Raw genomic sequence first — 48,985 nt, 5'->3', positions numbered from 1 at the left:
GGCGAGGCCTTCCTTGCCTATGTCGGGCAGTTCCTCACGCCCGTCCTGGCCAAGGGCGACGTGGTGGTCCTGGACAACCTTCCCGCACACAAGGTCGCCGGTGTACGCGAGGCGATCCGGGCCACCGGCGCCAGCCTGCTCTACTTGCCGCCCTACAGCCCCGATCTGAACCCCATCGAGCAAGCCTTCGCCAAGCTGAAGGCGCTGCTCCGCAATGCCGCGGCCCGCACCCGAGAGGCCCTCTGGACTACCATCGGGCGCTTACTCGATACCTTCACCCCAGCCGAGTGCAGGAACTACCTCGTTAACTCAGGCTATGCGTTCGAGTGAGGTGGAAGTGCTCTAGGTCTAGAAGCGCGCCGCCGTCCTGCCGCTCCACGATGCTGTCTGGTCCCCCGCCCGGCCAGCGATTCGCCCCCCTTTCCCCTCGCCAGAATTAGAGGGCATGCGAGGCGATGCGGATCTCTGCCGCGTACAGGGGTTCTCGTGTTCCCACGGTCACAGCGGCCACGCCCGAATCACGAAGCTTTGATTTTTAGGCTTGCAGCTACAGGTTGTGCGTCGCACCATGCCAGCAACGAACAGGAGGAACAGGCAAAGGATTTGCACTCATGTTCGCTTTCATCCTCGGCGTTGCTGTGATCTGCGCCGCCAATCTCTGGGTTAGCCAGGCAGCTCACAAGCGAGGGTTCGACGATCTTCCGACTGGCCCACTGGGTTCCTGATGGGGAACCCGAGCTGAACTGCAGGACCGCTCGGGCAACAAGGCGTTAACCGAGGTCGTGCTTCACTGCACGCTCGGCTGTCACGTCACCTTCATAGAGATGAGACAGCCTGGACCGGCGCCGTGATGGGAACCCTCCTGCGTCGGTCCACCTGCCCCACGGTACGTCGGTCTTTTTCCACGCGAGTTTTGCAGGCATCCAGCTGCAGCTGCCTGATTGCAGCTTGCGCAGCGTCATATGCACACTGAGCGCTGCGATAGCCTGACGATGCTTCATGCAATGGCTTTGGGTTTGAAGCAGGCCGATCCTCGATCAACCGCCAGAACCACACGGAAGAGCCGAAACCACGGCGCTCAACGACGATCTGGATATCGTTGAGTGAAAGCTTTGAGCACATCGGGAACATCCACCGTCTTGGGGTTGCTCGATGGCGCTCTCATGGACCTGAGTCCGTTAGGAAGGCGTTACCGTCAGTCTCACAGGCGTTCGGCGACGCCATGGAGCTGCCGGCGATAGGGCTCGGCCATGCGGGCAGCCCTGGCTCGCGCCGTCTTGGCTGTGTGGCAGGAGCCGCAGAGGGCCTGCCCGTTAGCGGGGTCGAGCAGCACGCCGCCGTCCTGCCGCTCCACGATGTGGTCGGCGAAGAGGCGGATCCCGGTCCGGCCGCAGCCAGGTGCCTGGCAGGCGCCTTTCGCTCGGCGGATGACCTCGGCGCGCCAGCGCTGGTGCTCGGCGGTCTTCAGCTCGGGGTCCGCGGTCTTCGGCGCGGGCTGGGCGGTGCGGGTGTCGAGGGTGCCGAGCCGGGAGGCGATGGAGGTCAGGCGGGCCCGCTTCGGCTTCGTCATGGAATCTCCCTAACTGAGTGCACTCTTGCGCACTGCGACTGCCGACCACCACCACACCAAGCTCAGCTCTCAATGATTGACGGCTTCGCAGCCTTTTAGGGCTCTGTTCACTGAGCAGCGATATCAGCGCCACCTGCAGCGACCAAAATGGTTTTGAGCTGCATCCGAGCCATTTCTAGGTGAAAAGCATATGTTCAACACCACCAATACCACCCGGTCCGCCCCCAATAGCTCCGCCTATTTCGGCCTCAGCGGGATGTCCGAAGCGGACCTTCTGCGGCAACTAGAGTCTGCTGAGGTCAAGCTCAATGCGCTCAAGGAGGAACTTCAGGCGCGCCGGACAGTCTCGCCTGGTTCTTAGCAACGAGGCGCTACGCAGGCTCGTCGCCCTGGCTCGGAGCCATCTCGGCGCGAGCATCGTCTGTGAGGGTCGAAATCGTGGTGCGTCAGGCGGGCCCGCTTCGGCTCTGCAACGCTTGCTCCTGATCGCACCCTCGACCAAACGTTAAATCGTCAAGATATTAACCTAGGTAAATCGACAGAAGTGGCACCGCCACCAGTTCCCACTGCAATTTGGGAACAAACAACGTCCAATGGTGCTCGAAAATACCAAGCCATCCTCGAAGGGCGGCTTGAAGATCGACCTGCAGAATCCTGAAAGCGTCAGCTACTGGGCTCAAGTGTTTGGCTTGGATGAACTCGATCTGATGATGGCTGTTCGAACCGCAGGGCGCCGGCCCCAGGACGTAGCCCTGCTGCTTCGCAAACCCTGGCGCTGAAACGCAAAGCGCCCGGGGGCCGAAAAGGGCCTCCGGGCGCTGGGCGCACCTAGGGTGTTGCGGGATTTTCCTATTTCGGCGGACCTGAGTCGGTCAAGGGATTTTATCGGCGGGCAGCCGCCAGAGGTCGGCGAGCTCCCACGCGCCGCGCCGGAGCTTGGCCGCAGAGTCCATGGTCGTGGGGAAGCGGTCCCGTGCAACGTCCTCCACGGTGGCTCGCACGCCGGTCGAGAGGTGGTCGGTGGCGTGGCAGTAGTCCGCCCAGGCACGGGCCTGACCGTCGGTCATCTCGCCATGGCCTCGAGGGCCGGAGCCACGTCCGGTGCCGGGTGCGATGCGCCCGATGTGGTAGAGCTTCGCCAGCATCCGCAAAGCCGTCAGGTTCCGCCCGACCAGCACGCCGGCCTTGGCGTAGTGGTCGAGCACGCCCTCATGGACACGGGCAACCGCCGTGCGCTCGAAGACCTGGGTGCCATCCGGCATGCTGACGTCCGCCTCGACCGTCTCCACCTGAAATCCCCTCGCCAACATGGCCGGCCCCTGCGCTCCTCGATCCACTGCCATGTCCTCCCGCGGCTCAGGTGCTACCGCACGACGAGCACGGGCCAGTGCCTCCGCCTGCCGCTCTGCCCGTAGCGCCGCCATCTCGCGACTGATCAGCACGCTCGCCAGCATCCGCGCACGCTGAAGGCGCCCCTCATCGGGAGGGCAAGGCTCAGGCTGGATCTTGCGGCCATAGGGTGGCCAGTCCGTCATCGCTCACCCTCGGGGCACTCGCCTGGCGGTACCCAATCGGGCGGCGGCTCCCTGACAGGATCACCCGGACCCAACCACGTGACGGCAGGGGGCAGGGAATGGAAGGCGCGCCAGCGTGCAGCACGACGGGCCCACTCAGGAGAGAAGCGATCGAGTCCGCCCGGCAGGGGCTTCGGCGGAGCCTTGGGGAAGCGACGGCCGCGCATCAGGACCGGACCCCGTTTGCGCCAATTCCTGCGTCAATTCGTGCGCCAATTCCGCCCTCGGGGTGGGGGTGCTGCGTCAATTCATACGCCCTCCCCCCGAAGGGGGAGGGCGAATTGGCGCAAAGCACCCCTCGGCGCCTCTCCGGTGCGTCAATTCCGCGCCAATTCCTGCGCCAATTCGCGCTCATGAGCCGGGCCTCTTGGAGTGATTTACGGTCACGCCCTGCGCCGCCTTGCGGGTGACCGGATCCTTGTACTCGCCCTCCACGAGGAGGCCGCTCTTCAGCCAGGCGGCGACCACCTTGCCGGCCTGGCCCTCCTGCACGCCAAACATTTCCATGACGATGTTGCCCGCCCAGCGCGTGTTGCTGCGACCGCGCCGCGAGGCGCTGTACTGCTGGCCCTGCTCGTTGCCGGCGGCGATCCGGTCGAGGATGGCATTCAGGTCGGCGTCGGAGAGATCCTTCCAGACGTCCGGCGCTTCCCAGGCCTCGATGACCTGCACATTGTCGCCGTGGGGATAGGCGGGAGTCGCATTGCCGAGGGCGACGCTGGCGAGATGGAACCACCGGGCCTTGCCAGCCGGCGGTGCAAGGTTCGCCTTGCCGTCGTCCAGCCTGACGTAGAGGCGGCGGGCGTCCTCGCGGATGTCGAATGACTCGGCCTCCTCGGGGGACATCGCCGTGAGGGTGAGCGCCACACGGGCCGCATTGATGAGGGCGGAGGCGCCGCGGGCCGCATCCACGTCGCCGGCGAGGGCGCCCTTGCGGGTGTGGTGCACGAGCAGGATGGCGCAGCCGGTGGCGTCGGCGACCTCCGCCCAGGCGCGGGCGGCGGCGTTGATGTGGGGGTTGCTGTTCTCTTCCAGCTCGTGGCTGTTGACGAAGGGGTCGACCACCACGAAGCCGATGTTGTGCTCGCGGATGAGGCGGATCAGCGCGTCCTTATCGGGGTAGGCGATACTCATGCCGTCGGCGTCGAGGGCCGCGATGACGAGGCGGCGCTCGCGCCCGCTGAGGATGAACAGGCGCCCGGCCAGATGCTCGTCGTCCAGGTTGTAGTGGTCCATGGCGGCGGCGACGCGGCGGTCGAACTCGTCCTCCGGATCCTCGAGGCCGCAGCAGAGCGTGTTAGCCTGGGCATGCACCCAGTCGCCGAGCAGGCCGCGGCCGCCGGCCATGGAGAGCGCCACAACGACGCTGTACGACGTCTTGCCCACGCCGCCTGGGGCGACCAGCACGGTGATGTACCGGCGGACGAGCTGCACGCCGTAGAGCCACTCGCGCGGCGGAATCGCGGCCCCGCGGCGGAGGCTCGCCGGCTTGATGACCAGCGGCCGGTCGTCCTGCACCACGTGGAGACCGGCTCCGAGGGCAGCGCGCGCGCGGATCTGCGCATAGGCGTCCAGCGGATCAGCGGACATGGCGGCGCCTCCTCCGCGGCTGGCAGCGGAGCCACCAGCCAACTTCCTCAGAGACGATCGCCCGCACTTCTCGAGGGAGTAACGGGCCGATGCGGCGGCCCTTCAGCGTGGCGCCGGCGGCTGCTTCATTCACCGCGTGCGCCCTTGCCAGAATGGCGGGTACCTCCGCCCACTCCGCGATCATCCCGGCGATAGCCTTCTTGATGCCTTCCGCGACCCGCCACCGGGCCAGCTCCCAGCGGAAGGTCGCGTCGTTCACGCCCCAGGCGCAGTCGATGCGCAGGGGCGAACCTATGGTCTCAGCACCGGACGCCCCGACGTTGCGGCAGGCCGCGCGAGCAGCCTCCCAGGCGTCCTCGCGCTCGAGCACACCCTGGGCGACCAGCAGGCCGTAGGCGCTGCAGAGAGCGGCCAGGCCAGGCGGTGATGCGCCGGGTGAGCTCATGCCGCGGCGGCCAGCCCGCGCCGCGTGGTTGCGTAGCGCCAGAGCGCGAGGGCATCGGCTGCGTTGTCGTCCGTGGGGTTCCACCCCTGCGCCTGGCACCAGGCGATCACCTCGGGCTTCTTCGCACGACCGCTGCCGAGCACGGCCTTGCGGACGGTCGGCGCAGCGGCCTCGCGGCACAGGATCGAGCGGCGATAGCACCAGGTCTCGACGGCGCCGGCGAGGTAGAGTTGGAGGCGGGCGGTGTGGGCGTGCGTCTGCGCCTGGGGCGGCAGCGGTGCCTCCATGACTACGCGGTCGAAATGCTGCACGTCGTGGAGGTCCATCAGCCCGTCGAGGAAGGCGCAGGCGACAGCGCCGAGACCAGCGATGCCCTTTGGCAGGAGCATCACGCCGTGGTCAGGATCCCCGCCCGCACGGCCGCACGCCCAGCCGACATTTGTCGATAGGTCGAGCGCGAGGACGAGGGGCGAGGAACCCGACATCAGTGCACCGCGTCCTCAGGATTGCCGCGGGACCGGCGGGCGCCGCGCACGGGCTTGGCCTCCGTCGGGGCGGCAGTGCCGTCGAGGAAGGCCTTGCCGTCGGTCCAGCCGCGGTGCCACTCGGCAGCGTGCGGGGTGCCCACCGGGTACGGGTTGCCATCCTCGCGCGCGCCCTGCGTGCCGTCGGTGTAGCCGCGCTCGCGGGCCTCATAGGCGGCGTGCTCCGCGGCTGCCTTCTCGGTCGGCTTCTCGATGTCGCCGAACAGCGTGGCCTGGGCGCCGAGCGGCGCACCCATCCAGGTCGTGTACCGGGCAAGGTTCTTCAGGTGCGTGTCGCGCTCGTCCGCGTCGAGGTCGCGGAGGCGGATCGCCGCGTCCATGTCGCCCAGGTTCACGCCGCTCGCCTTCGCGCGCTTCCGCGCCAGGCGCATCTCAGCGGTGGCCTGCTCCTGCTTCTTTTTGGCATCGCGGATGGCGCGATAGTGCTCGAGGTAGGTCTCGGGCTTGAGGTTGGACGGGGAGGCAGCTTCAACGCGCTCGGCCATGGCGGGTGGCTCTCCTGGTGGAAGGTGGTGGGTGTGACGGAGCAGTCCGCTGTGATCGCGGACGGCCACGCGGCGGGGGCGCTCCCCGGCGGCGTGGATCTCGCGCAGCAGCTGCTGGATGGCGCGGTTGAGGCCGCGGGCGGTGCGCGGTACCAGCGCGGTGCGCTCGCCGGCAGTGAGCGTCCCCGCCGCGCGGTCCCACGTGGCGTCGACCGTGGCGGGGCCGAGGCTCATCCCGGGTCGCACCAGTCGCACCAGACCGTCTGGGTGCGCGGGAAGAACTCGTCGTCGCAGAACTGGCAGCGACGCGGCGTGAGGAAGACCGTGCGGCACGCGGCGTGGTGCACGATAACGAATTGGGCGTCCGGGGCACCGGTGATCGGACCGGTGAGGGGATCCCCGGACGCGGCTGGCCGAGGGGGCCCGGCCAGCATCTGGTTTGCTTCGAGGCGGCTCATCGCGCGGCTTCGCGCTCGCGGACGACCCATTCGGCGACGAGGCCGAGGTCCATGCCGAACCACTCGGCGATCTCCCGCCCCGTGCTGCCGCGCGCCAGCATCCCGCGCGCCTCCTCCACCTCGCTGGGCGAGTGGAAGGGGTAAAGGGCCGCGAGCCCCGCTGGCGGCTCGGGCTGCTGCGGCAGCTTCCAAGCGATGCCGCGCACCTGGTTGCTCATGCCGCGCCGCCCGTGCCGCCAATGGCGCGCAGCCGCCCCTTGCCCAGCGAGGCAGCCCGCGCGGCCGCGACACGGGAGACGTCCAGCAGCTCGCTGCGCACCGCCTCCTCGTCATCCACGCTCAGGCTGCCGTCGGCCATGCCGCGGGCCAGGGCGCCGCCCGCCTCGCTAACCTCCTTCATGACGGCGGCCACCGCCTCGACGGCGCAACCGGCCGCCGCTGCGTCCTCCGGCACAAGCCGGTGGCTCACGCGCGCGGCCATCTCGCTGATCAGCTCGACCCGGCCAGTGACCTGCGCGAGCCGGCAGAGCACGTCGATCGGCATGAACTGCTCGTGGTGGGGACTTTGGTAGTTGGCGAGCTGCGACCGCCCCACCCTGCCCCGAAGGCACGCGGCGGCGGCATCGAGCCCGCCGGCCGCTTCGATCAGGTCTCGCGTGAGAGCCTTCAGGGGCATGTCGGCCGGGGTGGGGCGGTCGTTCACGAGAAATCTCCGAGGCGGGTGGACTCGATCCAGGTGCGAACCATCACCGGGTCGGGCAAAGCGTCGTCATGCGAAGCAATCGACAGCGGCGGCATCGCGCCCGCACGGAAACAGGCTGCGGGCGGGAAGAGGGCGGACGCCTGGCCCGGCTGCCAGTCGGGCGCGCTCACGGCAGCACCGCCAGCAGCGTTCGCACCATCAGGGCGATGAGCAGCCAGAGCACTGCCGAGAGCACCAAGGCAGCCCGAAAGCCGGCGCCGGACGGAGGCGGGGACTCTTGCGGGGTCACCGGGCACGCTGCGGGGCCATGGTGCAGAAGGGCCAGTCGTCCGGCAGATCGTGGGCGGCAGCCGCGCGGCGGTACGTGCTGACCATGAGAAAGCAGCGGCGGCGGATATCGGAGATGACGTCCCGGCGCGGGTGCCGCGGGCCGATCACCAGCTCTTCCGCCCACGCGGCTAGATCATCGAGGGAGGGCTGCCGAGCCATGTTAGGCTCTCAGTCCGGCGGCCGGAGCGTTGCCACCCTGACCGCCGGCGGTCACCATGAGGCTGTCGAGACTTGCAGGGGGAACCGAGAAGTTGCCGAGGCATACGGAACTGCTGGTCCAGCTCACGGAGGCCACGAAGGAGGCGGTGGCCGCGACGCGCCAAGCACACGAGCGCATCCGCCTACTCGAGCACGACCTTTCCGCAGTTCGCATCGCCCTGACTGCGTTCCTGACAACTGCGACCAAGGAACAGTTGCGGGTCGTGGGGGCCAGGTTGAGCACCGATCCGCGCCAACTCTCCGAGACAGGCGAGCTTCTCCCGACCGAAGACGAAGAGAGGCTCCGCAACGCTATGGCCGACCTGCGTGCGATCATCAGGCGACGCCTCTTGGCGACCGACCCCGAGCTAGTTCTCGGCGAAGCGCTTCAGTCTCAGCCCGAAGGTCGCTAATCGCCTCGACCAATTCTGGCGGCGGCGGAGCAATCCGCGCCACCGCCCACCAGATCACCCGCCCGATCAGCGCGCGCATCAGGCGGCCTCTGCCGATACCGCAAAGTCCGCGGCGGTGACCTTGCCCTCGGTGGCCGCCGAAAGTTTGTCGAGCATCGGCCACGATGGCCGAGCCTTGCCCGTCCGCCAGCGCCATATGGCGACTGTGGAGACGCCCACCTTTTGAGCCAGCGCCTTAACCGACCCGCGATCCGGGCCGAGATAGCTATCGAGGGTCATGCCGGAAGACTTACCTCTGAGGTAAGTTACCCGTCAAGTAAGAAGCCTGTATCCTTACCGGCTACGGCATGGAACAAAGTGCCCACAGGTAGTGCAATCAGTGCCATGCCTACGCGCTCAAAACCGACAGCAGCGCCGAACGCGGCGACTGGCCCTCATCCGTTCGCGCACCTGGCCGCGTGGCGCGAGCAGGCAGAATTGACGCAAGAACAAGTCGCGAACAGAATGGGCGTATCCGGGGTGACGATACACCGGTGGGAGGCAGGGAAAGCGCCGGTGACCGTGCCCAATTTTATAGAATTGGCTCAGCTTTACGGCGCAACTGACCCTGCTCAGCTCATGTTCCCTCCGGCCGCGCGGGAGACCGCTGCGGCGCTCCGTCGCGCCCACCGGGTGCTGTCGAGTCTCCCTGCTAAACAGGCGACCAACTGGCTCACGAGTGGGGAGGATCTGGCCGAAGCCTTCGGCTCATCTGCCGGGGACACTTCGCGCGAGAAGTAAGACCGAACCACCCACCTTACCTCAGGAGTAAGATTGCGCTTGCCGGTCATCTTACTTCACAGGTAAGTATCCCTCTGCATCCCGGAGGGCAACATGGAAGACTTCGACACCCCGTTCGGCTTCGCTGGCCCGCCGGGAGAACTGACCGAGCGGCTCAAGGGCGCCGCGGTTCTCGGCTTTGCGGGCGGCATGATCAGCCTTGGCTGCCTCGCGCTCCTGCACTTCGTCGCGTACCTGGTGGGACGCTGAGCGATGGCCGGTTCAATCGCCGAGGCGCGAGACCGCCTGCTCGATCATCTGGCGCAAAGCTGGATCACCCACTGCGGCTTGCGCGCCGAAGCCGCGCGCTCGGACCTGGATAGCCTTACCAGCGCCACCGAAGCGTCCATGGGCGACATCTGGACCGAGCAGGCCCGGGGCGGTGCCAAACAGAACATCGCTTACTGGCAGGAGCAGGCGGAGCTTACCTCCGAGCTCCTGGCCGCCTGCGCGACTGGCGAGGGCTGACCGATGGCCATCCGCCTCACCTGCCCCGTCCTCCGCGGCGAGGTCATCAGCGGGCCTGATGCGGGCTCCGTCTCCTACGGCTCGGCGCGCGACTGGGCCCGCGTCTACGCCGCGAGTGAAGCGATATGCGCCTCGATCGCGGCCGCGGTGAATGGCCGCCCGGGACGCTTTAGCGACCGGCGCGGCTCGGTCTGGCGCCTCGACATCTACCAGGCCGGGGAGAAGGTACCTCGCTTGCCGAAGTCCAGGCCGCCGCAGGACCGGCCGGCTTATGAGGCGGTGCGCGCCGTCGCCATGACCATGCCGGACGTACCCTTCGGCTCGCACCGGGCCATCAAGGCGGCGGCGGATGCGGTGGAAGGGCGCCGGGCATGAGCCCGCGCCCGCTGCAGCCCGAGCACATGCGCGCCGGCAACCCGCCCTCCTACTGGTCCTCGGGACTCCCGCGGCCGGAGCACATGCGGCCGGATCCCGTGCGGTTCGAAGCCGAGCAGGCCAAGGCCGACAGGCGCGACCGCGGGTACGACATCGCCATGGTCGGGCGCCGGCTCAGCCACTCCGATCGGCTGGGAGGCTGAGGATGGCCGACCGCCCCATCATCTTCTCCGCGCCGATGGTGCGCGCGCTGCTGGAGGGGAGGAAGACGCAGACGCGGCGCCTGCTGCGCGCCGCTGTGCCCGACGGCCACTTCGTAGACCGGTGCCCCTACGTCAGCACGGGCTGGAGCCTGTGGACCAAGGCGCAGGAGAGCCATGTTGAGGGCTGCACGTGCCAACCCTTCCGAGGCGTGCCCTGGCACGCCGGCGATCGGCTATGGGTGCGCGAGGCCTGGGCGCAGCCAACCTGCATGGATCCTGGTCCCACCTTCTGGCGCGCCGATTACCCGGCCTGCGTGCCGCCCCACTACGAGAACGTTCCGCCGGCAGAGAGCATCCGCTGGAGGCCATCGATCCACATGCCACGCTCGGCCTCGCGCCTGACGCTGCTGGTGACGGAGGTGCGGGTCCAGCACCTGCACGACATCAGCAGGGACGACGTGCTCGCGGAAGGAGCGCCACTCGACCCGGACTACCGCGACACCAGCGCGGACGGCAGCAACCCCCACATGGTCGCAATCGGTGTGGCCCAGTGGCAGTCGCCGCGCGCTTGGTACCACAAGCTCTGGGACAGCCTGCACGGGCCCGGCTCCTGGGACGCCAACCCCGATGTGGTCGCCCTCACCTTCCAGGTCACCCACGCGAACATCGACACCCTCATCAGCGAGGCAGCATGAGCGACGTCACTGAATCCCAGGGCCAGCTGGTGGCCGCGCAGGAGGGCGGTGCCCTCGCGCCCGCCGCGAGCGCCGCGGACTCCATGCTGAACTTTATCGCGTCTGCGGTGTCGAACCCCGACACCGATGTCGCGAAGCTGGAGGCCCTGCTGCGGATGCAGGAGCGCGTGCTGGCCTCGGATGCGAAGGCGCAGTTCAACCGCGCCCGGCAGGCCGTGCAGGCACTGGCGCCGCGAGTGAAGAAGAACGGCACCATCGACCTGGGCGAGGACAAGAACACGAAGCAGAAGCGCGGCGCCATTCCCTTCGCCACTTTCGAGGATGTGGACGCGGTGCTGCGGCCCCTCATGACGGCGCAGGGTCTCAGCGTGTCCTTCAGCATGAAGCCGCGCGAGGGCGGCCTGATGGTCCTCGCCGAGCTGTCGCACCAGGCTGGGCACTCGGAGGTCTACGAGTTCCCGATCATCTCGGACGGCGGGCCCGGCCGGAACGCGCTGCAGGCGATCGGCTCCGGCTTCTCTTACGGCAAGCGGTACGCTCTCGAGGGCATCTTCAACGTGGTCCGCGAGAAGGCGGACGACGACGGGAGAGCCGGCGGCACGCGGTACATCACTGAGGAACAGAAGGAGCAGATCATCGGCCTCCTGCAGGAGACCGACACGGACGTGCGCCGGTTCCTCTCCACCCTTGGCGACGTCGCCACAGTGGACGACATGGACCAGGCGGTGTTCCCCGTCGCAGTGAACCTGCTGCAGCAGAAGAAGGTGGCCGCCGCGCGCAAGGGAGCCGCTTCGTGATCGAGCACCAGGTCGAGCAGGGCTCGCCGGCATGGCTGAAGCTGCGCCTCGGCATCCCCACCGCGAGCGAGATGGACAAGATCATCACGCCGAAGACGGGCGAGCTGTCGGCGTCGGCCAAGCCTTACGCCTACCGCCTCCTCGCGGAGAAGCTGCTGGGCGAACCCCTGCAGAGCCTCGAGGGCCTGGAATGGGTGGAGCGGGGCAAGGAGATGGAGCCGGCCGCGGTCCGCGCCTACGAGTTCCTCCAGGAGACGGAGACGCGACCGGTAGGGTTCATCACCACAGACGACGGTCTAGTCGGTGCCTCCCCCGATCGGCTTTGGGTCGGGAAGGCCTGGGGCGTCGAGATCAAGTGCCCGGCGCCGCAGACGCACATCGGGTACCTGGTCGACGGCTGGGACGTGAAGTACCGGCCGCAGGTCATGGCGCAGATGTTCGTGGGCGAGCTCGAGGGGGTGGACCGGTACTCCTACCACCCGCGCATGCCCCCCGCGCTCGAGGTCACCTCGCGCGATGAGAAGTTCATCGGGAGGCTTCGGATCGCGCTGGAGGACTTCCAGGGGATGTTTGCCGAGTTGGAGGCGAAGGCCCGCGCTTCGGGCTACTTCGAGGAGCAGAAGCACCTCCGCACGGTCGCCGAAGCGGCCTATGCCGATCGCATGGAGGACGCCGGCGGGTGCCCCCCGGCTGGCGCGAGGCCGGAGCGCAGGCCGAAGCAGTTCGACAACGGCTACGACCCGCCGATCGCCAACTCCGCCATGCCCTTCGTATGACCAGGGAGACCACCGATGCCTAAACGTGTGCAGCTCTCCCGCGCCAAAGGTTGGCGGATGCCGGAGAACACTGTGAAGGCCGACCGGACCACTGGCTTTGGGAACCCCTTCCCCTGCAACTGGCCGTTCGGATGCCCAAGGTCTCCGATGTACGACCAGGGGCAGGAGCTTGACGGCTCCGCAAGCATGACCTGCTGCGTTGACACGTTTGCTGAGTGGGTTCGGCAGGGTACCGCCAAGGAGGAGAGCCGCCTGACCGGCAAGGGCGGCGGGCTGGTGGCTGGCCTCATGGCGAGCGGGGGCAATGTGGAACGGACCAAGCTGGTCGAGGGCCTGCCTCTGCTTCGAGGCCGCAACCTCGCCTGCTGGTGCAGCCCGACCAAGCCTTGTCACTGCGATGTGCTGCTTGAGCTCGCCAATTCCGGGGAGAACGCCGATGCCTGACGGCGGGTCAATCATCCCTCGCTGGCTCGACCGTGACGCCGCGGCCCGTTACCTGAGCATGCGCCCGGACAAGCTCGCCCGGCTGGTCAAGGTAGGGAAGCTCCCCACCCCCTCCTATCGGGCCGGGCCGAAGTCCCCGCTGTGGGACCGCGAGGCGCTGGACGCCTTCTTGAGCGGCAAGGTAGCGTCCGCGCAACAGGAGGTCCCCCTTGCCGAAGCCGTCAGCGCCCTTGCCGCCCGCCTCGCCCAAGGGAACGGGCGCCGACCGCGTCGTGCGGAAGCGGCTCGCTGACGGGACCATCAAGGAGTACCGCTACCCGCGGGACCGGCCCCCGAAGGAGAAGGCTCCCCGGTGGGCGGCCGACAGCATCGACGCCCTCCTGCAGGAATACACCCGGAGCCCAGAGTGGGACGCGAAGTCCGCGGTGACGCGGAAGCAGACGATGCACTACCTGAAGCCGCTCTACGCGATTGGTCACTACAAGGCGGCCGACCTCCGGCGCCGCGAGGTTCTGGCCATCCGAGACGGCGTGGTGAAGGGCTCAGGGCGCGAGGCGGGGAACAGCTTCATCAAGGCCGGCAGGGGCGCCTTCAAATGGGCGATCGAGCGCGAGTGGTTCGACAGCTCGCCGTTCGACCGCATCACCAGGCTGGAGGGCGGGGAGTTCCCTGCTTGGACAGACAACCAAGCCGAAGCCGCCCTCAACGGCCTGCCCGATCCGTTGCGCCGGGTGGTGCTTCTGGGCGCCTATACCAGCCAGCGCCGCAGCGACCTCATCGCCATGAAGTGGACGCAGGTCGCAGGCGGCGTGCTCCACCTCAGGCAGGTGAAGACGAACATGGAGGTCACGATGCCCCTCCACCCCGTGCTGGCGGCTGAGATGGAGAAGTGGCGCGCGGAGGCGACCCGCCGCAAAGGCAAGGGCGACGCCTACGTCCTGACGACCGCCAAGGGCGAGCAGTGGACTGGCCAGGGGTTGTCACAGGCGATGAAGCGCGCCCTGAACAACATCGGGATCCACGGCATCAACATCCACGGCCTGCGCAAGCTGGCGGCGAAGCGGCTGGCCGAGGATGGCTGCACCACGCACGAGATCGCCGCGGTGACCGGGCACAAGTCGCTGCAGCAGGTGCAGCACTATACCGACAAAGCGGACCGCGTTCGGCTGGCTTCGTCGGCAGTTGCCAGGCTGAAACCGCGCTCCTGACAACTGCCCAGTTACTGCCCGCAAGTATTTGTATTTGTCCTATGTCACGGGCCGCTCTGGGAGGTGACGCGCGCCGGGCGCGAGGATGCGGCGCGGCGCGCGGTGGGCGACTACGCCCGCTGAAAGGTGTTCAGAGGCGTTCCGCCTCGGCCTAATTCACGGTGATCCGGGCATCGCGCACCACCCGGCCCCAGGTCGCCGCCTCCTGCACCATCTTCTGCGACAGCTCGGCCGGGGTGGAGGACACCGCGTCCGCACCGGCCGCAACCAGCCGCGCCTGGATCGCGGGATCGGCCAGGGCCTCGCGCAGCACCGCGTTCATGCGGGCGACGGCCGCGGCCGGCGTGCCCTGCGGCGCCATGACCGCGCCCCAGGAGGTGGCCTCGGCATCCGGCAGGCCGATCTCCTTCATCGTGGGCACCTCCGGCAATTGCGCGGTGCGGCGCGGGCCGGTGGTGGCCAGCGCGCGCACGCGGCCGCCCTGAATCTGACCGATGGCCGATGGCAACTGGTCGAGCATGAACTGCACGTTGCCCGCGACGGTGTCGTTCAGCGCCGGCGCGCTGCCGCGATAGGGCACATGCGTCACCTCCACCTTCGCGGCCGAGCGGAACAGCTCGGCCACCATATGCGTGGAGGAACCGGAGCCGGCGGAGCCGAAGCTCGCCTTGCCCGGGTTCTCGCGCAGCCAGGCGATGAATTCCTGCGCGGTGCGCGCCGGCACGTTCGGGCCGACGATCAGCACGTGGTCGGTCGCGAAGGCCATGGAGATGGGCGCGAGGTCCCGCACGGGATCGAAGCCCATGTTGTTGTAGAGGTGCTGGTTGATGGTCAGCGTGCCCGTCGTGCCCATGAGGATGACGGTGCCGTCGGCGGGGGCGCGCACCACGTTCTCCACGCCGATATTGCCGCCGGAGCCCGCGCGGTTCTCCACCACCACGGGCTGGCCCAGCTTCTCACTCATGCGATCCGCCAGCACGCGGGCCACGACATCGGTGGCCCCGCCGGCGGCGAAGGGGACGACGAAGCGGATGGGGCGGGGCGGCGTCCAATCCTGGGCCCATGCGGGCAGGGCCGCGAGCCCCGCGGCGCTGCCGAGAAGGGTGCGTCGGGCAATGGTCATTCTTGTCGTTCCTCCAAGTCTTGTGTCGCGCAGACTAGCAGGCCGTGGCGTGCCGCCGCTTCATTTCCCGCAGCACCTCGTCCGGATCGGCGGCCCACCAGCGGCGGGAGAGCACCTCCACCTCCGTGTGCCCACGATAGCCGCCGGCCTCCGCCATCGCGCGGATGCCGGGGATATCGATCACCCCCTCCCCCGGCAGGCCGCGGTCGAAGACGGTGTCGGTGGTGGGCACCAGCCAGTCGCAGACGTGGAAGGCCGCGATGCGCGAGCCCGCCCGCGCCATCTGCGCGCGCAGCGCGGGATCCCACCAGACATGGTAGACATCGAGTGCAATCCCGCTGCCCGCGCCCAGCTCGTCGCAGAGGTCGAGCGCCTGCGCGAGCGTGGAGAGCACGCTGCGGTCCGCGCAGGTCATGGGATGCAGCGGCTCGAGCGCGATGGTGACGCCGGCGGCGCGGGCGTCCTCCATGATGGCGTGCAGCCCGTCCCGCACCATGGCGCGCGCGCCCTCGATATCCTTCGAGCCCGGCGGCAGCCCGCCGCAGACCATGACGAGGCAGGCCGCGCCGATGGCGTGGGCTTCCCCGATGGCCCGGCGGTTGTCCTCGATGGCCGCGGCACGGCCCGCCGCGTCCGCCGCCGGGAACATGCCGCCGCGGCAGAGGCCGGAGACCGAAAGCCCGGCGTCGCGGATCGCGCGCGCCGCGGCCTCCACGCCCATGGCCTGGAGCACGTCGCGCCAGGGGGAGATCCCGGGGATGCCGTGGCGCACGCAGCCCTCGATGCACTCGCGGAGGCCCCAGCGCTCCTTTACCGTGACGGTGTTGAGCGAGAGCGGTCCCGGCGCCCCCATCACGCCACCCCGTGCAGGGCGAGAAGCGTCCTCATCCGCGATGCCGCGCGCTCGGGATCGGACAGCAGGCCGGCCTTGTCGGCCAAGCGGAACAACTCGGCGAAGTGCTGGATGGAGCGGGTGGACTGCTGCCCGCCGACCATGACGAAGTGGTCCTGGTGCCCGTTCAGCCAGGCCATGAAGACCACGCCCGTTTTGTAGAAGCGCGTGGGCGCCTTGAAGATGTGGCGGGACAGCGGGACCGTCGGCGCCAGGATCTCGTGGAAGGTCGAGAGGTCATTCCGCGAAAGCGCCGCGAGCGCGCCGCCCACCGCCGGCGCGATGGGATCGAAGATGCCGAGCAGCGCGTCCGAATGGCCCTCGGCATCGCCCGCGATCAACTCGGCGTAGTTGAAGTCGTCACCCGTGTACATCCGCACGCCCTTCGGCAGGCGGCGGCGCATGGAGACCTCCTTCCTGTCGTCGAGAAGCGAGATCTTCACCCCGTCCACCTTATCGGCATGGGAGGCGATGACCTCGAGTGCCACCTCCATGGCCTGCATGTGGTCGTGGTGGCCCCAGTAGCCCTCCAGCGCGGGGTCGAACATCTCGCCGAGCCAGTGGATGATGACGGGCTGGCGCACGGAGGAGAGCACGCGGTCGTAGACGCGCACGTAGTCCGCCGGGGACTTCGCGGCCTTGGCCAGCGCGCGCGAGGCCATGAGGATGATGCGGCCGCCCATCCCCTCCACCGCCTCGCACTGCTCCTCGTAGGCGCGGATGACGTCGTCCACCGTCACGTCCGGACCGGGCGCGAGGTGGTCGGTGCCCGCGCCGCTGGCGATCACCGCTTCCGGAAAGTCGCGCGCGGCGTCTAGGGAGCGGCGGATGAGCTCCTGCGCGCCGGCCCAGTCGAGCCCCATGCCGCGCTGCGCCGTGTCCATGGCCTCCGCCACGCCGAGGCCGAGCGACCAGAGATGGCGGCGGAAGGCGATGGTGCGGTCCCAATCCACCTTCGCGTCCAGCCAGGGATCCTGCTCCGACAGCGGGTCCGCGACCACATGGGCCGCGGCATAGGCGATGCGCGGATAGGGCGGCTTCGCGGTCGCGAAGTTCCCAGGCGCACCGGTCGTGTAGGGCTCGACCGTGCCGGCGGCAGTGGGAAGGTTCAGCGTGGCCATGTCACGCCTCCAGCGTCGGCAGGTCGATCCAGCGGCGCTCGGCCCAGGATTGCAGCCCGGCCTCCGCCAGCTGCACGCCCTTGGCGCCGGCCATCAGGTCCCAGGGATAGTCCGCGCGCTCGCCGGCCACGTGCTTCAGGAACTCCTCCCACTGCACGCGGAACCCGTTGGGATAGGGCTGGGTGGCCGGCACCTTCTGCCAGCCCTCGTAGAAGTTGATCGTCTGCGGCTCGTCGGGATTCCAGACGGGCTTGGGCGTGTTCACGCGCGCCTGCGTCCAGCAATCCGTCAGGCCGCAGACGGCCGAGCCGTGCGTGCCATCGACGTGGAAGGTCACGAGGTCGTCGCGCCGCACGCGCGTCGTCCAGGAGGAGTTGATCTGCGCGACGACCCCACCCTCCAGCTGGAAGGTGGCATAGGCGGCGTCGTCGGTGTCGGCCTCGTAGGGCCTATCGTTCTCGTCGTAGCGCACGGGGATATGGGTGGCACCGAGGCAGGAGACGGACTTCGTGGCGCCAAAGGTATTGTCCAGCACGTAGCGCCAGTGGCACAGCATATCGAGGATGATGCCGCCGCCCTCGTTCTTCTTGTAGTTCCAACTCGGCCGCTGCGTCGGCTGCAGGTCGCCCTCGAAAACCCAGTAGCCGAACTCGCCGCGTACCGAGAGGATGCGGCCGAGGAAGCCGCTGTCGATCACCATCTTCATCTTGCGGATGCCCGGCAGGAAGAGCTTGTCCTGCACCACGCCGTGCTTGACGCCGGCGGCCTTGGCGACGCGGACCAGGTCCAGCGCATCGGCCAGGTTATCGGCGGTCGGCTTCTCGCAGTAGATGTGCTTGCCCGCCGCGATCGCCTTGCGGATCAGCTCGGCCCGCATCTGCGTCGTGGCCGCGTCGAAGAAGATCGTGTCGTCGGGATTGGCGAGCGCGGCGTCGAGGTCCGTGCCCACGCGGTCCACGCCATGCGCCTTGGCCAGCGCCTCCAGCTTCTCCTTGTTGCGGCCGACGATGATCGGGTCGGGCATGATGCGGTCGCCATTGGCCAGCGGCACGCCGCCGTCCCGCCGGATGGCCGCGATGGAGCGGATGAGGTGCTGGTTCATCCCCATGCGCCCGGTCACGCCATGCATGATCAGGCCGATACGCCGCTGCGCCATTCGCGCTTCCTCCCACCGGACTTATAAGTAACCGCGTGGTTACCTAAGACCTGCGGGGAGACGAGGTCAAGCGCTTCGTCACGGGCGAAGCCAGCCCAGCACCACCTCCACCGAATGCGCCTCCCGCGCCTCGATGGCGGCCTCCGTGCTGAGGCCGGTGCCGAAGATGGCCGAGAGGGTGTGCATGTTGGAGACGTAGAAATGGCCCAGCGCTACGATCGTCACATAGGCCTGCATGGGGTCCACGCCCTGCCGGAACACCCCCTCGGCCACGCCGCGGCGCAGCACGGCGCGCAGCGTCTCGAGAAGCGGCGAGTAGAGGGCGGGTACCCGCTCGCTCCGCGCGAGATAGGCGGCCCGGTGCAGGTTCTCCTGATTCAGCAGGGCGACGAAATCGGGATGGCGGGCTGTGTATCGTAGGTTGAAACGCACCAGCCGCGCCATGGCCTCCCCGGGCGGCAGGTCGTCCACCCGCAGCGCACGCTCCTCGTCGCGCTTGTGCGCGTAGGCCGCCTCCAGCACGGCGACCCAAAGGTCCTCCTTGCTGCCGAAATAGGCGTAGATCATGCGCTTATTGGCCCCGGCGCGGGCGGCGATGTCGTCCACCCGGGCGCCGGCAAGGCCATTGGTCGCGAATTCGGCACCTGCGGCATCGAGGATCCGCTGGCGCGTCGCCTCGGCGCGCGGGCTCTGCGGAATCGTGCGGGCGGGGGCGTCCATGGGGCGCATCCTGTCCGCGATGCGGGCCGGAGGCGAGAGTGGCACCGCGCATCTCCCCTTCGGCCGCGCAGGGCCGAAGGGGCGTGGCGGCGAAGGGCCTAGTGCAGCACGCCGAAGAGCCAGAGCAGCAGGATCACGGGAATGGGGATCCCGATCAACCAGAGAAGGATGCCGCGCATCGGCTGATTCTCCCAATGTTACGTCCGCAACCCCAACGTGGGGGGCTTGCGGGAGGTTGCGCGCCCGCGCAGCCTCCCCGCATGGAACGTTCCTTCGACAACGAGACCCCCTGGGTCCCCTCCGCCCGCTATCCCGATCCTCGTCTGCGGGACCTCGATCCCTCCTTCGCGCGCTACCGACTGATGAACGCGCCCGTGCAGAAGCTCGCGGGCGGCACGCGATGGGGCGAAGGCCCCGTCTGGTTCGGCGACCACCGCTGCCTCATCTGGTCCGACGTGCCGGGCGACCGCATGCTGCGCTGGGACGAGGCGACGGGCGCCACCACCACCTTCCGCGCCCCGTCCAACTTCGCCAACGGGAACACGCGCGACCGGGAGGGCCGGCTGGTCACCTGCGAGCACCTCACTCGGCGCGTGACGCGCACCGAGCACGACGGCCGTATCATGGTTCTCGCCGACCGCTACGAGGGCAAGCGCCTCAACTCCCCGAACGACGTCGTCGTGAAGTCGGACGGCACGGTCTGGTTCACGGACCCGCCCTTCGGCGTCCTCTCCGACAACGAGGGGGAGCGCGCCGAGCCCGAGCTGCCGCAGAACGTCTACCGCATCGACCCCGCGCGCGGCACGCTGGAGGTGGTCGCCGAGGGCATCGAGGGTCCCAACGGTCTCGCCTTCAGCCCCGACGAAGCGCTCCTCTACATCGTCGAGAGCCGGACCAACCCGCGCAAGATCCTCTCCTTCAGCGTCGACGGCGCGCGCCTATCGAACCGCCGCGACTTCATCGTGGCCGAGCCCGGCGGCACGCCGGACGGCTTCCGCGTGGACGAGGACGGCAACCTCTGGTGCGGCTGGGGCATGGGCACCGCCGAGCAGGACGGCGTGCGCGTGTTCAACGCGGCCGGTGCGCCCATCGGGCACATCGACCTGCCGGAACGCGCGGCCAACCTCTGCTTCGGCGGCCTCCGGCGCAACCGGCTGTTCATCACGGGGGCACGGTCGCTCTACTCGGTCTACGTGAACACAAGGGGGGTCTGAGCCGATCCTGGCCTGCGGGTGCCTGGCGCCCCCGGAGAGGCCTCTGCCCTCTCCGGACCTCCCGGGTGAACGCGCAGCGTTCATCCCGCCCCGCCAAGGGCCTGAGGCCCTTGGATTCCCATCTGGCTGGCGCGGATGCGGTGATCAGGGGCCAGTTCTGTTCCCTAGCGCCCTTCCTGTCCGTGTAGTCGCCTCGAGCCCACGGCCCGCGCAATTCTTTAAACCTGAAGAAAAAGATGATGGTGAGGGGCCCGGGGGGAGGAAGAATTCCTTCTTCCTCTCCCCGGAATTACCCACGAAACCGGATCAGAACAAAGCCCTTCCGGCATACAGCCCCGAGGGTCACCTCGGCCCCGTCACCCGCCCCACCGCCACCTTCCAGGCCGCGTGCCGGCGTGCGGCTTCCGGCGCGGGCATTGCCGGTTCGAAGAGGACACGCCGCCGCCAGTGGGTGGCGTCCTCCTCCGGGGCCGGGCAGAGCCCCGCCTGGAGGCCGGCAAGGTAGGCGGCTCCGAGTGCCGTCGTTTCGGCGACCGCCGGAACCTCCACCGGACATTGCAGCGCGTCGGCCAGGAACCGCATGGTCCAGTCGCTGGCGGTCATCCCACCATCCACGCGCAGCACCGTGCCGCCGGTATCGGGCCAGTCAGCGCGCATGGCGTCCAGCAGGTCGCGCGTCTGCCAGGCCACGCTCTCCAGCGCCGCGCGCGCGATCTCGGCGGCCCCGGCTCCGCGCGTGAGGCCGAGGATAGCGCCGCGCGCCTCCGCATCCCAGTGCGGGGCACCGAGGCCGGTGAAGGCGGGCACCATGATCACGCCTGAATCGGGATCGGCCCGTGAGGCCAGCTCGCCCGCCTCGGCCGCCGTGCGGATGATGCCGAGGCCGTCGCGCAGCCACTGCACCGCGGCACCAGCGACGAAGATCGCTCCTTCAAGCGCATAAGTCCGCCGCCCGGCGATCTGCCAGGCGACCGTGGTCAGCAACCGGTGGGAGGAGCGCACCGCCCTCTCCCCTGTGTTCAGCAGCATGAAACAGCCGGTGCCGTAGGTGGATTTCACCATGCCCGGTGAGAAGCAGGCTTGGCCGAGGGTGGCGGCCTGCTGGTCCCCCGCGATGCCGCGGATAGGCACGGCGGCACCGAGCACGGAGGGATCGGTCGTGCCGAATTCCGAGGCGCAGTCCCTCACCTCCGGCAGCAGGGCGCGGGGGATGCCGAGGGCGCGCAGGATGTCGTCGTCCCAGTCCCCCCGGCGGATGTCGTAGAGCATCGTGCGCGCGGCATTGGTCGCATCCGTCGCGTGCACCCGCCCGCCGGTCAGGTGCCACAGCAGGAAGCTGTCCACGGTGCCGAAGGCGAGTTCGCCGCGCGTCGCGCGGGCGTGCAGGTCGGGGATCTCGGCGAGCAGCCACATGAGCTTCGTCGCCGAGAAATAGGGATCGGCGAGGAGGCCCGTGCGCTCGGTCAGCAGTGCCTCGATCCCCTCAGCGCGCAGGCGCTCGCAGATGCCGGCGCTGCGGCGGTCCTGCCAGACGATGGCGCGATGCACGGTGCGGCCCGTCTGCCGGTCCCAGACGAGCGTGGTCTCGCGCTGGTTGGTGATGCCGATCCCCGCCACCCGATTCTCGGCCACCCCGCCCCGCTCCAGCGCCCCGCGCAGGCAGGCGATGGAATGGGCGACGAGGTCCTCCGGCGCGTGCTCCACCCAGCCCGGGCTCGGGAAGTGCTGCGGCAGTTCCACCTGGTGCGTGGCGCGCGGGTGCAGGGCGGCGTCGAAAAGGATCGCCCGCGTCGATGTCGTGCCCTGATCGAGCGCCAGCAAGGCATCTGCCGCCATGCGCTTCCCCCCTCATGTTTCCGGAGGCAGCATAGCGCCATGCCCGTGATCCTCCACGACCTCTGCGGCGCCGACCCGTCGCACCGCTTCTCGCCCTATTGCTGGCGCGTCCGGATGGCGCTCGCCCATAAGGGGATCGCGCATGAGGCGGTGCCCTGGCGCTTCACCGACAAGGCCGCCATCGCCGACGCCGGGACGGACAAGGTGCCGGTGCTCCGCCACGGCGACCGAGCGGTGTCGGAGAGCTGGACCATCCTCGAATACCTCGAGGACAACTGGCCGGGCGCCCCCAGCCTCTTCGGCGGAGAGGGTGGGCGGGCGCTCTCGCGCTTCGTCAACACCTGGTCCGACGCGGTCATGGCACCGGCCATCGCGAGGATCGTGGTCTCCGACATCCCTGCGCAGCTCGCGCCCGAGGACGCCGCCTATTTCATCCGCACGCGGGAAGCCCGCTTCGGTAAACCCCTGGCCGAGGTAACCGCGAATCGCGACCGTGACGTGGAGGCCTTCCGCCGCGACCTCCACCCACTCCGGATGGTGCTGCGCGAGCGGCCCTGGCTCTCCGGCCCCACGGCGGGGGCGGCGGACTACATCGCCTTCGGGCCGCTCCAGTGGGCGCGCTGCGTCTCCGCCTTCCCGCTGCTCACGCCCGACGACCCCGTTTACGCCTGGCGCGGCCGGCTGCTGGATGCCTTCGGCGGCCTCGCCCGCGACACGCCGGCCAGGGATGACGGCTAGTCCGCCATGACCCCCTGGCTCGACGCCTTCCTGCCGGCCTTCGGACTGATCGCGCTCGGCGCCTTCCTCAAGCGCCGCCTGCTGCGGGAGGATGCGGTCTGGGCGGGGATCGAGCGGCTCGTCTTCTGGGTGCTCCTGCCCTGCCTCCTCGCCTCCTCCCTCTCCTCGGTGAATCTCGGCACCTTGCCGATTGGGGGAATGGCGGCGGCGCTCTGGATCGCGCTCCTCCTCGGTGCCGCCGCCTCGCTTCTCATGGCGCGCGGCTTCGGGCAGGCGCACCCGGCCGCGACCTCGGTGCTCCAGGGGGGCATCCGCTTCAACAACCTGCTCGGCTTCGCCATCACCGGCGCGGTCTTCGGTGCGCCCGGCACGGCGCTGGCCGCGGTCACGGTGGGGCTGATCGTGCCCTGCGTGCAGCTCATCATCACCCCCGCCTTCGCCATGGGCGGCGGGAGGCGGCCGCGCCCGGCGGCGCTGCTGCGGCAGGTGGCGCTCAACCCGTTGATCATCGGCTGCGCCGCCGGCTTCGTGCTCGCCGCCCTCGGCGGGCTGCCGCCGGGCCTGGGACCGCTCGCCCGCACCCTCGGGCAGGCCTCGGTCTCGCTCGGCCTGCTCGCGGTGGGCGCCGCCCTGGGGGCGGAGGCCATGCGGGACCGCCTGGCCTTGCAGGGCGCCACGACGGCCTGGAAGCTGCTTGTTATGCCCGCGATGACGCTCGCCCTCAGCCTCGCCTTCGGGCTGGAGCCGCTGCCGGCGACCATTGCGACCGTCTTCATGGCCCAGCCGACCGCCACCACCGCCTATGTCATGGCCCGGATGATGGGCGGTGACGCGCCCCTCATGGCGGCCATGACCACGCTCCAGCACGTGGTCGCCGTGGCCACGCTGCCGCTCTGGCTGGCCATTCTCTGGGCAATCCTGCCCCTGACCTGACGCACCGGCAGGCGGATCGCGCCTCGGGGGGCGAGATCGCGCGCTCGTTGCGATTGGCGGGGCAAGGTCCCTGCCTCATGATGGCGTCAACCTCACCCTGACGGGATCACGTTCCATGCTGACGCGCCCCACCCTGACACGGCGGAGCCTCGCGCGCGGGGCCCTGGGCCTCGGCGCCGCCTCCCTCGCCCCGTCCCTCGTACAGGCCCAGGGCAACTGGCCCGACCGGCCGCTGCGGCTGATCATTGGCTACCCGCCCGGCGGCGCCTCGGACCTTTTCGGGCGGATGATCGCGGGGCAGATGGGCCCGCGGCTCGGACAGAACGTGGTGGTGGAGAACCGCCCCGGCGGCGGCGCCGTGGTGGCGAGCGAGGCGGTGGCCCGCAGCGCGCCGGATGGCAACACGCTGCTGCACGTCGATAACGGCATCCTCGTCTATAACCCCGCCCTCTATGCCCGCCTGCCCTACGACCCGGACAAGGACCTTGCGGGCGTCGGCTTCATCGGGCGCTTCCCGCTCTTCCTCGTGGTGAAGGCGGACAGCCCGATCAAGGACTTGGCCGGCTACATCGCCGCAGCCAAGTCCAAGGTGCCGACCTACGGCACCCCGGCCGTCGCTTCGCCGCACCACCTGGCGATGGAGATGTTCAAGCGCCGCGCCGGTTTCGACGCCACCCACGTGCCCTATCGCGGCGGCCCGGCCGCGATGCAGGACCTGCTGGCCGGCACGGTGGACAGCGTGGTGATCGACTGCGCGACGGGCACCGCCTTTATCGCCGACGGGCGCGTCCGCGCCCTCTGCGTGCTGAGCGAGGCACGCTCCCCCACCAGCGCCGCCGTGCCCACCGCGCGGGAACTCGGCTTTGCCAACGCCATTGCCTATGGCTGGCAGGGCATCTGCGTGCCGACCGGAACGCCCGCGCCGGTCGTCTCGCGCCTCTCGGCCGAGCTCGCCCGCGCGATCGGCTCGGACGAGGTGCAGGCCCGCTTCACCACCCTCGGCATCGAGCGCGCGAACTTCTCCCCCGCCGATTTCGCCGCCTTCGTCGCGCGGGAGAACGCGGAGTGGCGCCCGCTGATCCGCGAGCTGGGCATCCGCCTGGACAGCTGACCGCCGCGCGAGGCGTGGCCGATGGGGAACGCCCGCCGGCCATTCCCCTGCGAACCCTTCCGGGCAGGTGGCGCATTTGTTAATTCCTGACCGAACAGACATTCCCGTCCAGGACAGGAACATCAGCCCCTTGCTCCGTCGCCTCCGCTCGATCGCCCGCGGCCTCGGCCCGGGCGGCCTCCTCGGGAAAATCCAGTCCTTGGAGGTCTCCTCCGGCGCGGTCGCCCGGAACGCCGAGCTGGCGGCCTGGAACACGAAGGTGATGGGTTCCGCCATCGCGGCCGGGTTCTACGAGGCCGGGCTGGCCGGCCGGCAGGCCCCCCTTCCGCCCGAGCCCGTGCACATGGGCTTCGGCGGCCGCCTCTGCCGGCAGGAGGACATCGAGAGCCACTGGCTCCGCCACTGGTGCGGCCAGATCGGCTTCGTGCCGATGTATCACCGCAAGGTCTGGGAGGACTGCTACGCCCTGCAGGTCCTGCACGAGCGCGGCATGCTGGCGCCGGGCAAGCGCGGCCTCGGCTTCGCGGTGGGCGCTGAATGGCTGCCGAGCTTCCTCGCGAAGCGCGGCGTGGAGGTGGTGGCCACCGACCTCGACGCCGAGGACATGCGCGCGCAGAACTGGATCAAGGCCGACCAGCACGGCGGGCGGATGGAGACCATCTTCAAGCCGGGCCTCATCGATCTGGATAGCTTCAACAGCAAGGTCTCGTTGCGTCCGGTGGACATGAACCACATTCCCGCGGACCTGCACGGGGGCTTCGACTTCGTCTGGTCCGTCTGCTCGCTGGAGCATTGCGGCTCGATCAAGCAGGGCCTCGACTTCGTGGTGGAGGCGATGCGCTGCCTCCGGCCGGGCGGCGTCGCGGTCCACACCACCGAATTCAACGTGAACCCCGAGGGCCCGACCATCGAGGAGGGCGCCACCGTTCTCTTCCAGCGGCGCCACATGGCGGAGCTGGAGGCGCGCCTCTCGCTCGCCGGCCACCGGATGCTGCCGATGGATTTCGGCACCGGCACGGGCATCCTCGACGGCTTCGTGGACCTGCCGCCCTATCCCGGCAATGCCAGCCCGCTGGCGATCCCCGAGGCGCCGCATCTCAGGCTGTCCATCATGGGCCTTGTCGCGACTTCCATCGGCTTCATCGTCGAGAAGGGCTGAGGCCGCCCACCCGGCCCCAACGACCGCGGATCCCGGGCGTTCAGGAACGGGCCCGGCGCGGGCGATGGAGGGGTGGAATGCAGGGCGAAGTCACCGACAACCGCGAGCGCGGCCAGTTCGAGATGCAGGTCGGCGAGGCGCTCGCCCGCATCGTCTATCGCCGCGAGGGCGGACGGATCACGCTCATCCACACCGAGGTGCCGGACGCCCTCTCCGGACAGGGCGTCGGGTCGCGCCTCGTGCGCGGCACACTCGATCGCATCCGGGCCGAGGGCATCCGCGTCATCCCCAGTTGCTCCTTCGTCGCGGCCTATATCGCGCGCCATCCCGAGGACCAGGACCTCCTGGCCGAGTCCGTGTAGCGAGGCGCAGACCCATGACCCCCTTCATCCGCGTCTACGACATCGCCCCCGCGGCCGGCACCGGCGAGAGCCCGGTCTGGGACGAGCGGACCGGCCGCCTGTGGTGGGTGGACATCCCCCGCCCCGCCGTGCACCGCACCGACCCCGCGACCGGCGAAACCGAAACCTGGCCGATGCCCGAGCCGGTCGGCTGCCTCGGCCTTTGCCGCTCGGGCGCCCTCGTGCTCGGCCTGCGCTCCGGCATCCACCGCTTCGACCCTGAGGACGGCTCCCTCGACCTCGTCGCGGCGCCGGAGCCCGACCGGCCGGAGAACCGGCTGAACGACGGCAAGGTCTCGCCCGAGGGCCGCTTCGTCGTCGGCTCCATGCACGACGTGCCGGAGAAGAAGCCGACCGCCGCCCTCTGGAGCCTCTCGCCGGGCGCGCGCGAATGCGTGCTGCTGGCGGAAGGGCTCATCATCTCCAACGGCCTCGCCTGGAGCCCGGACGGGCGGACCCTCTGGCACAGCTGCACCCGCCAGGCCGTGATCTGGAACTGGGACTATGACCCCGCGACTGGCGCCATCGCCAACCGGCGCGAGGTGGCGCGCCCCACCAACGAGATTGGCCGCCCCGATGGCGGCGCGGTGGACGCCGAAGGGGCTTACTGGAGCGCGGGCGTCTCGGCCGGCCGCCTGAATCGCTGGCTGCCGGATGGCACGCTGGACCGCTTCGTGGAACTGCCGATCAAGTCCCCGACCATGCCCTGCTTCGGCGGGCCCGGGTTGCGAACCCTCTTCGTGACGAGCCTGCAGAAGGAAGCCGGGGCGCATGAAGGCCGGCTGCTCGCGCTGGACGTGGGCGTGGCGGGCACGCCCGTGGGGCAGTTCGCGGATTAGCGGCCCGCCGCCTGCGGCGCCGGAGAGTGCGCTGCCCTCTTCAGGGGCCTTAACGGGATCAGGACCGCATCAGGCCATGTTTCCCCGCATCGCCTGCTCGTAGGCCGCCCTGCCGCGCGCGACAGTCTGCGGGTCGGCAGTCTGTCCCCAGGCCATGTAGGCGGTGGGTTGGTCGCGCCCGTTGGCAATGGCGCGCAGGGTGTCCACGAAGCCCGTCACCTCGGCCAGGGCGGAGGCCACGCCGCCGAGGAAGCCCATCGGCCCACCGATCGCCGTGCCGACGAGGATGCGGGCGGCGAGCGGGGCGGCATTTCCGGTCGCCTCCCGGTAGATCATGCCCACCCCGGGCATGTGCTGCAGCGGGTTGATCGATTCCATGAGGTCGCTGAACGAGCCGGTGACGGGCATCGGCGCGGATTCCTCGCCGAAGAGGGGCGGGCCGCCATCCGCGGCGGGGCGGCTGCCGCCATAGACCTTGCCGGCGAACATGCCCCACCCCTCGGGGCTCGCGGTGTTGGGGACGATAGGGTTCATGGCACCTCTCCACCCTTCTGGGCCGGCTTCCGGATGGCAGAGGCCAGCGCAAGCGGCGTGCCGCGGGATCGATTGACAGTATGACAGGACAATCCCCAGCATGCCGCCTGCACGGCGACAGGGAAGCTGCGGATGGCCAGGCCGGAGACCCGCTGGATGGTGTTGACATGATCCGCCCGCGCCGCCCCGCACGCGCTGGCGAGGGCTGACGATGCGCCGCCGGAGCCTTCTCGCCTCCTCCCTCGCGCTCGCGGCACCCCTGCATGCCGCCGCGCAGACGGGCCGTGCGCGCGTGCTGAAATTCGTGCCGCAGGCCAATCTCACGAGCCTCGATCCCGTCTGGACCACGGCGAACGTCACCCGCCACCACGGCTACATGGTCTACGACACCCTCTACGGGCTGGCCGAGGACAACACCGCCCACCCGCAGATGGCCGAGGGCCACACGGTGGAGGACGACGGGCGACGCTACGTCATCACCCTGCGCCCCGGCCTGCGCTTCCACGACGGCGAGCCGGTGCGGGCGGCGGATGCGGTGGCGAGCCTCGCGCGCTGGTCGCGGCGGAACGCGGCCGGGCAGTACATGGCCGCCAACCTCGAGGAGATGACCGCGCTGGACGACCGGCGCGTGCAGATCCGCCTGAAGCGGCGCCAGCCGAACCTCATCGACTCGCTGGCCTCGGCAACGTCGCCGGTCGCCTTCATCATGCCGGAGCGGATCGCGCGGACCGATCCCTTCGTCCAGTTCCGGGAAGTGGTCGGCTCCGGCCCCTATCGCTTCAGGGCGGACGAGTACGTCTCGGGCAGCCGCAGCGTTTACGAGCGGAACGCGGACTACGCCCCGGCGCCGGGCGGGCCGCTCAGCCTGACGGCCGGGCCGAAGGTCGCCTATTTCGACCGGATCGAGTGGCTGGTGATCCCGGATTCGGCGACCGCCGCCGCGGCGCTGCGGACCGGCGAGATCGGCTGGTACGAGCAGGTGGTGCCGGAGCTTGCGGCCTCTCTGCGGCGGGACCGGGCGATCCTGGTGGAACCGATGGGCGCGCGGCCGCAGCCGGGCGTGCTGCGGCTGAACCACCTGCACCCGCCCTTCGACAACCCGGCGCTGCGCCGGGCGCTGTGGCCCGCCATCGACCAGCGCGACTTCATGACGGCGATCGCCGGCGACGACCCCGCCGCCATCGACGTGGAATGCGGCTTCTTCACCAGCGGTTCGGCCATGGCGAGCAAAGCGGGGCTGGAGCCGCTGCTCGGGCCGCGCAGCCTCGACCGCGCGAAGGCCCTCATGCGGGAAGCCGGCTATGCCGGGCAGCCGCTCCGCCTGCTGACGCCGACGGACATCCTCGCGCCATCGGCCATCGCGCAGGTGGCGGGCGACCTGTTCCGGCGGCTGGGCTTCAACCTGGAGGACGCGACCTCGGACTGGGGCACGGTGGTGCAGCGCCGCGCCAGCCGGGAGCCGGTAGAGCGGGGCGGCTGGTCCGCCATGACTACGGCGGTGAACGACACGGATTTCCTCGACCCCGCCGTGCATTTCGCCATCCGCGGCAACGGGCCGGACGCTTGGTTCGGCTGGCCGACCAGCCCGCGGCTGGAGGCGCTGCGCGAGGAATGGCTAACGGCCGAGGACCGCTCCGCCCAGGTGCGGATCGCCGCCGAGATCCAGCGCCAGGCGATGGAGGACGTGCCCTACATCCCCGTCGGTGCCTATCGCGCCATGACGGCGACCAGGCGGAGCCTGCGGGACCGGGTGCGCGGCTTCCCGATCTTCTGGGGCGTGAAGGAGGGCTGATCCTCCCTCCCCGTCACCCCATCAGATGGCCGAAGCGGGTCTTCTTGGTGGCGAGGTAGCCGTCGTTCACCCCGTTCGCGGCAAACAGGTGGGAGACGCGGCCCTCCACCCCGATGCCGCAGGCGGCGAGGCCGGCGAGCTTGTCGGGGTTGTTCGTCAGCACGCGGACACGGGGGATGCCGAGCGCCTCCAGCATCGTCGCGGCCACGCGGAAGTCGCGCTCGTCCGCGCCGTAGCCGATGGCGCGGTTGGCATCGAGCGTGTCGAGCCCCGCGTCCTGCAGGGTATAGGCGCGGAGCTTGTTCACGAGGCCGATGCCCCGCCCTTCCTGCGCGAGGTAGAGCAGCACGCCGCCGCTCGGTTCCGCGGCCATGCGCGCGATGGCGCCGCGGAGCTGCGGGCCGCAATCGCAGCGGAGCGAGCCCAGGAGGTCGCCGGTAAAGCACTCGGAGTGGATGCGGCAGAGCGGCGCGGCGGGGCCCGCGGCCTCCGGCTTGCCGACGAGGATCGCCAGGTGCTCGATCCCGCCATCCGCCGCGCGGAAGGCGACGATGCGGGCCTCCGGCGCCTCCGCCAGCGGCACGCTGGCCTCGGCCACGCGGGTCAGGCTGGCGGCGGCCGAGAGGGGATAGGCGAGGACGTCGGCGACGGAAACGGAGAGAAGGCCGAGTCGCGTCGCCGCGGCGGCCGAGGCGGGGGCGGCGACGAGGGCGGGGAGCAGCCGCCCGATCTTGGCCAGCGCGATCGCGGCCGGCGAGAGCGCCTGGGCGAATCCTGGGCTGGGGGCGGCTTGGGGCGACTCGGGCAGCAGCTGCTCGGCCACCGGATCGGCAAGGCGCCTCAACGAATCGGGGGCGAGCAGCGCGGGAGAGAGCCGCAGCGCGACCGGCACGTCCTCGGCCGTGACCGACGACGCGGCAGTGGCCGCGACCGGGCGGGCAAGGAGGGCGGCCGCGCGCGGCGGGGAGAGGAGCAGCACGGCGGGGCCGATGGCAGCCCCCGAAAGGTCCGAAAGCCCGCGCGCGCCAACCGTCTCGGCAGCGGCGAGTACGAGGCACTCCCCGTTCCCATCCAGCAGAACGGGCGTGCCGCGGCGCAGGTCCGAAACCGCGCGATGCACCGCCCGCATGCCGAGGGCCAGCGGATCGCCCTCTGTGCGCCCCTGGACGCCTCCCAGGAAGGCACCCATCACTGCCTCGGCCATGCCGTTTCCCATCAACAAACCGTTTGGTGGCGACTTGCCAGCCGGAACGGGCAACCATAACGATACGCGATCGCACCGCCCGGCCCTGCGCTGCCAATATGGGGTTCGGGCCGTGTCCAAAAGGGGGCAGTCGCGACGCGAAATGGGGCAAGAGCCATCAACCCCCACGAAAAAGAGAGCCAAGACTTGCCGGTACAGGCTCCTTGGCCCCATATCGGGCCTCACAGTTCCGGGATTGCCGTTTCGGTGGTCGGTCCGGACAGACCTTCAACGGGAGGCTGCATGTCGGACCCACGTCCGATCCTGATCGTGGACGACGACCAGGCGCTGCGCGCGACTCTGGTCGAGCAGCTGGCGGTGGATGGTGAATTCGCCCCCCGCGAGGCCGGAACCATGGCGGAAGCAGGCCAGATCCTGCTCGCCGACGGGGCGCGCTTCGACGCCGTGCTGCTCGATATCGGGTTGCCTGACGGCGATGGTCGCGATCTCTGCACGGAGCTCCGGCGGACCGGCATCAAGGTGCCGATCATCATGCTGACCGGCGCCGATGCGGAGCACGACGTGGTTCGGGGCCTCGATTCGGGGGCCAACGACTACATCGCCAAGCCGTTCCGCATCATGGAACTGATTGCGCGACTCCGCGCCCAACTCCGCGTCTTCGACAACTCGGAGGACGCGGTCTTCGTGATCGGGCCCTATACCTTCCGGCCCTCCGCGAAGATGCTGCAGGACACCCAGCGCAACCGACGGATCCGCCTGACCGAGAAGGAATGCGCGATCCTGAAGTTCCTCTACCGCGCCGGCGGGCGGCCCGTGGGCCGGCAGATCCTGCTGAACGAGGTCTGGGGCTACAACGCCGCGGTCACGACCCACACGCTGGAGACGCATATCTATCGTCTCCGGCAGAAGATCGAGCCGGATCCGGCGACGGCCTCGCTGCTGCTCACCGAGGGCGGCGGCTATCGGCTCGACCCGCAGGCGGGCCGCGTCGCAGCCTGAGGCGCTTCGTGGTGCCGGGGCGTCAGCGCGCCGGCACCTCCTCCGTCACCCGCATCGTCGCGGGTTCGACCAGCACCAGGCGCGCCGGACCGTCCGGTGCGCGACGGGCTCCCTCGACCACAATCCGCCCACCCGCCGGCGGCACGTCGATGCTTTCCCAGCTGACATAGCCGGCGCCCCGCAGCGCGGCCTCGATTCCACCCTGCTCCGCCGGCGTCGGCAGGCGCGCCAGGGCTGGCAGGGCGCCGAGCGCCAGCAGGGCGGGGATCAGCAGCGGTCGGATCATGGATATCGCCCCCGGGTTCAGGTGGGGCGAACGAGGGCCCGTGCTCGTGGTTGCCGGCCCACCGGTTCAGGCGCCGCCGGGTTCCCGCAGCGCGGCCGCGGCCGAGCGCACGGTGTTCCGGAACCCCACGGCGATGGCGGTCAGGCCAGTCCGGCGCCGAACGAGGTGCACCGGGGCTGAGAGGCCCGGGCGCCCCTCCAGCGCGCGATAGGCGACGCCCGCCACCGCCAGGCGCCGCATGGAGGCCGGCACCACGGAAATCCCGAGCCCGGCGGCGACGAGGCTCAGTGTCGCGGGCAACCGCGGCGCCTCCTGCGCGATCGCCGGGGTGAAGCCGGCCTCGCGGCAGGCGGCCAGGATGGAGTCGTAGAGCCCTGGACCGGCCTTCCGACGGTAGAGAATGAAGGCCTCGCCAGCGAGGGACGCGAGCGGCAGCGGCGGCCCCTCCGGCAGTGAGAGGGGATGGCCGGCAGGAAGCGCCGCCAGCATCGGCTCCTCCAGCACGAGTTCGACTGCCAGCCCGCCCACTGTTCCGACGGGGGAGCGCACGAAGGCCGCGTCCAGGCGGCCGAGCAGCACGTGCTCCACCAGTTCCGCCGTGCCGGCCTCGTCCAGTTCCATCCGCACGCCCGGCAAGGCCTCCCGAAAGTGGCGCAGCACGGCGGGCACGAAGGGATGCAGCGCCGCTGAGCTGGTGAAGCCGACAGCGAGCCGCCCCGCCTCGCCGCGCGCGGCCCGGCGAACGTTCTCCTCGAGCATTGCAGCGCGGGCGAGCACCGCGCGCGCTTCCTCCAGGAACACCAGCCCCGCCTCCGTCGGCTCCACGCCACGTGGCAGGCGGCGCAGGAGCAAGGTGCCCAACTCCTCCTCAAGGCCACGCAGCAGGCGGGTGAGCGGGGGCTGCTGCATGCCGAGACGCTCCGCCGCGCGGGTCACATGCCCCTCCTCCGCGGTGACGACGAAGGCGCGGAGGCGGCGCAACTCGATCATGCCATACTTCTAAGGTATCAATCTCAGGATGTGAACGCGCTGCGCGGCATGGCGCCACAAGTGCTACGAAGGGATCCTTCCTCTGCCAGGAGGCAATCCGATGGTTCACACCGCCACCTTGGAGGCGAGGCCTGATCCCGCCGCCTACCTCCTGCTGCAATTTCTCGCCTGGGTTGCGGATCGGCCGCGCGGCTACACGGAGACGATGGAGGCCTGGCGCACCTCCTGCCCACGCCTGCCGGTCTGGGAGGATGCGACGGCAGGGCACCTTGTCCGGCTGGAATCCGGCGACGCGACGACCGGCGGGGATACGAGAGTGCTTCTGACGGAGGCGGGGCAGGCGCTTCTGGCGCGCGCCTGAGGGCCGGTGTGCTGGGCGGCGGCGCTGGAGGGGGCTTTGCCCTCTCCGGACCTACCGGATGAACGCGCAGCGTTCATCCCGTCCCGCCAATGGCCTGAGCCTCTTAAATCTCCACCCGGCTGGCGCGGATGCATTAATTCGAGGCCGGCTCCCCTTAGCGCTCTTCCTGTGCGTGGCGTCGCCTCCAGTCGGTGACCCGAGGCGCACCGCGCGCAAGGCATCCTGAACTCGAAGAAAAAGGTGATGGTGAGGGGTCCGGGAAGAGGAAGAAACCCTTCTTCCTCTCCCCGGAGTCGCCAATGACCGCTCTATCAGGCCAAGACCACTGCCTCATCGAAGGGCAGGCGCGGCAGGCGGCCGAAGGTCTTGGAGTGGTCGCCATAGCCGAGGTTGATCAGCATGGTGGCCTTCCACCCGCTCTCGGCGAAGAACATCGCGTTCGTCTTCTCGGCGTCGAAGCCGCCCATCGGCCCGGCGTCGAGGCCAAGGGCGCGGGCGGCGAGGATGAGGTAGGCCGCCTGGAGCGTGCTGTTCATGAAGGCGCTGCGCTCGGCGAATTCCGGCTTGCCGGTGAACCAGGACTTCGCGTCGGCGTGCGGGAAGAGGCGCGGCAGGTACTCGTAGAAGGCGGGGTCGTAGGCCACGATCACCGTCACCGGGGCGGTGCGCGTCTTCTCCTGGTTGCCGGCGGAGACGACGCCGAGCAGCTTCTCGCGAGCCTCGGGCGTGCGGGCGAAGAGGAAGCGACCGGGGCTCTGGTTGGCGCTCGTCGGGCCAAGGGCGACGGTCTCGTAGAGTTCGCGCAGGAGCGAGTCCGGCACCGGTCGGTCCTGCCAGGCATTGGCCGTGCGGGCCTGGCGGAAGATGCGGTCGAGGGCGGCGTCGTTCAGCCGGACATCGGGGGGAAGGTTGGTATCGGGCATGAGAGGATCTCCTTGCCCCCAACATCCTCCCGAAGGCGTCCCGCTACCAGTCACCCTGCGTCATCGTGGCGATCACGCGGGTGAATGACGCGGACGGTGGAAGCCCTCAGGCTTCCACCACGGGGAAAGCCGCTAGGCCTCCACCTGCTCCACCGCCACCACCTCGGGCACGTAGTGGCGCAGCATGTTCTCGACACCGTGCTTCAGCGTCGCGCGGGAGGAAGGGCAGCCGGAACAGGCGCCCTGCATGCGCAGCTTCACCACCCCGTCGCGGAAGCCGCGGAAGACGATGTCGCCGCCATCGCCGGCGACGGCCGGGCGCACACGGGTATCCAGCAGCTCCTTGATCTGGGCGACGACCTCGGCATCCGCGGGGTCGGTGTCCTCGTCCTCCTCGGCCTCGTCACCGGCCATGACGGGGCGGCCGGCCATGGCGTGCTCCATGATGGCGCCGAGCACCTGCGGGCGCAGGGCGGACCAGTCGGTGCTGCCGGACTTGGTCACGGTGACGAAGTCGGCGCCCAGGAAGACGCGGGCCACGCCCTCCAGCTCGAACAGGCGGGCGGCGAGGGGAGAGCGATCCGCGGTCTCGGCGGAGATGAAGTCAGCGGTGCCGCGGTCGCCCATGACGGGCTGGCCGGGCAGGAACTTGAGCGTCGCGGGGTTCGGCGTCGCCTCGGTCTCGATAAACATCGGGGATCCCTTTTGCGGCGGGTGCTTCGGCACGGGGTACCGCCGTCAGCCCGGGGATGTGGGGCAGGCCACGGCCGGCTGCAACCGTTGCGCGGCGCAGGGCCGGGCCGCGCTTCTCAAATGGGCAAATTCGCCTGAGGGCAGGGTTCGTTACTCTGGCCTGTCGCTTGATCCGAATGGCAGCCTCCATCGTGGCTGGAGGGGCGGCCATGGCTGATCTGTTCCCACTTACGGAGAGACTGTTCCGATGAAGCAGATCCTACTCTCCCCCTAGTACGGGGTACCGCCGATCGATGACCAGCGCACATCCAGCGGCAGCCTCCAGGTCACTTGCCGTGGGATGCGCGGGCATGGCGCTCCAGCTGGCGACGGGCCGCGCTATATCGTCTTCTACCTGCTTCAGCTGTCACCGCGCTCAACTGCACCCATACCGAGTGGGCGAGCCGAACGATGCCGGGCACACGGCGCACGAGACAGCGGCCAGTTTGCTCATAAGAAGGGTTGTTTCCCGCTGCAGCGGGCGCACCGGAGGCGGTGTCAATATCAATTCGTAACCTCTTTCGATCAACTGATCATGAACAATTGCGTGTCGTGAACGACCTGCGATACAACCCACCACGGCTGGTATCCCGCCTGCCTGGTAGCGCGGAGTGACCTATGCGGATGACGCTCCGGCTTGGCGTCAACTGGCGTCACGGCCTCATTGTCGCGCTCGTTTTCGGGCTCGTGGGCGGCGCCGTTTCGGCGCTGCTGCTCCGGGAGGAGCGTAAGCTGGCCATCGCGGAAGCCGGGGAGAGGATGGTCGGCTATGCCGACGCCATGGCGCGGCGCTTGGACGCCGGGCTTTCGGAATGGGCCGCCGATGTCGGCCTCCTCGCCCGCTTCGAGACTTTTGAGCGAGAGCCCGCAGAGCCTGCCGCCGCCCGCCGCCTGCTGGAGGCTCTCCGCCTCCGCTCCCCCACCTTCTCCTGGATCGGCTTCGTTGGAGCGGATGGACGGGTCATCGCCGCCACGGGTGGGCTGCTGGAGGGTGTGGACGTGTCCTCCCGGCCCTGGTTCAAGCCTGGTCTCGCCGGGCTCCACCTCGGTGACGTGCATCCCGCCGTGCTGCTGGCCCGGCTGCTGCCTTCGGAACAGGGCGGTGGGGAGAACGCCTATTTCATCGATGCCGCGGCCCCGGTCCGGTCGCCGGATGGACGGGTGCTCGGCGTCGTGTCAGGCCATCTCACCTGGCGCTGGGCCGACGTCGTGCGACGCGAGGTGATGAGCCTCGCCCCGGCCCAGCCGCCGATGACGCTGCGGATTCTGGCCGCCGACGGCACCGTACTGCTTGGCCTCGAGGCGGAGCGCGGCCGCGCCTGGGTTCAGGATCCCGCCCCGCTGACCGGGCCGCACGCGCGCCGCTGGCAGGAGGCCACAGGGTCGGACGGGCGAGCCGTGATCCTCGCCCGGGCACGCACGGACGGCGATCCCGACCGTCCGAGCCTCGGCTGGACCGTCCTTGCCGAAACAGACCGCAACGCCGTGCTCGCCCGGTTGAATTCCTTTACCCTCTGGCTAGGCGCCGCGACCCTCGGACTGGCCGTTATGGGCGGGCTGGTCGCCGGGCGGATCGCGGGCCGGATCGAGGCGGCGCTGGGTGCGGGAGGAGGCCAGGGTGGCCCGCGAAACGTCGTAGCCCGATTGGAGGCCTTGCGCGACCAGGCCTGGCGCGACCCGCTGACCGGCCTACTGAATCGCGCAGGCTTTGAAGCCTGGCATGAGGAGCACAGGGGGAAGGTGCACGGCTACGCAGTAGCAGCCCTCGACCTCGACGGCTTCAAGCCGATCAACGACCGCTACGGCCACGCCGCCGGGGACGATGTGCTGCGTGCCATCGGGGTCTGGCTGCGCGACAATCTCCGCAAGGAGGACGTGGCAATCCGCACGGGCGGCGACGAGTTCGTCCTCGTCTTTCCCTCCGCGGGTGGCAGCGCACAAGCCGCGCTGGAGGTAGGGGCGAGACTGAACGCCATGCTGCAGGCGGGCGTGCCGAGGTCGGCTGGGCGGCTCTCGCTCGGGTGCAGCCTCGGGGTCGCGTTGATGCCGGAAGAGGCGGCGACGATTGCAGAAGCCATTGCTCTTGCAGACTCACGCCTCTACGAGGCCAAACGGCTCAAGGGCAACGCGCGCCGGTCAGAGACAACGCGGGTAGAAGCGGGCTGACCCAAGCCGCCAGCATCTCCGGCCGTGGGAGCCTTCCACCCGGATCAAGCACCGGATGGATTTATCGGGTCCTACCCTAGGTCACACGGTCCAGTTCTGAATCGTCCAGGCCGCCAGGCACGATGGTCAGGGGGCAGCGAAGCCGCCCGGCGTGGCGGCCCGCGAGCGCGGTGACCAGGGGCCCCGGCCCTCCCTCGGTCGCGGTGGCGAGGACGAGAATGGAGATGCGCCGGTCCTCCTCGAGGGCGCCGAGCACCTCCTCCACCGGATCGCCCTCGCGGATAAGCATGGTGGGCAGGCCGCCGGTGATCTCCTGCACCTGGGCAGCCAGGGCCGAGAGGAGCTGCTCGGCCTCCTGGCGCCGCTCCTCCTGCATGAGGGCGCCGACGCCCGCCCATTCCTGCAGCCCCACGGGCTCGGTGATGCGCAGCAAGGCCACCCGGCCGCCGGACTTGCGGACGCGCAGGCAGGCGTAGCGCAGCGCGACCGCCCGTTCGGGGCTGTCGTCGACCACCACGAGGAAGACGCGGTCCTGCGGCATCGGGGCTCCTGAGGCGGGGATCGCCGGGTCCGAGGATGCCGGCGGTCGGGAGGATCGGCCAGCGGGGGTGGGCGAGGCAAGCGGGACGGCAGGGGCAGCGCCCCTAGCCACGGCGGAAGATCACGCTGCCCAGCCAGCCCGCGAAGGCCGCCAGCGCGATGCAGGCCAGGCCATAGGCCAGCGGCAGGCGGCGGGAGACGTCGGCGATGCGGGCGGTGGCGCCCACCCGGTCCACCCGGAAGGGCAGTTCCTGGCGGGCGATGATGCGGTTCCCGCGCACGAGCATGACCTGCACGATGTAGTCCCCCGTCGCGATGGTGGAGGGCAGCGGCAGGCGCGCGTGGAAGAGGCGGCCGCCGGAGATCTCCACCGGGCTCTCCTCCTCGTTCCAGAGCCGGGAGGCGCGCTTGAGGTCGATGAGGGCGGTGCGGAAGCGCGGATCGCGGGGCCCTGGCAGGCGGGCGGTCAGCACGTCGAGGCCCAGGCGCCGCTCGCGCCGGGCGGGTTCCTCGAGCAGGCCGGCGACGGGGGCAGTGGCGGCGACGGCGTAGTAGTTCGGCACCTCCTGGAAGCGGGCGGAAGGGCCGTTCACCCAGAGACCGAGCCAGCGGACGCGGCGCCGCACCACCACGTCCCGCGGCGGGCCGAGGCCGAGGATGACCACGTTGTCCCCCGCGGGGCCGAGCAGCCGGTCGGTCGCGCCGAAAACGAGGAGGTCCGCGCCGGTGAAGCTCGTGTCCACGGCGATGCGGTCCTGGCCGAGCTCCGCCGCGAGTGCCGGGCCGGCGAAGGGCGGCGGGGCGGGCGGTGGCTCGCGCTGGGCCAGGGCGGGCGGGGCGGCGAGCAACAGCAGGGTGAGAAGGGCGGCGCGCGGAAGCGTCACGTCGCCGGGCCCATGAGGTAGAGGCTGGCCGGCGTCACCAGCAGGCCCCAGAGCAGCCCCGCCGCGACCGTCAGCACGAGCAGCCCGAGCAGCGCCCGCGTCTCCTCGCCCCGCAGCTTCGTGCCCATGGCGGCGCCGAACTGGGCGCCCGCCACGCCGCCCGTCAGCAGCAGCAGGGTGAGGACGATATCGACCGAGCCGGTCTGGAGCGCCTGGAGAAGCGTGACGTTGGCGCTGACGAAGGTGACCTGGAAGAGCGAGGTGCCGATCGTCGTCGTCGTCGGCATGCCCAGGAGGTAGATCATGGCGGGCACGAGCATGAAGCCGCCGCCCACGCCCATAATGGAGGAGAGCACGCCGATCCCGAAGCCGATCATCGCCGGCGGGATGATCGAGATGTAGAGGCGCGACTTGCGGAAGCGCATCTTCAAGGGCAGGCCGTGCAGCCAGGAGTGCTGGTGCGTTCTCGCCGGCAGGGCGCGCCTGCGCCTGACGATGGCGCGGAGGCTTTCCCGCACCATCAGCAGGCCCACCGTGCCGAGGACGACGACGTAGAAGAGCGAGACCGCGAGGTCGATCTGGCCGAGCCGCTTGAGCAGCACGAAGAGCTGCGTGCCGGCCGCCGACCCCGCGAGGCCCGCGACGAGGAGCACGCAGCCCATGCGCGCATCGACGTTGCCGCGCCGCCACTGGGCAATGAGGCCGGAGACGGAGGCGCCGAGCGTCTGGTTCGCGCCCGAGGCGACCGCGACGGGCGCGGGGATGCCGATAAGGATGAGCAGCGGCGTCAGCAGGAAGCCGCCGCCGACGCCGAAGAGGCCCGAGAGCCAGCCCACGCCGAGCCCGATGCCCAGCAGCAGCAGGGCATCGACCGACATCTCGGCGATCGGCAGGTAGACCGGCATTCGCGTTCCGCCCGGTGCCTTCTCCGTCCCCTCCCCCCGCTGCGGGGGCCGGGGCGTGCTGGTTCCGCGCGGGCCGCGCGCGGGCGGGCCGCGCATGGCGCGGCTGGAGGAGGCGGCAGTCTGGGCCGGACGGGTGACCATCCTGTGAACCCGCCCCGGCCGTCCTGCAAGCAGCATTCCGGTGCGGCGCACGATGGCGCTACACCGGGCCGTACGAAGGGGCGCGGCCGACCACGGGGCACGGCCGGCGACCTTGCAGGCCGGGCATCCTTCCCGGTGAAAAGGGCATCTATGCGGCACGCGCACCACTTCCCGCTCTCCCGCCGCCGACTGCTCGGCGCGGCGGCCGGCCTTCCTCTCGCGGCGCCTGCGATTCGGCGGGCGCTGGCGGCGGAGGGGGCGCGAATCGCGCTCATCCACATGAACGACTTCCACTCAAAGCACGACGGCGTCTCGGAGGGCGGGGCCGTTTGCCGGGAGGGGCGCCCCTGCGCCGGCGGCGCCGCGCGGCTGGCCGGGGCCATGCGCGAGGCCCGCGCAGCCACCCTGACCGAGGGCCGTGCGCCCTTCCTGCTGGACGCGGGCGACCAGTTCATGGGCAGCCTCTACTACACCGTCCACCGGGGCCTGGCGGAGGCGGCGGTGCAGCGGGCGGTCGGCACCATGGCCATGTCGCTCGGCAACCACGAGTTCGACAACGGGCCGGAGAACCTCGCGCGCTACGCGGCGGCGGTGCCCTTCCCCCTTCTCTCGGCGAATCTCGACACGAGCGGGGAGCCGCTGCTGCGGGACCGGGTGAGTGCCTTCACCGTTCTCGAGTCGAACGGGGCGCGGATCGGGGTGGTGGGGCTGACCACGCCGGAGACGGCCAATTCATCCTCCCCGGGGCCGCGGCTGCGCTTCACCGACCCCATGGAGGCCGCCGACCGCGCGGCCTTCGCGCTGCGACGGCAGGGGGTGGGCACGGTGGTGGTGCTGTCGCATCTCGGCCTTCCCGCGGACCGGCAGCTCGCGGCCGAGGTGGAGGGGATCGACGCGATCATCGGCGGCCATTCCCACCTCCTGCTGGCAAACGGCCTTCCGGGCGCCGTGGGGCCGAGCCCGCTGATGATCGCGGGCAAGGGGCGGGACGTGCGGATCGCGACGGTCGCCTGCCACGGCCGCTATCTTGGCCGGATGGACCTTGACCTGGCGGCGGACGGGCGCGTGGCGGCGCATGGCGGCGCGGTACGGCCGATCGGGCCCGACGTGCCCGAGGACCCGGCGGTGGCGGCGGTCGTGGCAGAGTATGCCGGGCCGCTCGGCGAGGTGAGGCGGCGGCCGGTTGGTCTGGCGGAGGGCCCCTTCCCCGATGCGGGCTGCCGGGACGGGGAATGCGCGCTGGGTAGCCTCGTGGCCGAGGCCGCGCTGGCGGCGACGCCGGGGGCGGAGATCGCGGTGGTGAACGGGGGCGGGCTGCGCGCCTCGCTGCCCGCCGGCCCTCTCACCTATGGCGACGTGCTGGCCGTGCTGCCCTTCGGCAACACGCTGGCGACGCTGACCATCCGCGGCGGCGCGCTGGCGGAGGCGCTGGAGAACGGGCTGTCGCGCCTGCCGGCGCTGGCGGGCCGCTTCCCGCAGGTGGCGGGGCTGCGCCTGGTCATCGACCCCAATGCCCCCCCGGGCCGGCGCCTGGTGGAGGCGCGGACGGCCGAGGGGCTGCTCGATCCTGACCGGGCCTACCGCGTGGTGACGAACAACTTCATGCGCGCCGGCAGTGACGGCTACGGCGTGCTGCGCGACGCGGCGCTGGAGGCTTATGACGACGGCTCGCCGCTGGAGGACGTGCTGGCGGACCACCTCGCCGCGCGCGGCCGCGTGGCGCCGGTGCTGGACGGGCGGATCGCGCGGCGCTGAGGATCTCGCGCGGTGCCGGGCCTTGCGCTGCGCGCGGCGGCGCCCCACGAAAGGGCGCCCGATGAGGGCACCCGCTGCGAGGAACCCCGATGCCCGCCCCTGTCTCCGGCCTGCCCCCCTACGACGACACGAACATCTTTGCCCGCATCCTGCGCGGCGAGATCCCGAGCCGGCGGGTGCACGAGGACGAGTACGCGGTCGCCTTCCACGACATCAACCCGCTGGCGCCGGTGCACGTGCTGGTCATCCCCCGCGGACGCTACGTATCGATCGCGGATTTCAGCGCCAGCGCCTCCGACGCCGAGATCGCGGGCTTCTGGCGCGCCGTGGGCCGCGTGGCGCGGGAGCTGGGGTTGGAGGAACGCGGCTTTCGTGCCCTGACGAATATGGGCTCGGAGGGCGGGCAGGAGGTGCCGCATTTCCATGTGCACCTCTTCGGTGGCCAGCGCCTGGGCCGCATGCTGCCCGCGGCGGAGCGCACAGCGCCCGCGGCGGAGCGCTGATGCCCGACTCCATCGCCGAGGCGCGGGCCGCGATCGAGGCGGCCGGGCGGCTGCCGGACGACGAGCTGGACCTCGGGGCGGTCGCGCTGCAATTCGCGCGCATCGACGCGCCCGGGGCAGACTGGCGCGCGGCGGAAGGCCGGCTCTCGGCGCTGGTGCGCAGCGTTCTCTCGCAGGAGGCGCCGCGTGAGGCGGAGGAGCGGCGCGCGCTGATCGCCCGTGTGATCCACGAGGAGGCCGGCTATGCCGGCGATGCCGAGACCTACGACGACCTACGCAACGCGAACCTCATCCGCGTAACGGAGCGGCGGCGCGGGCTGCCCGTGGCCATCGGCCTTCTCTGGCTGCACGTGGCGGAGGCTGCGGGCTGGCCGGCGCGCGGCCTGGACTTCCCGGGGCACTTCCTCGTCGCGCTCGATGGCGCGCAGAAGGCGGGATCCGTGGTGGTGGACCCCTTCGGCGGCGGCACGCCCCTGCCGGTGCCCGCGCTGCGCGCCCTCATCAAGCGGGTGGAGGGGCCGGCGGCGGAGCTGCGGCCGGGGATGCTGGCGCCGATGAGCCGCCGGGCCGTGCTGCTGCGCCTGCAGACGAACATCCGCCTGCGCCGGCTTCGCGACGAGGACGTGGAGGGAGCGCTGGCCTGCACGGCCGACATGCTGCGCCTTGCGCCCGATGCCTCGCCGCTCTGGCGGGAGGCGGCGGTGATGAACGCGCGGCTCGGCCACCTGGGCGCCGCCATCGAGGACATGGAGCGCTTCATCGCCCTGATTCCCACGGGCGAGGCCTCCTCGCGCGGGCGGGAGATGATCGAGGAGTGGCGCGCGCGCCTTCACTAGGGCCGCGGGCCACCTTTGTTGCCCCGGCGCACGATATTACCGGCCAGGAGGGTTTCCCCTCTCAAGGTTGCTTGACCCGTCCCCCTGGGCAGCGCAATCGCCTGCTATCGAGAAGGAGACCCCCGTGCTCGCCCTGCGCGTGATCCCCTGCCTGGACGTGAAGGACGGCCGCGTCGTGAAAGGCGTGAACTTCGTGGCCCTGCGCGACGCCGGCGACCCCGTGGAGCAGGCGCGCGCCTATGACCGCGAGGGGGCGGACGAGATCACCTTCCTCGACATCGGGGCGACGCATGAGAACCGCGGGACGATGCTCGACGTCGTCTCCCGCACGGCGGCCGAGGTGTTCATCCCGCTGACCGTCGGCGGCGGCGTGCGCAGCGTGGAGGACATGCGGGCGCTGCTGCTGGCCGGGGCCGACAAGGTCTCCATCAATTCCGCGGCGCTGGCCGACCCGGATCTGGTGCGGCGGGGCGCGGAGGCCTTTGGTTCCCAGGCAATCGTGGTGGCGGTGGACGCGCGCCGGGTGGCCTCGGGCCGCTGGGAGATCTTCACCCATGGCGGGCGGCGGGAGACGGGGGTGGATGCCGTCGAGTGGGCGCGGCGGGTGGAGGGCCTGGGCGCGGGGGAGATCCTGTTGACCTCGATGGACCGCGACGGCACCGGGGAGGGCTTCGACCTCGACCTGCTGCGCGCCGTGCGCGCGGCGGTGCGGCTGCCGGTCGTCGCCTCCGGCGGCGTGGGCACGCTCGATCATTTCGCCGAGGGGGCGGCGGCCGGCGCGACCGGCCTGCTGGCGGCGAGCATTTTCCACTACGGCCATTTCCGCATCTCCGAGGCGAAGGCGGCGTTGGCGGCGAAGGGCTGGCCGGTACGACCGGCGGCCGAACCGCGGGAGGCGGCATGATGGGCAAGGCAGCGAAGTCCAAGGCCAAGAAGCCGGCTGCGGCGGAGGAGGCGGTCCGGCCGCGCAAGGCCGCGGCCAAGCCGAAGCGCGGGCCGGCGAAGGCCAAGGCGGGCGCCGCCAAGGTGTCGGTCAAGAGCAAGGCGAAGGCGCCGAAGCTGAAGCCCGCGCAGTGGAAGGAGGACCTTCGCGTCCATAAGCCGCTGCCCGTGCCGGCGGACCTGGCGGATGCGCCCATCGACACCCTCGCCCAGCCGCCCAAGCGCGTGCGCCGGGCGGAGGCGCGGCACCTCGCGCCGCTCGATCAGCCCGCCGGGGATCCCGTGCCGGCAGTGCTGGACCGGCTCTGGGCGGCGGTGGAGGAGCGGCGCCTCTCGGGCAATGTCGAGACCTCCCACTCCGCCCGCCTGCTGGCGCGCGGCACGGCCAAGGTCGCGCAGAAGCTCGGCGAGGAGGCGGTGGAGACGGTGATCGAGGCGATGGCCGGTAACCGCGGCGCCCTCATCTGCGAGAGCGCGGACCTCCTCTACCACCTCATCGTCGTCTGGGTGGATGCGGGCATCCGGCCGGAGCAGGTCTGGGCGGAACTCGTCCGGCGCGAGGGGATCAGCGGCATCGCCGAGAAGGCGTCGCGGCAGAACCTCTCGGCGGCGGGCGTGGTCAAGGCGGGCGACACGACGAAACTCGCCTGAGGAGTGGCGCCCCTGCGGTATCGGGGCACACGATCAGCCGGGCGGGCGCACCGGCTCCACGCCGCCCGGCGGGGCGAGGCCCTTGTCGCGCATGCAGCGGAGATAGGCAGCGCGCTCCGCGGCGGCGATCTCGGCCTTTACGCGGTTGAATTGCGTGACGTTGTCCGCCGGAGGAAGGCGGGCATAGCCGGCCTTCGCGGCGGGGCTGGCCTCGGCCTCGCGCCGGCAGGTGGCCTCGGCGGGGTTATCGGCCGGCGGCAGGGGGTCGTTCCGACCGCAGGCAGCGAGGATGAGCAGGACGGGAAGGAGAAGGGGCGCGCGGGTCATGCCGGGGTTCCCTGCAGCCAGTCCTCAATCAGGCGGCGGGCGATCGAATCGACCCGCGGCAGGGAGAAGCCGGCGCTCTCGGGGTTGCGGATCTCGTCGCGGGTGAACCACCGGGCGTCGCGCAGCTCGGCCGGGTCGATGGTGATCTCCTGGCTCAGCGCCTCCGCGTGGAAGCCGAGCATGATGGAGGCGGGAAAGGGCCAGGGCTGGGAGGAGTGGTAGAACACCTCCCCGACCCTGACGCCGGTCTCCTCGTGCACCTCCCGGCGCACGGCCTCCTCCAGGCTCTCGCCGGGTTCCACGAAGCCGGCGAGGGTCGAGTACATCGTGCTGTTCGGGAAGCGCGTGGAATGGCCGAGCAGCACGCGGTCCTCGTCCACCACGAGCATGATCACGGCGGGGTCGGTGCGCGGGAAGTGCTGGGCGCCGCACCCGGTGCAGGACATGGCGTTCCCCGCCGAGCGCGGCTCGCAGGTCTGGCCGCAGACGCCGCAGAAGCGATGGCGGGTGCGCCAGTGCATCAGGCCGCGGGCATGGGCGAGCATCGAGGCCTCGCCCGGCGGCAGGAGGCCGGCGACGGCGCGGAGGTCGTGGAAGCTGCCGTAGCCCTCGGGCAGGAGGGGAAGCGGGTCCTCGGCAGCGCTGCAATCGACCGTGAAGACCGCGGTGCCGTCCTCGCGCAAGCCGAGCAGGGCCCAGGGGCCGCCGGCCATCAGCACGGCCTCTGCGGCCTCGCGGGTGAGGAGCACGGCCTCGGGCGCGCCCGATTCGGCACCGCGCATGAGGCTTTTCGCGCGCCAGACGGGGGCGATGAGGCTGGCGGGGTCGGCCAGGGCCGCGGCGACGAAATCGGCGTCGTCCCGCCGGTCCGAGACGCGGTCGAGAGGGCTGCCGGTATAGGCGTTCGGGCGGCTGGCGGGGATGCTGAGCATGTGGGGCCGGAACCTCGCACGGGGGGCGGGAGGGGACAACACGGGTGCGTCCCCGGCGCAATGCGCGGCGGCCGCGTGGCTGAGGGGCGGTTCCCCCGGTGGACTCTCGGGGCCCCTCCCCCCATATTCCACCGCGGAAGGCCGGTCGCGGACGGGCGCCTCGTCGACCCGGTCAGGTCCGGAAGGAAGCAGCCGAGGCGGGTAAACGCCTGGGTCGTGGTCGGTCTTCCACCCTTTGGGGTCCTGCCCCATCAGATCGCCTGGCGGCCCAGGCCGCCCCAAACCTGCGGCCCGGATGACCAGCGACACCGATCTCTCGCCAGAAACGTCGGACGAGCTGCCGGAGCCTCCGATGGAGGGACCGGGTCTCTTCGGCGATCCCGATCCGGCACCCGTTCCCGCCGCGGCTCCGCCCGCGCCGATTTCCGCCTCGTCTCCCGCCGAGCCCTCGCAGCCCTATCGGGTGCTGGCGCGGAAGTACCGGCCTCAGGATTTCAACGACCTCATCGGGCAGGAGGCGCTGGTCCGCACGCTGCGGAACGCCTTCGCGCAGAACCGCGTGGCGCATGCCTTCATGCTGACGGGCGTGCGCGGGGTGGGAAAGACGACCACCGCCCGCATCATCGCCCGCGCGCTGAACTGCATCGGGCCGGACGGCAAGGGCGGGCCGACAGCCGATCCCTGCGGTGTGTGCCCGGAGTGCCGCGCTATCCTGGCGGACCGCCACCCGGACGTGATGGAGCTGGACGCGGCGTCCAACAACAGCGTCGACAACGTGCGCGAGATCCGCGAGGCCGTGCGCTTCCGGCCGAGCCAGGGGCGCTTCAAGGTCTACATCCTCGACGAGGTTCACATGCTGTCCGGGGCGGCGTTCAACGCGCTGCTCAAGACGCTGGAGGAACCGCCGCCGCAGGTGAAGTTCCTGTTCGCCACCACCGAGATCCGCAAGGTTCCGGCGACCATCCTCTCGCGCTGCCAGCGCTTCGACCTGCGCCGCGTGCCGCAGGAGGTGCTGCGGGCGCATTTCGCGGGCATCGCGGAGAAGGAGGGCGCCTCGATCGAGCCGGAGGCGCTGGCGATGATCGCGCGCGCGGCGGACGGCTCGGTGCGCGACGGGCTTTCCCTGCTCGACCAGGCGATCGCCATGCCGACCGAGGGCGGCGTCGTGACGGCGGAGGGGGTGCGGGACATGCTCGGCCTCGCCGACCGCGCCCTCGTGCTCGACCTGATGGAGGCCGCCATGCGCGGCGACCTGCCGGGCCTGCTGGCGGGGATGGACCGCGCGCATGAGCGCGGCGCCGATCCCGGCGTGGTGCTGGCCGACATGGCGGAGCTGACGCACACTCTAACGCGCTTTCGCGCCGTGCCGGGCTTGCGGAACGATCCCTCCATCCCCGAGACGGAGCGGGTTCGCGGCGGGGCGCTGGCGGAGACGCTGACGATTCCCGTGCTCGGCCGCGCCTGGCAGGTGCTGCTGCGTGGGATCGGCGAGGTGGCCGAGAGCCCCGACCGGCGCGCGGCGGCGGAGATGGTGCTCATCCGGCTAGCGCATCTGGCCGAGATGCCGACGCCCGGCGAGATCGTGCGCCGGCTTTCCGGGACGCCGGCGGGGCAGGCCGGTGGGCCGGCGCCACGCGGCGCGGGGCCGGCGCCTGCCGGCGCTATGGCGAGCGCGGTGGCCACGGCCTCGATCGGCGCCCCTTCCGGTGGCGGGCTGCGGGCCGTCGCTGGTGGTGCGCCGGTGATGGCGGAGGCGGCACCGGCTATGCCGCCCGAGACAGTGGCAGCCCCGGCCCCCTCCCCCACCACTTTCCGCGAGGTCGTGGCGCTCGCCTCCGGGCGGAGGCCGATGCTGCACGCGCATCTCGTGCACAGCGTCCATCTCGTTAAATTTGCTGAAGGGCGGATCGAGCTGCGGACGCGGCCCGACGCGCCGCGCGATCTTGCAGGGCAGCTCACCGCCTTGCTGCAGGAAACGACGGGCGCGCGCTGGACCGTCTCGCTTTCCAACGCGCCGGGCGAGCCGACAATCGCCGAGCAGTCGCGCGAGGCGAAGGCTGCGCGTCTGGAGGTGGCGGGCACGCATCCGCTGGTGCTGGCGGTCATGCAGGCCTTTCCCGGCGCGCAGATCCGGGAGGTGCGGGACTCCAATCTCGATGCCTACGGGTTGCCGCCACCCGAACTCCTTCCCGGCCTTGCCAATGACGGCGAGCCGGTGGAGGAGGACGAGGTGGGCTACCTTCCGGCCGAGGGCGATCCCGGCTTCGCCCCGCTCGACGCCGAGCCCGCCGGCATGGACCGGCCCTGAACCCCTTTCCTGACCGCGAGGACCGCCGATGAAGAACCTGGGCAACATGCTGAAGCAGGCGCAGCAGATGCAGGCCAAGATGGCCGAGATGCAGGCGACGCTGGAGGCCGCCACGATGGAGGGGCAGGCGGGCGCCGGGATGGTGCGCGTGACGCTCTCAGGCAAGGGCGACCTGAAGGGCATCGTGATCGATCCCTCTCTCCTCTCGGCCGATGAGCGCGAAGTGCTGGAGGACCTGATCATCGCCGCCCATGCCGACGCGAAGGCAAAGGTGGAGGCGATGATGGCGGAGGAGATGTCCAAGGCGACCTCCGGCCTGAACATCCCGGGCATGGGCGGCGGCGGGCTGGGCGGCTTCAAGCTGCCGTTCTGATGCGGCCATTCTGATGCGGAGGGGGGGCGGCATCACCATATGAAGAGGATGCCCTTCGATGCCTCCTCCGTGCGCGTTGCGCCCGCCCCGGGAGCGGTTCCGCCGAATGACCCGGTGGAGCAGCTCATTCATCTTCTGTCCCGTCTGCCGGGTCTTGGGCGGCGCTCCGCACGGCGTGCGGTGCTGAAGATGCTGCAGGATCCGCAGCGCCTGATGATCCCGCTGGCCAGTGCGCTGGAGGCGGCGGCGGAGGCGGTTCGGCCCTGCCGCGTCTGTGGGAACCTCGATTCGCGCGATCCCTGCTCGGTCTGCCGCGACCCGCGGCGGGAGCGCGGGCTGGTCTGCGTGGTGGAGGGCGTGTCCGACCTCTGGGCGCTGGAACGGGCGGGGGCGCATCGTGGGCTGTACCACGTGCTCGGCGGCACGCTCTCGGCGCTCGCGGGCGTGGGGCCGGAGGATCTGTCGATCCAGCCGCTGGTGGAGCGCGTGGCGGGCGGTGAGGTGGAGGAGGTGATCCTCGCGCTTCCCGCGACCGTGGAGGGCGCGACCACCGGGCACTATC

At 70.5% G+C, this 48,985-nt stretch carries 63 protein-coding genes and 1 other RNA gene (1 of these 64 running past the window's edge); 34 read left to right on the top strand and 30 right to left on the bottom strand.

The window, feature by feature from the left end:
* On the top strand, positions 1–330 hold a 330-nt coding region (locus BO39_RS19000), incomplete at its 5' end, for an IS630 family transposase (protein ID WP_043836331.1).
* 871 nt (positions 331–1,201) lie between these two features.
* Here BO39_RS19000 and BO39_RS18995 read toward each other — a convergent pair.
* Complete coding sequence (locus tag BO39_RS18995) at positions 1,202–1,570, bottom strand: HNH endonuclease (protein WP_043836329.1); 369 nt, start codon at positions 1,568–1,570, stop codon at positions 1,202–1,204.
* 190 nt (positions 1,571–1,760) lie between these two features.
* Between BO39_RS18995 and BO39_RS32730 the strand changes: the two genes are divergently transcribed.
* Together BO39_RS32730 and BO39_RS18990 are read left to right on the top strand one after the other, a co-directional pair.
* Positions 1,761–1,931, top strand: a complete 171-nt coding sequence (locus BO39_RS32730) for a hypothetical protein (protein WP_156963763.1) — start codon at positions 1,761–1,763, stop codon at positions 1,929–1,931.
* A 232-nt stretch (positions 1,932–2,163) separates the two neighbouring features.
* Positions 2,164–2,349 carry a DUF3606 domain-containing protein gene (locus BO39_RS18990; RefSeq protein WP_043836327.1) on the top strand — a complete coding sequence of 62 codons (186 nt, stop codon included), beginning with the start codon at positions 2,164–2,166 and terminating at the stop codon, positions 2,347–2,349.
* A 93-nt stretch (positions 2,350–2,442) separates the two neighbouring features.
* On the opposite strand, the gene BO39_RS18985 is transcribed toward BO39_RS18990, so the two are convergent.
* The 11 genes from BO39_RS18985 to BO39_RS18945 form a co-directional block, all read right to left on the bottom strand.
* Positions 2,443–3,012: a hypothetical protein gene (locus BO39_RS18985; protein WP_156963762.1), complete on the bottom strand. Its 570-nt coding sequence runs from the start codon at positions 3,010–3,012 to the stop codon at positions 2,443–2,445.
* 483 nt (positions 3,013–3,495) lie between these two features.
* Entirely contained in the window at positions 3,496–4,734 is a 1,239-nt protein-coding gene (locus tag BO39_RS18980; RefSeq protein ID WP_052402307.1) for an AAA family ATPase, read from the bottom strand.
* The gene (locus BO39_RS18975) at positions 4,724–5,179 is read right to left on the bottom strand and encodes a hypothetical protein (protein ID WP_043836324.1); all 456 of its coding nucleotides are present in this window, start codon (positions 5,177–5,179) and stop codon (positions 4,724–4,726) included. Before BO39_RS18975 ends, BO39_RS18980 begins: the two co-directional genes overlap by 11 nt.
* Entirely contained in the window at positions 5,176–5,664 is a 489-nt protein-coding gene (locus BO39_RS18970; RefSeq protein WP_052402306.1) for a hypothetical protein, read from the bottom strand. Before BO39_RS18970 ends, BO39_RS18975 begins: the two co-directional genes overlap by 4 nt.
* Positions 5,664–6,443 (bottom strand): ribosome modulation factor, encoded by a 780-nt coding sequence (locus tag BO39_RS18965; protein WP_043836322.1) that lies wholly within the window; start codon positions 6,441–6,443, stop codon positions 5,664–5,666. The genes BO39_RS18970 and BO39_RS18965 overlap by 1 nt, the downstream gene beginning before the upstream one ends.
* Positions 6,440–6,667: a hypothetical protein gene (locus tag BO39_RS18960; protein WP_156963761.1), complete on the bottom strand. Its 228-nt coding sequence runs from the start codon at positions 6,665–6,667 to the stop codon at positions 6,440–6,442. The genes BO39_RS18965 and BO39_RS18960 overlap by 4 nt, the downstream gene beginning before the upstream one ends.
* A complete protein-coding gene (locus BO39_RS18955) occupies positions 6,664–6,885 on the bottom strand; it encodes a hypothetical protein (protein ID WP_043836319.1) in 222 nt (73 codons plus the stop codon). Before BO39_RS18955 ends, BO39_RS18960 begins: the two co-directional genes overlap by 4 nt.
* Positions 6,882–7,370 carry a phage regulatory CII family protein gene (locus BO39_RS18950; RefSeq protein ID WP_043836317.1) on the bottom strand — a complete coding sequence of 163 codons (489 nt, stop codon included), beginning with the start codon at positions 7,368–7,370 and terminating at the stop codon, positions 6,882–6,884. The genes BO39_RS18955 and BO39_RS18950 overlap by 4 nt, the downstream gene beginning before the upstream one ends.
* A complete protein-coding gene (locus tag BO39_RS32725; RefSeq protein ID WP_156963760.1) occupies positions 7,367–7,540 on the bottom strand; it encodes a hypothetical protein in 174 nt (57 codons plus the stop codon). The genes BO39_RS18950 and BO39_RS32725 overlap by 4 nt, the downstream gene beginning before the upstream one ends.
* Complete coding sequence (locus BO39_RS35000; protein ID WP_281175574.1) at positions 7,537–7,659, bottom strand: hypothetical protein; 123 nt, start codon at positions 7,657–7,659, stop codon at positions 7,537–7,539. Before BO39_RS35000 ends, BO39_RS32725 begins: the two co-directional genes overlap by 4 nt.
* On the bottom strand, positions 7,656–7,859 hold the full coding sequence (locus tag BO39_RS18945; protein ID WP_043836315.1) for a hypothetical protein: 204 nt from the start codon (positions 7,857–7,859) through the stop codon (positions 7,656–7,658). Before BO39_RS18945 ends, BO39_RS35000 begins: the two co-directional genes overlap by 4 nt.
* A 56-nt stretch (positions 7,860–7,915) precedes the next feature.
* Here BO39_RS18945 and BO39_RS18940 point away from each other — a divergent pair, with 56 nt between their 5' ends.
* A complete protein-coding gene (locus BO39_RS18940; protein WP_156963759.1) occupies positions 7,916–8,311 on the top strand; it encodes a hypothetical protein in 396 nt (131 codons plus the stop codon).
* Positions 8,312–8,389: 78 nt separating this feature from the next.
* Here the strand turns inward: BO39_RS18940 and BO39_RS32720 are convergent, their stop codons facing one another.
* Positions 8,390–8,590 (bottom strand): helix-turn-helix domain-containing protein, encoded by a 201-nt coding sequence (locus BO39_RS32720; protein WP_156963758.1) that lies wholly within the window; start codon positions 8,588–8,590, stop codon positions 8,390–8,392.
* Between the two features lie 105 nt (positions 8,591–8,695).
* Here BO39_RS32720 and BO39_RS35230 point away from each other — a divergent pair, with 105 nt between their 5' ends.
* From BO39_RS35230 to BO39_RS18895, 10 genes are all read left to right on the top strand, one after another.
* Complete coding sequence (locus BO39_RS35230; protein WP_084698251.1) at positions 8,696–9,091, top strand: helix-turn-helix domain-containing protein; 396 nt, start codon at positions 8,696–8,698, stop codon at positions 9,089–9,091.
* Positions 9,092–9,184: 93 nt separating this feature from the next.
* Positions 9,185–9,340, top strand: coding sequence for a hypothetical protein (locus BO39_RS32715; protein ID WP_156963757.1), 156 nt, complete (start codon positions 9,185–9,187; stop codon positions 9,338–9,340).
* A 3-nt stretch (positions 9,341–9,343) separates the two neighbouring features.
* Positions 9,344–9,598 (top strand): hypothetical protein, encoded by a 255-nt coding sequence (locus BO39_RS18935; protein ID WP_043836311.1) that lies wholly within the window; start codon positions 9,344–9,346, stop codon positions 9,596–9,598.
* Positions 9,599–9,601: 3 nt separating this feature from the next.
* Positions 9,602–9,973, top strand: coding sequence for a hypothetical protein (locus tag BO39_RS18930; protein WP_043836310.1), 372 nt, complete (start codon positions 9,602–9,604; stop codon positions 9,971–9,973).
* Positions 9,970–10,176 (top strand): hypothetical protein, encoded by a 207-nt coding sequence (locus BO39_RS18925; RefSeq protein WP_043836308.1) that lies wholly within the window; start codon positions 9,970–9,972, stop codon positions 10,174–10,176. The genes BO39_RS18930 and BO39_RS18925 overlap by 4 nt, the downstream gene beginning before the upstream one ends.
* 2 nt (positions 10,177–10,178) lie before the next feature.
* Positions 10,179–10,871, top strand: a complete 693-nt coding sequence (locus tag BO39_RS18920) for a hypothetical protein (protein WP_043836306.1) — start codon at positions 10,179–10,181, stop codon at positions 10,869–10,871.
* The gene (locus tag BO39_RS18915; protein WP_043836305.1) at positions 10,868–11,668 is read left to right on the top strand and encodes an ERF family protein; all 801 of its coding nucleotides are present in this window, start codon (positions 10,868–10,870) and stop codon (positions 11,666–11,668) included. Before BO39_RS18920 ends, BO39_RS18915 begins: the two co-directional genes overlap by 4 nt.
* The gene (locus tag BO39_RS30190; protein WP_052402305.1) at positions 11,665–12,444 is read left to right on the top strand and encodes a lambda exonuclease family protein; all 780 of its coding nucleotides are present in this window, start codon (positions 11,665–11,667) and stop codon (positions 12,442–12,444) included. The genes BO39_RS18915 and BO39_RS30190 overlap by 4 nt, the downstream gene beginning before the upstream one ends.
* A gap of 15 nt (positions 12,445–12,459) precedes the next feature.
* Positions 12,460–12,888 (top strand): DUF4326 domain-containing protein, encoded by a 429-nt coding sequence (locus BO39_RS18905; RefSeq protein WP_084698250.1) that lies wholly within the window; start codon positions 12,460–12,462, stop codon positions 12,886–12,888.
* Between the two features lie 209 nt (positions 12,889–13,097).
* Positions 13,098–14,096: a tyrosine-type recombinase/integrase gene (locus BO39_RS18895; RefSeq protein ID WP_156963756.1), complete on the top strand. Its 999-nt coding sequence runs from the start codon at positions 13,098–13,100 to the stop codon at positions 14,094–14,096.
* Between the two features lie 151 nt (positions 14,097–14,247).
* Here BO39_RS18895 and BO39_RS18890 read toward each other — a convergent pair whose 3' ends face one another.
* The 5 genes from BO39_RS18890 to BO39_RS18870 all read right to left on the bottom strand — a co-directional run bounded on the left by BO39_RS18890 (position 14,248) and on the right by BO39_RS18870 (position 19,108).
* A complete protein-coding gene (locus BO39_RS18890) occupies positions 14,248–15,219 on the bottom strand; it encodes a Bug family tripartite tricarboxylate transporter substrate binding protein (protein WP_043836299.1) in 972 nt (323 codons plus the stop codon).
* Between the two features lie 34 nt (positions 15,220–15,253).
* The gene (locus BO39_RS18885; RefSeq protein WP_043836297.1) at positions 15,254–16,072 is read right to left on the bottom strand and encodes a sugar phosphate isomerase/epimerase family protein; all 819 of its coding nucleotides are present in this window, start codon (positions 16,070–16,072) and stop codon (positions 15,254–15,256) included.
* Positions 16,072–17,232, bottom strand: coding sequence for a dihydrodipicolinate synthase family protein (locus BO39_RS18880; RefSeq protein WP_043836296.1), 1,161 nt, complete (start codon positions 17,230–17,232; stop codon positions 16,072–16,074). Before BO39_RS18880 ends, BO39_RS18885 begins: the two co-directional genes overlap by 1 nt.
* 1 nt (position 17,233) lies before the next feature.
* Positions 17,234–18,388: a Gfo/Idh/MocA family protein gene (locus BO39_RS18875; RefSeq protein WP_043836295.1), complete on the bottom strand. Its 1,155-nt coding sequence runs from the start codon at positions 18,386–18,388 to the stop codon at positions 17,234–17,236.
* Between the two features lie 78 nt (positions 18,389–18,466).
* Complete coding sequence (locus tag BO39_RS18870) at positions 18,467–19,108, bottom strand: TetR family transcriptional regulator (RefSeq protein ID WP_043836293.1); 642 nt, start codon at positions 19,106–19,108, stop codon at positions 18,467–18,469.
* A gap of 260 nt (positions 19,109–19,368) precedes the next feature.
* On the opposite strand from BO39_RS18870, the gene BO39_RS18865 reads away from it, so the two are divergent.
* Positions 19,369–20,322, top strand: coding sequence for an SMP-30/gluconolactonase/LRE family protein (locus BO39_RS18865; RefSeq protein WP_043836290.1), 954 nt, complete (start codon positions 19,369–19,371; stop codon positions 20,320–20,322).
* 342 nt (positions 20,323–20,664) lie between these two features.
* Here BO39_RS18865 and glpK read toward each other — a convergent pair whose 3' ends face one another.
* The gene (gene glpK, locus BO39_RS18860) at positions 20,665–22,158 is read right to left on the bottom strand and encodes a glycerol kinase GlpK (protein WP_043836287.1); all 1,494 of its coding nucleotides are present in this window, start codon (positions 22,156–22,158) and stop codon (positions 20,665–20,667) included.
* A gap of 39 nt (positions 22,159–22,197) precedes the next feature.
* On the opposite strand from glpK, the gene BO39_RS18855 reads away from it, so the two are divergent.
* The 6 genes from BO39_RS18855 (at position 22,198) to BO39_RS18830 (ending at position 27,339) form a co-directional block, all read left to right on the top strand.
* Positions 22,198–22,896, top strand: a complete 699-nt coding sequence (locus BO39_RS18855) for a glutathione S-transferase family protein (protein ID WP_043836285.1) — start codon at positions 22,198–22,200, stop codon at positions 22,894–22,896.
* Positions 22,897–22,902: 6 nt separating this feature from the next.
* Entirely contained in the window at positions 22,903–23,829 is a 927-nt protein-coding gene (locus BO39_RS18850) for an AEC family transporter (protein ID WP_043836282.1), read from the top strand.
* Between the two features lie 115 nt (positions 23,830–23,944).
* Positions 23,945–24,940, top strand: coding sequence for a Bug family tripartite tricarboxylate transporter substrate binding protein (locus tag BO39_RS18845; protein WP_084698249.1), 996 nt, complete (start codon positions 23,945–23,947; stop codon positions 24,938–24,940).
* 130 nt (positions 24,941–25,070) lie between these two features.
* Entirely contained in the window at positions 25,071–26,099 is a 1,029-nt protein-coding gene (locus BO39_RS18840; RefSeq protein ID WP_245615259.1) for an SAM-dependent methyltransferase, read from the top strand.
* Between the two features lie 77 nt (positions 26,100–26,176).
* The gene (locus tag BO39_RS18835) at positions 26,177–26,461 is read left to right on the top strand and encodes a GNAT family N-acetyltransferase (protein ID WP_043836280.1); all 285 of its coding nucleotides are present in this window, start codon (positions 26,177–26,179) and stop codon (positions 26,459–26,461) included.
* A gap of 14 nt (positions 26,462–26,475) precedes the next feature.
* Complete coding sequence (locus BO39_RS18830) at positions 26,476–27,339, top strand: SMP-30/gluconolactonase/LRE family protein (protein WP_043836278.1); 864 nt, start codon at positions 26,476–26,478, stop codon at positions 27,337–27,339.
* A gap of 69 nt (positions 27,340–27,408) precedes the next feature.
* Here BO39_RS18830 and BO39_RS30180 read toward each other — a convergent pair whose 3' ends face one another.
* A complete protein-coding gene (locus tag BO39_RS30180) occupies positions 27,409–27,873 on the bottom strand; it encodes a hypothetical protein (RefSeq protein WP_052402303.1) in 465 nt (154 codons plus the stop codon).
* A gap of 211 nt (positions 27,874–28,084) precedes the next feature.
* Here BO39_RS30180 and BO39_RS18820 point away from each other — a divergent pair, with 211 nt between their 5' ends.
* Positions 28,085–29,665: an ABC transporter substrate-binding protein gene (locus BO39_RS18820; RefSeq protein WP_043836276.1), complete on the top strand. Its 1,581-nt coding sequence runs from the start codon at positions 28,085–28,087 to the stop codon at positions 29,663–29,665.
* Between the two features lie 13 nt (positions 29,666–29,678).
* Here the strand turns inward: BO39_RS18820 and BO39_RS18815 are convergent, their stop codons facing one another.
* The gene (locus BO39_RS18815) at positions 29,679–30,869 is read right to left on the bottom strand and encodes a GTP cyclohydrolase II (RefSeq protein WP_156963755.1); all 1,191 of its coding nucleotides are present in this window, start codon (positions 30,867–30,869) and stop codon (positions 29,679–29,681) included.
* A gap of 282 nt (positions 30,870–31,151) precedes the next feature.
* Here BO39_RS18815 and BO39_RS18810 point away from each other — a divergent pair, with 282 nt between their 5' ends.
* A complete protein-coding gene (locus BO39_RS18810; protein WP_043836274.1) occupies positions 31,152–31,868 on the top strand; it encodes a response regulator transcription factor in 717 nt (238 codons plus the stop codon).
* A 22-nt stretch (positions 31,869–31,890) separates the two neighbouring features.
* Here the strand turns inward: BO39_RS18810 and BO39_RS18805 are convergent, their stop codons facing one another.
* Entirely contained in the window at positions 31,891–32,154 is a 264-nt protein-coding gene (locus tag BO39_RS18805) for a hypothetical protein (RefSeq protein WP_043836272.1), read from the bottom strand.
* A gap of 66 nt (positions 32,155–32,220) precedes the next feature.
* Entirely contained in the window at positions 32,221–33,144 is a 924-nt protein-coding gene (locus BO39_RS18800) for a LysR family transcriptional regulator (protein WP_043836270.1), read from the bottom strand.
* Between the two features lie 100 nt (positions 33,145–33,244).
* Here BO39_RS18800 and BO39_RS18795 point away from each other — a divergent pair, with 100 nt between their 5' ends.
* Positions 33,245–33,505 carry a hypothetical protein gene (locus BO39_RS18795; protein ID WP_043836268.1) on the top strand — a complete coding sequence of 87 codons (261 nt, stop codon included), beginning with the start codon at positions 33,245–33,247 and terminating at the stop codon, positions 33,503–33,505.
* 311 nt (positions 33,506–33,816) lie between these two features.
* On the opposite strand, the gene BO39_RS18790 is transcribed toward BO39_RS18795, so the two are convergent.
* Positions 33,817–34,428: a malonic semialdehyde reductase gene (locus BO39_RS18790; protein WP_043836266.1), complete on the bottom strand. Its 612-nt coding sequence runs from the start codon at positions 34,426–34,428 to the stop codon at positions 33,817–33,819.
* Positions 34,429–34,560: 132 nt separating this feature from the next.
* Positions 34,561–35,121, bottom strand: coding sequence for a NifU family protein (locus BO39_RS18785; protein WP_043836261.1), 561 nt, complete (start codon positions 35,119–35,121; stop codon positions 34,561–34,563).
* 657 nt (positions 35,122–35,778) lie between these two features.
* Here BO39_RS18785 and BO39_RS18780 point away from each other — a divergent pair.
* Positions 35,779–37,326 (top strand): GGDEF domain-containing protein, encoded by a 1,548-nt coding sequence (locus BO39_RS18780; RefSeq protein ID WP_043836259.1) that lies wholly within the window; start codon positions 35,779–35,781, stop codon positions 37,324–37,326.
* A gap of 76 nt (positions 37,327–37,402) precedes the next feature.
* Here the strand turns inward: BO39_RS18780 and BO39_RS18775 are convergent, their stop codons facing one another.
* From BO39_RS18775 to BO39_RS18765, 3 genes are all read right to left on the bottom strand, one after another.
* Complete coding sequence (locus BO39_RS18775; protein WP_043836258.1) at positions 37,403–37,867, bottom strand: universal stress protein; 465 nt, start codon at positions 37,865–37,867, stop codon at positions 37,403–37,405.
* Between the two features lie 103 nt (positions 37,868–37,970).
* Entirely contained in the window at positions 37,971–38,750 is a 780-nt protein-coding gene (locus BO39_RS18770; protein WP_043836257.1) for a TIGR02186 family protein, read from the bottom strand.
* Positions 38,747–39,655, bottom strand: coding sequence for a sulfite exporter TauE/SafE family protein (locus BO39_RS18765; RefSeq protein WP_043836255.1), 909 nt, complete (start codon positions 39,653–39,655; stop codon positions 38,747–38,749). The genes BO39_RS18770 and BO39_RS18765 overlap by 4 nt, the downstream gene beginning before the upstream one ends.
* Before the next feature lie 291 nt (positions 39,656–39,946).
* On the opposite strand from BO39_RS18765, the gene BO39_RS18760 reads away from it, so the two are divergent.
* The 5 genes from BO39_RS18760 (at position 39,947) to BO39_RS35155 (ending at position 44,483) form a co-directional block, all read left to right on the top strand.
* Entirely contained in the window at positions 39,947–41,551 is a 1,605-nt protein-coding gene (locus BO39_RS18760) for a bifunctional metallophosphatase/5'-nucleotidase (RefSeq protein ID WP_052402302.1), read from the top strand.
* Positions 41,552–41,640: 89 nt separating this feature from the next.
* Positions 41,641–42,054, top strand: coding sequence for a histidine triad nucleotide-binding protein (locus tag BO39_RS18755; RefSeq protein WP_043836254.1), 414 nt, complete (start codon positions 41,641–41,643; stop codon positions 42,052–42,054).
* Complete coding sequence (locus BO39_RS18750; RefSeq protein WP_043836253.1) at positions 42,054–42,890, top strand: SirB1 family protein; 837 nt, start codon at positions 42,054–42,056, stop codon at positions 42,888–42,890. Before BO39_RS18755 ends, BO39_RS18750 begins: the two co-directional genes overlap by 1 nt.
* A 124-nt stretch (positions 42,891–43,014) precedes the next feature.
* Positions 43,015–43,794, top strand: a complete 780-nt coding sequence (hisF, locus tag BO39_RS18745; RefSeq protein WP_043836252.1) for an imidazole glycerol phosphate synthase subunit HisF — start codon at positions 43,015–43,017, stop codon at positions 43,792–43,794.
* Entirely contained in the window at positions 43,791–44,483 is a 693-nt protein-coding gene (locus tag BO39_RS35155; RefSeq protein ID WP_342666330.1) for a phosphoribosyl-ATP diphosphatase, read from the top strand. The genes hisF and BO39_RS35155 overlap by 4 nt, the downstream gene beginning before the upstream one ends.
* A 33-nt stretch (positions 44,484–44,516) precedes the next feature.
* On the opposite strand, the gene BO39_RS18735 is transcribed toward BO39_RS35155, so the two are convergent.
* Both BO39_RS18735 and nudC read right to left on the bottom strand, forming a co-directional pair.
* Positions 44,517–44,810 carry a hypothetical protein gene (locus BO39_RS18735; protein ID WP_043836251.1) on the bottom strand — a complete coding sequence of 98 codons (294 nt, stop codon included), beginning with the start codon at positions 44,808–44,810 and terminating at the stop codon, positions 44,517–44,519.
* Complete coding sequence (nudC, locus tag BO39_RS18730; RefSeq protein WP_043836248.1) at positions 44,807–45,742, bottom strand: NAD(+) diphosphatase; 936 nt, start codon at positions 45,740–45,742, stop codon at positions 44,807–44,809. Before nudC ends, BO39_RS18735 begins: the two co-directional genes overlap by 4 nt.
* A 136-nt stretch (positions 45,743–45,878) precedes the next feature.
* Between nudC and ffs the strand changes: the two genes are divergently transcribed.
* The 4 genes from ffs to recR all read left to right on the top strand — a co-directional run.
* Positions 45,879–45,974: signal recognition particle sRNA small type (gene ffs / locus BO39_RS31235), an RNA gene on the top strand.
* A 63-nt stretch (positions 45,975–46,037) separates the two neighbouring features.
* On the top strand, positions 46,038–48,050 hold the full coding sequence (locus tag BO39_RS18725; protein ID WP_043836247.1) for a DNA polymerase III subunit gamma/tau: 2,013 nt from the start codon (positions 46,038–46,040) through the stop codon (positions 48,048–48,050).
* Between the two features lie 28 nt (positions 48,051–48,078).
* Positions 48,079–48,423 (top strand): YbaB/EbfC family nucleoid-associated protein, encoded by a 345-nt coding sequence (locus tag BO39_RS18720; protein ID WP_043836245.1) that lies wholly within the window; start codon positions 48,079–48,081, stop codon positions 48,421–48,423.
* 48 nt (positions 48,424–48,471) lie between these two features.
* Positions 48,472–48,985 carry the 5' portion of a recombination mediator RecR gene (gene recR / locus BO39_RS18715; RefSeq protein WP_084698247.1) on the top strand. It continues 131 nt past the right edge of the window, so only the first 514 of its 645 coding nucleotides appear in the window; its start codon is at positions 48,472–48,474; its stop codon lies off the right edge, out of view.

The sequence above is a fragment of the Roseomonas aerilata DSM 19363 genome, assembly GCF_000711725.1.
GTDB lineage: Bacteria > Pseudomonadota > Alphaproteobacteria > Acetobacterales > Acetobacteraceae > Roseomonas > Roseomonas aerilata.
Note: the sequence above shows the minus strand (reverse complement) of the source record. Positions and strands in the feature narration are given on the sequence as shown.

What these genes read in the sequence shown, in the direction of transcription:
- BO39_RS18875 (WP_043836295.1), bottom strand. Translation starts at nt 18,388, where the DNA reads ATGGCGCAGCGGCGTATCGGCCTGATCATGCATGGCGTGACCGGGCGC.
- glpK (WP_043836287.1), bottom strand. Translation starts at nt 22,158, where the DNA reads ATGGCGGCAGATGCCTTGCTGGCGCTCGATCAGGGCACGACATCGACG.
- BO39_RS18850 (WP_043836282.1), top strand. Translation starts at nt 22,903, where the DNA reads ATGACCCCCTGGCTCGACGCCTTCCTGCCGGCCTTCGGACTGATCGCG.
- BO39_RS18925 (WP_043836308.1), top strand. Translation starts at nt 9,970, where the DNA reads ATGAGCCCGCGCCCGCTGCAGCCCGAGCACATGCGCGCCGGCAACCCG.
- BO39_RS18920 (WP_043836306.1), top strand. Translation starts at nt 10,179, where the DNA reads ATGGCCGACCGCCCCATCATCTTCTCCGCGCCGATGGTGCGCGCGCTG.
- BO39_RS18795 (WP_043836268.1), top strand. Translation starts at nt 33,245, where the DNA reads ATGGTTCACACCGCCACCTTGGAGGCGAGGCCTGATCCCGCCGCCTAC.
- BO39_RS18780 (WP_043836259.1), top strand. Translation starts at nt 35,779, where the DNA reads ATGCGGATGACGCTCCGGCTTGGCGTCAACTGGCGTCACGGCCTCATT.
- BO39_RS18790 (WP_043836266.1), bottom strand. Translation starts at nt 34,428, where the DNA reads ATGCCCGATACCAACCTTCCCCCCGATGTCCGGCTGAACGACGCCGCC.
- BO39_RS18905 (WP_084698250.1), top strand. Translation starts at nt 12,460, where the DNA reads ATGCCTAAACGTGTGCAGCTCTCCCGCGCCAAAGGTTGGCGGATGCCG.
- BO39_RS18975 (WP_043836324.1), bottom strand. Translation starts at nt 5,179, where the DNA reads ATGAGCTCACCCGGCGCATCACCGCCTGGCCTGGCCGCTCTCTGCAGC.
- BO39_RS30180 (WP_052402303.1), bottom strand. Translation starts at nt 27,873, where the DNA reads ATGAACCCTATCGTCCCCAACACCGCGAGCCCCGAGGGGTGGGGCATG.
- BO39_RS18855 (WP_043836285.1), top strand. Translation starts at nt 22,198, where the DNA reads ATGCCCGTGATCCTCCACGACCTCTGCGGCGCCGACCCGTCGCACCGC.
- BO39_RS18885 (WP_043836297.1), bottom strand. Translation starts at nt 16,072, where the DNA reads ATGGGGGCGCCGGGACCGCTCTCGCTCAACACCGTCACGGTAAAGGAG.
- BO39_RS18725 (WP_043836247.1), top strand. Translation starts at nt 46,038, where the DNA reads ATGACCAGCGACACCGATCTCTCGCCAGAAACGTCGGACGAGCTGCCG.
- BO39_RS18945 (WP_043836315.1), bottom strand. Translation starts at nt 7,859, where the DNA reads ATGGCTCGGCAGCCCTCCCTCGATGATCTAGCCGCGTGGGCGGAAGAG.
- BO39_RS18990 (WP_043836327.1), top strand. Translation starts at nt 2,164, where the DNA reads ATGGTGCTCGAAAATACCAAGCCATCCTCGAAGGGCGGCTTGAAGATC.
- nudC (WP_043836248.1), bottom strand. Translation starts at nt 45,742, where the DNA reads ATGCTCAGCATCCCCGCCAGCCGCCCGAACGCCTATACCGGCAGCCCT.
- BO39_RS18955 (WP_043836319.1), bottom strand. Translation starts at nt 6,885, where the DNA reads ATGAGCAACCAGGTGCGCGGCATCGCTTGGAAGCTGCCGCAGCAGCCC.
- BO39_RS18995 (WP_043836329.1), bottom strand. Translation starts at nt 1,570, where the DNA reads ATGACGAAGCCGAAGCGGGCCCGCCTGACCTCCATCGCCTCCCGGCTC.
- BO39_RS18775 (WP_043836258.1), bottom strand. Translation starts at nt 37,867, where the DNA reads ATGCCGCAGGACCGCGTCTTCCTCGTGGTGGTCGACGACAGCCCCGAA.
- BO39_RS18820 (WP_043836276.1), top strand. Translation starts at nt 28,085, where the DNA reads ATGCGCCGCCGGAGCCTTCTCGCCTCCTCCCTCGCGCTCGCGGCACCC.
- BO39_RS18735 (WP_043836251.1), bottom strand. Translation starts at nt 44,810, where the DNA reads ATGACCCGCGCGCCCCTTCTCCTTCCCGTCCTGCTCATCCTCGCTGCC.
- BO39_RS18720 (WP_043836245.1), top strand. Translation starts at nt 48,079, where the DNA reads ATGAAGAACCTGGGCAACATGCTGAAGCAGGCGCAGCAGATGCAGGCC.
- BO39_RS35155 (WP_342666330.1), top strand. Translation starts at nt 43,791, where the DNA reads ATGATGGGCAAGGCAGCGAAGTCCAAGGCCAAGAAGCCGGCTGCGGCG.
- BO39_RS18845 (WP_084698249.1), top strand. Translation starts at nt 23,945, where the DNA reads ATGCTGACGCGCCCCACCCTGACACGGCGGAGCCTCGCGCGCGGGGCC.
- BO39_RS18830 (WP_043836278.1), top strand. Translation starts at nt 26,476, where the DNA reads ATGACCCCCTTCATCCGCGTCTACGACATCGCCCCCGCGGCCGGCACC.
- BO39_RS18880 (WP_043836296.1), bottom strand. Translation starts at nt 17,232, where the DNA reads ATGGCCACGCTGAACCTTCCCACTGCCGCCGGCACGGTCGAGCCCTAC.
- BO39_RS18760 (WP_052402302.1), top strand. Translation starts at nt 39,947, where the DNA reads ATGCGGCACGCGCACCACTTCCCGCTCTCCCGCCGCCGACTGCTCGGC.
- BO39_RS18965 (WP_043836322.1), bottom strand. Translation starts at nt 6,443, where the DNA reads ATGAGCCTCGGCCCCGCCACGGTCGACGCCACGTGGGACCGCGCGGCG.
- BO39_RS18980 (WP_052402307.1), bottom strand. Translation starts at nt 4,734, where the DNA reads ATGTCCGCTGATCCGCTGGACGCCTATGCGCAGATCCGCGCGCGCGCT.
- BO39_RS32715 (WP_156963757.1), top strand. Translation starts at nt 9,185, where the DNA reads ATGGAAGACTTCGACACCCCGTTCGGCTTCGCTGGCCCGCCGGGAGAA.
- BO39_RS18865 (WP_043836290.1), top strand. Translation starts at nt 19,369, where the DNA reads ATGGAACGTTCCTTCGACAACGAGACCCCCTGGGTCCCCTCCGCCCGC.
- BO39_RS18800 (WP_043836270.1), bottom strand. Translation starts at nt 33,144, where the DNA reads ATGATCGAGTTGCGCCGCCTCCGCGCCTTCGTCGTCACCGCGGAGGAG.
- BO39_RS18835 (WP_043836280.1), top strand. Translation starts at nt 26,177, where the DNA reads ATGCAGGGCGAAGTCACCGACAACCGCGAGCGCGGCCAGTTCGAGATG.
- BO39_RS18960 (WP_156963761.1), bottom strand. Translation starts at nt 6,667, where the DNA reads ATGAGCCGCCTCGAAGCAAACCAGATGCTGGCCGGGCCCCCTCGGCCA.
- BO39_RS18940 (WP_156963759.1), top strand. Translation starts at nt 7,916, where the DNA reads ATGAGGCTGTCGAGACTTGCAGGGGGAACCGAGAAGTTGCCGAGGCAT.
- BO39_RS18805 (WP_043836272.1), bottom strand. Translation starts at nt 32,154, where the DNA reads ATGATCCGACCGCTGCTGATCCCCGCCCTGCTGGCGCTCGGCGCCCTG.
- BO39_RS18755 (WP_043836254.1), top strand. Translation starts at nt 41,641, where the DNA reads ATGCCCGCCCCTGTCTCCGGCCTGCCCCCCTACGACGACACGAACATC.
- BO39_RS18785 (WP_043836261.1), bottom strand. Translation starts at nt 35,121, where the DNA reads ATGTTTATCGAGACCGAGGCGACGCCGAACCCCGCGACGCTCAAGTTC.
- BO39_RS32720 (WP_156963758.1), bottom strand. Translation starts at nt 8,590, where the DNA reads ATGACCCTCGATAGCTATCTCGGCCCGGATCGCGGGTCGGTTAAGGCG.
- BO39_RS18890 (WP_043836299.1), bottom strand. Translation starts at nt 15,219, where the DNA reads ATGACCATTGCCCGACGCACCCTTCTCGGCAGCGCCGCGGGGCTCGCG.
- BO39_RS18765 (WP_043836255.1), bottom strand. Translation starts at nt 39,655, where the DNA reads ATGCCGGTCTACCTGCCGATCGCCGAGATGTCGGTCGATGCCCTGCTG.
- BO39_RS18810 (WP_043836274.1), top strand. Translation starts at nt 31,152, where the DNA reads ATGTCGGACCCACGTCCGATCCTGATCGTGGACGACGACCAGGCGCTG.
- BO39_RS18815 (WP_156963755.1), bottom strand. Translation starts at nt 30,869, where the DNA reads ATGGCCGAGGCAGTGATGGGTGCCTTCCTGGGAGGCGTCCAGGGGCGC.
- BO39_RS18970 (WP_052402306.1), bottom strand. Translation starts at nt 5,664, where the DNA reads ATGTCGGGTTCCTCGCCCCTCGTCCTCGCGCTCGACCTATCGACAAAT.
- BO39_RS18870 (WP_043836293.1), bottom strand. Translation starts at nt 19,108, where the DNA reads ATGGACGCCCCCGCCCGCACGATTCCGCAGAGCCCGCGCGCCGAGGCG.
- BO39_RS18935 (WP_043836311.1), top strand. Translation starts at nt 9,344, where the DNA reads ATGGCCGGTTCAATCGCCGAGGCGCGAGACCGCCTGCTCGATCATCTG.
- BO39_RS18930 (WP_043836310.1), top strand. Translation starts at nt 9,602, where the DNA reads ATGGCCATCCGCCTCACCTGCCCCGTCCTCCGCGGCGAGGTCATCAGC.
- BO39_RS32730 (WP_156963763.1), top strand. Translation starts at nt 1,761, where the DNA reads ATGTTCAACACCACCAATACCACCCGGTCCGCCCCCAATAGCTCCGCC.
- BO39_RS18750 (WP_043836253.1), top strand. Translation starts at nt 42,054, where the DNA reads ATGCCCGACTCCATCGCCGAGGCGCGGGCCGCGATCGAGGCGGCCGGG.
- BO39_RS18915 (WP_043836305.1), top strand. Translation starts at nt 10,868, where the DNA reads ATGAGCGACGTCACTGAATCCCAGGGCCAGCTGGTGGCCGCGCAGGAG.
- BO39_RS35230 (WP_084698251.1), top strand. Translation starts at nt 8,696, where the DNA reads ATGCCTACGCGCTCAAAACCGACAGCAGCGCCGAACGCGGCGACTGGC.